Here is a 57,671-nt window from a genome sequence, read left to right on the forward strand (position 1 = left end):
CCGGGCAGCAGCTCGACGGGCATGCCCTGTTCGAGGCGTACCGCGCCTAACGGCTGCGGGTGTCGCCTGGGGGTGGGGGTTGGGGGTCGGTCCAGGTGGTCGCCGGTCGCCGCGGCGACCGCCGTGGGGACGAGGGCCACGAGGACGGCGTCGACACCGCCGTTCCGCATGATCCGGTCCACACAGTCGCCGAGCTGCTCCTCCGTGACGGCGGCCGTGGCGTCGACGGGGTTGCCGACGGCGGCGCCCGCGGGCAGCAGGGCGAGCAGGTCGTCGATCAGCTCGGTACCGGGCGCCGGGAGTTCCAGCCCGGTCTCGGCGCAGGCGTCGGCGGCGAGGACACCCGCTCCCCCGGCGTTGGTGACGATCGCGACGCGGGAGCCGTCGGGAAGTGGCTGGGAGTGCAGCAGGGCGGCGGTTTCGAGGAGTTCGCCGCAGGAGCGGGTGGCGGTGATGCCGGCCTGGGTGAACAGTGCGCCGCGGGTCATGGTGCGGGTCGCGGCGGCCGCGGTGTGCGAGGCGGCGGCGCGACGGCCTGCCTCGGTGCGGCCGGCGTCGACGGTGAGGACCGGCATCCGGCGGGTCACGCGGCGGGCGGTGCGGGAGAAGGCGCGGGGGCTGCCGAAGGACTCCAGGTGGAGCAGGGCGAGGTCGGTGCGGCCGTCGCTCTCCCACCACTGGAGCATGTCGTTGCCGCTGACGTCGTACTTGTCGCCGAGGGAGGCGAACGAGGAGACGCCGATGCCCAGCCGGGACAGCCCGGCGAGCAGGGCGATGCCGACGCCGCCGGACTGCACGGCGACGCCCGCCGTACCGGGGCGCGGATGACCGGCGGCGAAGGTGGCGTCCAGGCTCAGCTCCGGGTCGGTGTGGGAGATGCCGAGGCAGTTGGGGCCGACGAGCCGCATGCCGTACGAGCGGCAGGCCGCCAGCAGTGCGCCCGCCTGGTCGGCGTCCAGACCCGCGGTGACGACGAGCAGGGCCCTCACGCCCGCCTTCCCGCACTCCTCGGCAGTGCCGGGGATCGCTGCGGCCGGTACGGCGAGGACCGCGAGGTCCGGGGTCTTGGGCAGGGCTCCGACCGACGAGCGGCACGGCACCCCGAGGATCGAGTCGGCACGGGGGTTCACCGCGAACAGGCGGCCGCTGTAGCGGCCCGTGTGCAGCTGGTGCAGGATCGCCCGGCCCACCGAGCCCGCCTTGCGTCCGGCGCCGACGACGGCGACCGTGTGCGGCCGCAGCAGCGCTTCGAGGCTGGCGACATCGGCGGCGCGGCCGCGTTCCTCCACGGCTGTCAGATAGGTGTCGCTCTGGTCGAGGGCGATGGTGCAGCGCACCTCGGGGCCCTCGAAGTGGCGGGCCGTGCGCAGGCCGAGGTCGGCGAAGAGGCGCAGTACCCCGTGGTTCTCGCTGAGCGCGTCGGCGGTGAAGGCGGTGATGCCCTCGGCGCGGGCCGCGGAAACCAGGTGCTCGATGAGTAGCGTGCCGACGCCCCGGTGGTGCAATCCGTCGGCGACCGCGATGGAGATCTCCGCCGTGTCCCCCGCCCCGCCGCTGTCGTACTCGGCAAGGCCGATCACCCGGCCACCGGTCTCGGCCAGCAGTCCCCGGTACCCGGGGCGCGGCTCGGCGCAGGCCCGGTCGGCGGCCATCGCGGCGCAGCGCCGACTGGCGGCGAAGAACCTCAGACGCAGGTTCTCCGGGGACATCTCCTCGTACAGCCCCTGCACCTGATCGTGGTCGTCCCGCCGCACCGGACGGATGCACACCGTGGTGCCGTCCGCGAGCAGGGCGTGGACCGTGGGCCGACTGAGCGGGTCGTCCGACATCGCGGTCTCCTCGACGTGCCTCGGTGTTTCTCCGGCACTTAGAGCGTCGAGCGGGACGGGCGACACCCCCATGGGCTGTCCGGGCGGTGGGGGTGGGCCGGTCGGCCCTCAAAAGAGGGCCGGGTATCGGGCAGGATCAGCCACGTGTAGCCGGGATACCGGGATAGGCGAAGGTCACCGACTTGTCCTCGGTGACCAGGCAGGCCGTCAGTGAACAGGCAGGCCGTCACGTCGTACTCGAAGCCGCTCATCCCGTCGGGGTGTTCCTCGCGCGGCGGCAGCCGGGTCATGTCGACGACGTTGACGACACGCACCGCGAGATCGGGCAGATGGCGGCGGAACAGCTGGGCGGCCACCACACCTGAACGGCACGCGGCGAAGGCAGTTGGCGTGTGCGGGTCAGCCGCCCTGGCCGGCACTTCCGATCGGGCCGACCTTCACCGAGGAGCCGCCGCCCTCCGTGACCGGCAGCGTGCCGGCGCCCGGCCAGCCGAGGGTGACCGTCTTCGTCTCGTCCGGCGGGGTCACCAGCAGCCCCGTGATGCGCACGCCGGAGCCACCCGACTCGTTGATCGGGTAATTGATGCCGAAGGCCGTCGACTCGCCGTTCTTGAGCACGGCCGAGACGGGCTCCTGCCCGGTGCGCTGCGCGGACAGCGACCCCGCGTTGGTCTTCAGGTCGACACCCGCATACCCGGAGATCACGCAGTCCCGGCCGCTGGTGTTCTTCAGCGTCACCGCGACGGAGCGATCAGGATCGCCGTCGATGGTGCTGTCGCTCGCCGTGATCTGCAGACCGGCGGTGCGGCACTTACCGGTCTTGCCGTTCGCGTTGGAGCCGGTCCCCGCGGTCGTGCCCGCACCGCCGGAGCTCTTGCCGGCGGAAGCCTTCCCGCCACCCTGACCCGAACTGCCCGAGCCCGAACCGCCGGCCGAACCCGAACCGCCGGTCGAGGACGACCCGGTGGAGTCGCTGGAAGCGGACGACGCGCCACTCTGTCCGTTGCCGTTGCCGTTGCCGTCGTCGCCGTTCTGGCAGGCCGTGAGCGAGAGGCCCGCGGCAACGGCCAGGGCGGCGATGGTGAGCTTGTGAGCGCGCATCGATTCTTCCTCAGTGTCGGTCGGGGCTGTCTGCTGCTCGGTGGAGCCGGTACGAGCAAGCGTTTCTGAGCACCAAGACCTGTGGACCCGGCGGCCCGTTCCGACCATCTGCCGCCTAATACATTCCTGTTACACGCACCCGGGGCACAACAGACGCCTACGCCGGGCAGATCGCGCTCACCCCGCCCGAGACGGCGGTTTCCGCCGCTGTCACGCACCCGTTCGCGACCGCCGCCGACCGGGACAGACTCGTAACCCGGCGGAACTTGACCCAGACCGCTGCGGGCGCGGTAACCCCCCGAACTCCGGGTTCGTGTAGGGTACTTGCTTCCCTTGCCCGTAGAGCCGGCCGGCCGCCAGGCTGCACGTAGCACGTCGCCGTCAGCTCCGTCGGCTCCACGCCGAGACCGTGCGCCCGAGTGCGGTTCATCGGCGACACAGGCGCCCACTGCCGCTCCTGGCAGTCGAGGTTTGAATGGCTGTCTGTTCTTTTCGGGCCCGTGGCGTATACGAAGACGGCCCAGGTGTGGCAACCGCAGAAAATGAGAGCCCTCGGGGGGAGGGAGCAAGGCGCAGCCGGGGACTGATCCCCCGTGGTCAGCCGGTGAGGGTGGGGTAGTCGGTGTATCCGCGGTGGTCGCCGCCGTAGAAGGTGGCCGGGTCCGGCGTGTTGTACGGGCCGTCCGCGGCCAGCCGGGCCGGCAGGTCGGGGTTGGCCAGGAACAGCGCGCCGTAGGCGATCAGGTCCGCGGTACCGTCCTCGACCAGCTTCAGCGCCTCCGGTCCGGTCGCGGCAGGGTGGGTGAACGGGTTGAGGACGAACACGCCGGACCACGCCTTGCGCAGTTGGGGGGTCAGTTCGCGGTCCGGGCCCTCCATCAGGTGCAGGTATGCCAGGTCCAGCCCGTCCAACCGCTCCAGCAGCGAGAGATAGTCCTCCCGCGGGTTGTCCTCAAGGATGTCGTTGGTCTGAACCCCCGGCGAGATGCGCAGACCCACCCGGTGGCCGCCGATCGCATCCACCACAGCGGTGACGACTTCGACGGTGAAGCGGATGCGGCCTACGGTGCCGCCGCCCCAGGCGTCACTGCGCCGGTTGGTGTTGGAGGCGAGGAACTGGTGGACCAGGTAACCGTTGGCGCCATGGATCTCCACGCCGTCGAACCCGGCCTCGATGGCGTTCCGGGCCGCGTCGGCGAAGTCGGAGATGGTCTGCCGGATCTCCACGTCCGTCAGTTCCCTCGGTGTCACGAAGTCCTTCGGTCCCTCGTGGGTGAAGATCTGGCCCTTGGCGGCCACCGCCGACGGGCCGACCGGCACCATGCCGTCGGGCAGCAGGCTGGGGTGGCCCACCCGGCCGGTGTGCATCAGCTGCGCGAAGATCACGCCACCCTCACGATGCACGGCGTCGGTCACCGTCCGCCACCCCGCCACCTGGCCGGACGTGTACAGCCCGGGAATGTCGGGGTAGCCCCTGCCCACCGGCGAGGGGGTGACGCCCTCGGTGACGATCAGCCCCGCACTGGCTCGCTGCGCGTAGTACGTCGCCGTCAGCTCCGTCGGCTCCGCGCCGGGACCGTGGGCCCGACTGCGGGTCATCGGCGACATCACGATGCGGCTGGCCAGGCGGCTGCCGCCGAGGTCGATCGGATCGAAAGCAGTGGTCATTGGATCAAGCCCTTCATCCAGTGGGTGCTTCAAGAGGCAGCAATGGACCCGAGTCGACCGGACCGCGGTCGACCCCAACCGCATTACCTGCTCGAACAGTAAATCATTACCTGCTCGAACAGTAAACCGTTCGGCGGCCGTCCCCAACGGCACCTCCGCCGGCGACCGCTCCTCGACTCCCCCGGCCGAATCAGTGGACCAACGCGCCTGACAGGCGGATTGAAGCCGTACGTCACAGCGCACAGTGTCGTCGTCGGCACTCCCGGGCCGCCGTGCCGGCATTGGCTTCCGAAGGCCGGGAAGACGTACCCTGTTCGAGCAATATTTACGGTGGCAAGGGAGCGTTCAGGGCATGGATGAGTGCACAACGGACGGTGAGACACCCCTGTCGAGCGAGACCATCCCGTTTCCCGCGGCCGCCAGCGGAGGGCCCATCAGTCACGCCCTCTTCCGGGTGGCCCGCACCCACCGCATGATCGCCGGACACCTCCTGCGCCGCGTCGGCCTGCACACCGGCCAGGAGCTGGTGATGATGCAGCTGTGGGAACTGGGCCCACAACGGCAGGTCGACCTCATCCGCCTGCTCAACTCGGACGCCGCCACCATGACCCGCACCATCCGCCGCCTCGAACACGCCGGCTTCGTACGTCGCTTCCCGTGCAAGACCGACAAGCGGGTCTGGATCATCGAGGCCACCCCCGCCAGCCAGGCGCTGCGCAAGGAAGTCGAAGAGCTGTGGCGTGAATTGGAGTACGCCGTCGTCGGCGACATCAGCGATGACGAACAGGCCGCCGTCCTGCGCCTCCTGGCAGACATGGAGGAACGACTGACCCGCGCTGCCGCAGCTCTCGGAGACTGACCGCACACACGGCACCGCAATACCGGCCACCCTGCCCGCAAGGTGTCGTCAGCCGGGTCGACCTGTCGAAGGTCTTGCTGTGGGACGACGAGGAGCGCGGAGGAGGAGGTGCGGCCGGGGCCTACCTCTTCCCGGCCCCTGGATCGGCGGTACGCGTCGATGTGGTGTTCGAGCTGGACGGGCCGGGACACTTCGGCGGCGTGAGGCAGCGGGCCGCCCATTCCTGCACCCGCGCTCCAGGGGGCGACGCTCCACCGCCAGGGGCCGACAGGCCAGTGTGCGCGGACCGGTAGGGGCGCGCCGCGGCAAGAAGCTGTACCTGTCCGAGACGAGGTCAAGAACCACATCTCCCGCCTCCTGGCCAAACTCGGCGTCCAGCGCCGCGTCCAGGCCGCCGTGCTCGCCACACATCTGGAGCAGCCCGAGCCGACGGGTGAACGTCCGGCACGCTGACGACGGCCACGGCTCGCGGCTACGGCCGAGTGCGGCACTCTCCATCGAACCGGCGCCGCCCAGTGCACCGTTGGACCATCCTCGGCCTGCGCTGATCCGAACCGAGGCCGCCCGAAGGGCCGTTGGGACCTCGGGCGCTCGGGCGCGCTGTCGGGCCGTACGGCCCATGCCCAGACCGGTGCCGCGCGAGCCACCCTGGGGAGGGTCATCGAGCCGCCCCACCGTCCCTTCGGCGCGGCCCGGCGCGGAGCGGGGAGGGACTCCCCCCATGCCCACCATGGTCCCCGGCGTCCCGACCCTGGAGACGCTCGTCTCGGCGGCCTCGGCCGCGCCCTCGATCCACAACACCCAGCCCTGGTGGTTCCGCCTCGACCCGGACGACGACGCGCTGGAGATCCGGGCGGCGGCCGAGCGCGGCCTGCGCCATACCGACCCGTCCGCGCGCGCCCTGCACATCTCCGTGGGCTGCGCACTGTTCAATCTCCGCATCGCCGTGGCCCACTTCGGCCGCGAGCCGGTGCCCCGGCTGCTGCCCCGCCCTGACGAACCCGACCTGCTCGCGACGGTACGGCTGGGAGGTCCGGCCCGCTACTCGACAGCCCCTCGGCTGTACGGCGCACTGTGGCACCGGCACAGCAGCCGGCTGCCCTTCGCCGACCGACCGCTCCCCGGCTCCGTACTGGCCGAGTTCGCCGAGGCGGCTCACATCGAAGGTGCCGTGCTCGGCAGGCCCGCGCCCGATGCGACCGACCACGGCCGACCCGGACCGGGCCGCGGAGAGCCGCCGCTGGGTCCAGGAGCCGGACCACACCGGGCTCGGTATACCGCCGTCGGCCGTCGGAGCGCAGGACTACCGCGACCACATCCCCATGCGGGCCTTCGCCACCCACCGCCACCCTGTCGCCCTGACCGCCCGTCAGTTCGAGGCCCGGCCGACGATCGCGGTGCTGTCCACCGCGCACGACCGGCGCGCGGACTGGCTACGCGCCGGGCAGGCCTTGGAACGCGTTCTGCTGGTGGCCACCGCCCACTGCATCCGAGCCTCGCTGCTGCACCAGGCGCTGGAGTGGCCCGACCTGCGCGAGCAGCTCATGCCCGCACCGCACGACGATTGGCGGGGCCACGCCCAGATGCTGATACGCCTGGGCTACGGCCCGAAGGGTCCGCCGTCACCGCGGCGTACGGCCGCGCAGGCGCTGGCGGGGGGCGTACAGGCGATCCCCCGCTCAGCAGTGGCCGCTGACCGTCGGCGAGCCGATGGCACTTCCCCTTAACCGCTCCCCACGCACAACTCCACCAGCAGGACTGTGGATGCCGTCCCCAGGCACACCGCCCGCTGCCCGGCATCGAGCGGCACAGTGCCGAACACCGCGCCCGCCCACAGCAGATGTACGGCGAGGACCCGCACCGTCGGCGCGGGTGCCCAGCGCCATGACCGCGCCGGCCCGAGTGCTGGCCAGCAGACGGCGGGCGTCCAGGATCCGCTCTGCATATCAACTCGTCGACTCCGCAAAGCACGCCACAAAGGGACACCGTCAGATGAATTGCACGCAGATGCATCAGAATACGTATTTGGGTCCGATCTCAGACGCGAATGAATGATTCCGCGATTGACGAGCTTCGCGGCAGGTGGGACGACGGAGCCGTCAACGGGGAGGCACAATAATGGACGGGAGTAAGATAGCGTCATTCGCCAGTAGTGCCGCGGCAATTGTCGCCGTGATTCTTTCCGTCATCTCCTTGGTGAGCCGCCGCACTGATCGACGCGAGGCAGAGAGGCTTCGAGAAGCCGATCAGCGCGAGGCGAGGAGAGAGTCGGTAGTAAGAGCACTGCTCGGCGAGAAGGAATCAGTCGCCTACGAAGCCTACTCGATTATCGAGCATGGCTGGTCCACGATGGACGATGAGGGAAACAGGGACCGACTGAATGCCTTATGCCTGGCCGCCGTCTTCGAAAGGTCAGACCGGGCCAAGTCACTCATATTCAGAGCCCTGGACAATTACCCTCAGAAACGTGAGATCAAGGAAGTAATCGACAAGCTGATGCGAGTTTTTGATCGTTACTACGATCAAAAGAAGCGCGAGGACAGAGAAGTCAAGCAAACCGGAACAGATCGACTTCAAAGCTTGGAGAGGGCGATCTTCAGAAACGGATCTCCCGGTGAAGACTCTTCGTGCGGGGGCAACAAAGAAACTCCGTCCGCAGAGACCGGCCAGGATTGATCATCGATGCCGCCCGGTCCTGCCGAACATGCCTGGTCCACTCCCCTGTCACGACCTGTCCGACGCAGTGAACCCGGTGGCGTCCGCCCGGCCGTGGGGCCGAAGCGTCCTCCGGCCCGGGCGGGGCGAGGCGGTGCTGCGGCTGCGGTAGACGAGGTAGGGGCGGACGAGATAGCCGATCGGCATGCTCCACACATGGACGAGGCGGGTGAACGGCCAGGTGGCGAAGAGGAGGCAGGCGGTGAGGGCGTGCAGTTGGAACAGCAGTGGTGCGCCGGTGATCGCCTCGGGCTCTGGCTGGAGGGTGAAGAGGCCGCGGAACCAGACGGAGACGGTGGAGCGGTAGTCGTAGCCGTCGCCGAAGACGTTGTGGGCGGTTGTGGCGGCGATGCCGAGGAGCACGGTGGCCGAGAGCAGGGGGAAGAGCAGTTTGTCGCTGCGGTCGGTGCCGAGCCGGATCCGGCGGGCCAGCAGGCGCCGGGCGCTCAGCATGCCGAGGCCGGTGACCATGACGGCACCGGCGACCGAGCCGGCCCAGACGGCGGTCGTGTGGTAGGCGTGCTCGGAGATTCCCGCCCCCTCGGTCCAGGAGGCGGGTACCGCGAGGCCGACCACATGCCCGGCGATCACCATGAAGGCGCCGAGGTGGAACAGCGGGCTCCCCCAGCGCAGCCAGCGGTGTTCGAGGAGCTGGCTGGTGTGGGAGGTCCAGCCGAACTGGTCGTGCCGGTAGCGCCAGACGTGGCCGACTGCGAACACGGCGAGGCAGATGTAGGGGAAGGCGACCCACAGCAGGAGGTCGGTGCCGGAGACGTTCATCGGTGGCCGTCCTCGTCGTGTGTGGTGCGGGTCGGCGGGGCCGGTGCGGGTGGGACGAAGGTGCCGGGCGGGGCGAACACCCCTCCCGCGTACGGGTCGAGGCCGACGTCCTCGCTCGGCGGACCCTGCGCGGCCAGCTCGGCGACCGCCTTGAGGTCCTCCTCGGTCGGCGGTGGCAGCAGGGTGAGCAGGGCCGCGAGGACGTGCCGGTAGGGCGAGTCCGCGGCGGTCAGCGCGCTGTGGATCAGCCGCAGTCCGCGCCGGTGCTGGCGCAAGGGTGCCTCACCCGCGCCCGGTCCCGCCAGGGCCGCGAACTCCAGCACGACCGGGAGGTGGTCCGGCAGTTCGCCGCCGTCGGTGTCCCAGCCGGCGGCCCGGTAGCGCTGGGCCAGGGCGAGCAGGGCCATGCCGCGGCGGCGGGTGTCGCCGTGCAGGTAGTAGGTGAGGTAGAGGCTGCTCTTGCGGCGCAGGTCGAACATCTCGACGTAGTGGCGGGCGAGTGTGTCGGAGTCCTCGTCCGTGAACCAGTCGGTGAAGGCGGCCAGTTCGGTGGCGGCGGGTGACTCCGGAAGGGCCTGGACCGCTGCGGCCACGGTGGGCCGGGCCGCGACGAGTTCGGGGTCGGGGTACTGCAGGAGCAGGGACATCAGCCGCAGCAGCAGGCTGCGGCGTTCGGCCTGGACGGGGTCCGCCGCGGCCCGGCGGCGGACGGCCGCGCGGATCCGGGTGCGGACGATCGCCGGCACGGATGGGGATCCCCCCAGGCGTTCGGCACCGGCGGAGGGCAGGGGGCTCATGCGGGGTCTCCTGTCGAGGTGCGGCGCCGGGTGGGGATGCCGAGCAGGACGCGACGGTCGGACGGTCCGCCGCCGGATGACTCCACCGGGCAGCGGTTCTCGATCGCGGTGAGCGCGGCGGCGTCCTCCTTGTGCGCGGGCGGTACGACGTAGCGGTCCTCGTACTTGGCGACGGCGAGCAGCCGGTGCAGGTCCTCCGCCTCGCGGGCGGTGAGCCCGACGGCCTTCAGCGCGGTCTCGTCGGTGGTCTCGCCGAGGGTGCGGGAGCGCATGTGGGAGCGCAGGGCGGTGAGTTTCATCAGCACGCCCGCGACGACGTCGGTGTCGCCTGCGGTGAAGAGGTTCGCCAGGTAGTCCAGCGGGATTCGCAGACGGGTGACGGCGGCGAAGACGTGATCGGGGTCGTCCTGGTTGCCGCCCGCCTCGGTCACCGCGTCCAGGACGGGCGAGAGCGGTGGGACGTACCAGACCATGGGCAGCGTGCGGTACTCCGGGTGCAGCGGCAGTGCCACCCGGTACCGGGAGACCAGGTCGTACACCGGGGAGCGGCGGGCGGCCGACAGCCAGTCCTCCGGGATGCCGGACTCCCTTGCCGCCGCGATCACTTCGGGGTCGTGCGGGTCGAGGAACACGCCCCGCTGGGCGTCCAGCAGGTCCCGCTCGTCGGGCGTCGCCGCCGCCCCGCCGACGCGGTCGGCGTCGTACAGGAGCAGGCCCAGGTAGCGCAGTCGTCCCGCGCATGTCTCGGAGCAGACCGTCGGCTGTCCGGCCTCGATGCGCGGGAAGCAGAAGGTGCACTTCTCGGCCTTGCCGGTGGCGTGGTTGACGTAGACCTTCTTGTACGGGCATGCCGTCACGCACATCCGCCAGCCCCGGCAGCGGTCCTGGTCGACCAGGACGATGCCGTCCTCCACCCTCTTGTAGAGCGCGCCCGACGGACAGGCCGACACACAGGCGGGGTTGAGGCAGTGCTCGCACAGGCGGGGCAGGTGGAAGAGGAAGGTCTGCTCGAACTCGAACCGCACCTTCTCGGCCCACTCCCCTGTCAGGTCGGGGTCGCCGCCGGCGTGCTCGGGCGCGCCGCCCAGGCCGTCCTCCCAGTTGGCGCCCCAGGTGACGGCGGTGGGCCTGCCGGTGAGGACGGAGCGGGGGCGGGCGACCGGGATGTCCTGCCCGGCGGGAGCGCTGACGAGGTTGTCGTAGTCGTAGGTGACCGGCTCGTAGTAGTCCTCGATCCCCGGCAGGTCGGGGTTGGAGAACAGCGACAGCAGGCGTTTGACACGGCCTCCCGAGCGCAGGACCAGGCGTCCGCGCCTGTCGAGCATCCAGCCGCCCTTCCACTGGTCCTGGTCCTCGTAGCGGCGCGGGTACCCGACGCCGGGCTTGGTCTCGACGTTGTTGAACCAGGCGTACTCGACGCCGGGCCGGTTGGACCACGTCTGTTTGCAGGTGACCGAGCAGGTGTGGCAGCCGATGCACTTGTCGAGGTTCATCACCATCGCCACCTGGGCCAGCACACGCATGTCAGTACTCCACATCCTGCGACCGACGGCGGATGACGGTGACCTCGTCGCGCTGGTTGCCGGTCGGGCCGTAGTAGTTGAAGGCGTAGGTGAACTGGGCGTAGCCGCCCGCCAGATGGGTGGGCTTGAGCAGCAGCCTGGTCAGCGAGTTGTGGATGCCGCCGCGCCGGCCGCTGACCTCGGTCTTCGGGACGTTCACCGTGCGGTCCTTGGCGTGGTACATGTACACCGTGCCCTCGGGCATCCGGTGGGTGACCACGGCCCGGGCGGCGACGTCGCCGTTGCGGTTGTACGCCTCGATCCACTCGTTGTCCTTGACGCCGCTCTTCTCGGCGTCGGCGGTGGACATCCAGATCACGGGCCCGCCTCGGGAGAGGGCGAGCATGTAGGCGTTGTCCTGGTACTCGGAGTGGATGGACCACTTGGAGTGCGGGGTGAGGTAGCGGACCGTCACCTCGGCCCGTCCGTCGTGCAGGTGCTGGTCGCCGTAGTGGCGGCGGGCGTCCAGCGGGGGCCGGTAGACGGGGAGTTGCTCGCCCAGCTCGGCGATCCAGTCGTGCTGGACGAAGAAGTGCTGGCGGCCGGTGAGGGTGTGCCAGGGCTTGAGGTGCTCGGTGTTGATGACGAAGGGCGAGTAGCGGCGGCCGCCGGTCTCGCTGCCCGACCACTCGTACGACGTCATGACCGCCCGGGGCTGGGTGCGGGTGTCGGCGAAGGTGATCCGCTCGGCCTCCCGTTCGGAGGCGAGCTCGACGAGTCCGTCGCTGCCGGTTCGCGCCTGGAGCTGTCTGAAGCCCTCGGTGGCGAGGCGGCCGTTGGTGGTACCGGACAGGGCGAGGATCGCCTCGCACATCTCGGTGGCGCCGGCCAGCGAGGGCCGTCCCGCGGCGACTCCGTCGCGTACCGTGCCGCAGCGGCGGCGCAGTTCGTCGATCTCGCGGTCCGGGTGGACGGTGATGCCCTTGGTCGTGGTGCCGAGGGTGTCGAGGAGGGGGCCGACGGCGCGGATCTTCTCGGCGACGGCCGGGTAGTCGCGCTCGATGACCACGAGCCTGGGCATGGTCCTGCCGGGGACCGGTTCGCACTCCCCCGCCTTCCAGTCCCGTACGGCACCGCCGGGCTGGGCCAGTTCGTCGGGGGTGTCGTGCAGCAGGGGCATGGCGAGGACGTCGGTGCGGGTGCCCAGGTGGTCGCGGGCCAGCTCGCTGAAGCGGTCGGCGATCGTCAGGAACGCGTCGTAGTCGCTGCGGGCCTGCCAGGGCGGGGCGATGGCCGGGGTGAAGGCGTGCACGAAGGGGTGCATGTCCGTGCTGGACAGGTCGTCCTTCTCGTACCAGGTCGCCGCCGGGAGCACCACGTCGGCGAGCAGGCCCGTGGAGGTCATCCGGAAGTCCATGGTGACCAGCAGGTCGAGCTTGCCCTCGGGTGCCTCCTCCCGCCAGACCACGTCTTCGGGGCGGGCGTCGGGCGGCGCCTCCTCGCTGCGTACGGCGCTGTCGGTGCCGAGCAGATGGCGCAGGAAGTACTCGTTGCCCTTGCCGGAGGAGCCGAGCAGGTTGGCCCGCCAGACGGTCAGTACGCGCGGGAAGTTGGCGGGGTCGTCGGGGTTCTTCGGCGGCGAATCTCAGCCGCCCGGCCTTGAGTTCGTCCACGATGTGCTCGGCGGTCTCGCGGCCCTGGGCCGTCGCCTCGTCCGTCAGGTCGAGCGGGTTGCGGTTGAAGCCGGGGTGGCCCGGCGTCCAGCCGAGCCGGACGGCCTGGGCCAGGCAGTCGGCGAAGGCCTGGCCCGCGAAGCGGCCCTCGCCCAGCGGGGAGGCCAGCTCTTCGGGGCCGAATGCCTCGTACCGCCACTGGTCCGTGTTCAGGTACCAGTAGGAGGTGCCCGCCATGTGCCGGGTGGGTCGCTGCCAGTCGAAGGCGAAGGCCAGGTGCTGCAGGCCGGTGATCGGGCGGATCTTCTCCTGGCCGACGTAGTGGGCCCAGCCGCCGCCGTTGACGCCCTGGCAACCGGTCAGGGTCGTCAGGGCCAGGAAGGCGCGGTAGATGGTGTCGGAGTGGAACCAGTGGTTGGTGCCCGCGCCCATGGCGATCATCGAACGGCCCCGGGTGCGTTCGGCGTTGCGGGCGAACTCGCGGGCGATACGGGCGGCCTGTCCGGCGTTGACGGAGGTGATCGTCTCCTGCCAGGCCGGCGTACAGGGCTGGGTGGCGTCCTCGTACGACGTCGGCCAGCTGCCCGGCAGGCCGGGGCGGTGGACGCCGTACTGGGCGAGCATCAGGTCGAAGACGGTGGTGACGAGACGGCCGCCGATCCGGCGGACCGGCACGCCGCGGACCATCGTGGAGCCGCCCTCGGTGACACCCTCGTCGAAGCGCGGCAGGGCGATCTCGACGGTGTCCTCGGCTCGGTCGATCAGGCTCAACTCCGGGACGACGTCCCCCAGGTCGAGGTTCCAGCGGCCCTGCCCGGCCTCCCCCCAGCGGAAGCCGAGCGAGCCACCGGGGACCACCGGATCGCCGGTGGCCCGGTCCAGGAGGACGGTCTTGAAGTCGGCATGCTCTTCGTCGCGGCCGAGGTCGGCGGCGGTCAGGAAGCCGTCGGGCACGAGTCCGCGCTCGTGCTCGCGCAGGGCCACCAGGAACGGTGCGTCCGTGAACGTCCGCAAGTAGTGCTGGAAGTACGGCACTTCGCGGTCGACGAGAAACTCGCGCAGGATCACGTGCCCCATGGCCATCGCCAGTGCCCCGTCCGTGCCGGGGTGCGGGGCGAGCCATTCGTCGGCGTGCTTGACGTTGTCGGCGTAGTCGGGGCTGACGGCGACGACCTTGGTGCCGTTGTAGCGGGTCTCGGTGAGGAAGTGCGCGTCGGGGGTGCGGGTGACGGGGATGTTGGAGCCCCACATCACCAGGTAGCCCGCGTTCCACCAGTCGGCGGCCTCGGGTACGTCGGTCTGGTCGCCGAAGACCTGCGGGGAGGCGATGGGCAGGTCGGCGTACCAGTCGTAGAAGGACAGCAGCGTGCCGCCGATCAGGGACAGGAAGCGGGCGCCGGCCGCGAAGGAGGCCATCGACATCGCCGGGATCGGGGAGAAGCCGGCGACGCGGTCGGGGCCGTACGCCTTGATCGTGTGCACGTGGGCGGCGGCGACCAGCTCGGTCACCTCTTCCCAGTCGGCGCGCACCAGGCCGCCCTTGCCGCGGGCCCGCTTGTAGGCGCGGGCCTTCCCCGGGTCGCCGGTGATCTCGGCCCAGGCGGCCACGGGGTCACCGAGGCGTCGGCGCGCCTCGCGCCACAGTTTCAGCAGCTCGCCGCGGACGTAGGGGTAGCGGACCCGGCTGGGCGAGTAGGTGTACCAGGAGAAGGAGGCCCCGCGCGGGCAGCCGCGGGGCTCGTACTCGGGGCAGTCGGCGCCGATCGAGGGGTAGTCGGTGGCCTGGTGCTCCCAGGTGATGATGCCGTCCTTGACGTACACCATCCACGAGCAGGACCCGGTGCAGTTGACGCCGTGCGTGGAGCGCACGACCTTGTCGTGGGCCCAGCGGTCCCGGTAGAAGCCCTCCCACTTGGGGTCGCCCTCGCCGAACACGGCGCGGCCGTCGGCCGACACCTCGCGGCGGGTCAGCAGCCTCCGGGCAGCCAGCGGCCAGTCCTCGGCGGAGCGCCGGTGCGGCCCTCGCGCCTTGTTCGCGTTCTCCATGTACGGGAACGCTAGGCAGGCCGGTGTAGCCCCTCATTGGGCCGAACGTCCCCGGTCCGGTCCCGTCCGGCCCGGAAGGTCCCGACCCCCGGCCATGAGGCGCGGCCCTTTCGGCCCACGGGCAACCGAGCCCGTGATCGACAAGGCTGGTGAGAGGACAGCCGGACGCCACGCTCGGCCGCTCACCCGTAGAAGGGACCCTGTGATGCTTCAGCCATCCAGCCCGCCGGGACGCCGCCCGAACCCGCAGGTGCCGGGGCGTGCCTGGCTGATGCTGGCCCTGGCCACGGTCGGGTTCGCCGTCAACTTCTGGGCGTGGGCCCTGCTGAGCCCGCTCGGCCCCCGTTTCAAGGACGCCCTGGAGCTGTCGTCGTTCGAGCAGTCACTGCTGGTGGCGGTGCCGGTCGTGGTCGGGTCGCTGGGCCGGATCCCGGTCGGGGCGCTGACCGACCGGTACGGCGGCCGGGTGATGTTCCCGCTGGTGACGGCGGCCACCGTCGTGCCCGTGCTCTACCTCGGGCTCGCCGGGCACTCCTCGCTGGTGGCGCTGCTGGTGGGCGGCTTCTTCCTGGGGATCGGCGGGACGGCGTTCGCGGTGGGCGTGCCCTTCGTCAGCGCCTGGTTCCCGCCCGAGCGGCGCGGGCTGGCGATCGGCGTCTTCGGCATGGGCATGGGCGGCACTGCGGTCAGCGCGCTCACCACGGTGAAGCTGGTGGACGCGTACGGCACCGCGACCCCGTTCCTCGTCACTGCCGGGGTCCTGGTCGGCTACGCGATCGTGGCCGCGGCGCTCCTGCGGGACGCCCCCGGGCGAGCGGCCCCGACGGAGCCGCTGCTGAACCGTCTCGCGGGGACCCTCCGGCTGCGCATCACCTGGCAGGCGTCCGCCCTGTACGCGGTGGCCTTCGGCGGCTATGTCGCCTTCTCCGTCTATCTGCCCACCTACCTCAAGACCGGCTACGGCCTCACCCAGGCGGACGCGGCGAACCGCATGGCCGGGTTCGTGCTGCTCGCGGTGGCGATGCGGCCGGTCGGCGGCTGGCTGTCGGACCGCGTCGGACCGGTGCGCGTCCTGGCCGGCTCGCTGGCCGTGGTCGTCGTGGGCGCCCTGGCACAGTCCTTCACCCCTTCCCTCGCGCCGGTGGGCACGCTGGCCTGTCTCGCCATGGCGGGCGCGCTGGGCGCGGGCAGCGGTGCGACGTTCGCCTTCGTGGCCCTGCTCGCGCCGCCGGAACGGACCGGCTCGGTCACCGGTGTCGTCGGGGCGGCGGGCGGCCTGGGCGGCTTCGTGCCGCCGCTGGTGATGGGCTCGCTCTACGGCGCCTTCGGTTCGTACGCGCTCGGGCTGGTGCTGCTGGCCGTCGTGGCAGCCGCAGCGCTGGTCTTCACCGTCACGGGCGTACGCCGCGCGGTCACGCACCGCGTCCCGGCCGTCGTACCGCACTGACCGCGCCATAGGGCCGGTCGGCCCAGGAGGAGGCCGCACCGGCTCTGCCGGGGCCGTTCCCCGCACAGCGATCCTGGAGGTGGAGGAACCCGCACACCGGCGTGCGGGACACCGAGCCGGGGAGGTGTCGGCCGTGCTTCGCCCTGTCGTGGTAGGACTGGACGGTTCCCGGGAGAGCCTCGCTGCCGCCGACTGGGCGGCCCGGGAGGCGCTCAGGCGCGGTCGGCCACTGCGTCTGGTGCACGCGTGGGAGGGCGGTGCGTCGCCCGAGACGTCGGAGCTGCCCGAGCTGGAGGCGCCTCGCCACCGGGCGCGGCGGATTCTGCGCGGTGCGGTGGACCGGCTCGACGAGCGTTGTCCGCAGGTGCATCCGAGCGCTGAGCAGATCTCCCGCCCGGCCGCCGACGCACTGGCCGCGGCGGGCGCCGAGGCGGAGCTGCTGGTCCTCGGCAGCCGCGCGTTCAGCGGATTCGGCGGCTTCATGGCAGGTTCGGTGGCGCTGGCGACGGTTGCCCGGGCGACACGGCCCGTCGTACTCGTCCGGGCGGATCAGCCCCTTGAGGACGAGCACGAGCCGGACGCGCAGGGCCGGCCGTCGGCGCATACGCCGTATCGCCCTGTCGTGGTCGGTGTGGATCCGGCGCAGTCGTGCGAGGAGTTGCTCGCGTTCGCCTTCGAGAGCGCGACGCTGCGTGCCGCGCCCCTGCGAGTGGTGTACGCGTGGCAGCTGCCGTACATGCCTCACGCGCTGGAGGCGAAGGCGCGCCGGGGTGTGCGGGCGGGCGCCGAGCGCGTACTGGACTCCGTTCTCGGACCGTGGCGGGAGAAGTACCCCGCCGTGCGGGTCACCCGGCTGGTCGAGGAGGGCCGTCCGGCACAGCACCTGCTGCACGCCGCGCAGGACGCCGGTCTGCTGGTCGTCGGCCGCAGGATCCGTCCGTCCAGGACCGGCGTCCACACCGGTCCCGTCGCGCACGCGGTGATGCACCACGCCCGGTGCCCGGTCGCGATCGTGCCGCACGAGTGAGTCGTCCCTCCCGGTTCCACCGGCAGGGGTCGGACCGGGAGGGGCCGGGTCGGAAGGGGCCCGAGCGGCGCGAACTCCGGCGCCGCCTACTGCTCCGGCGCCAACGGCACCCGCCAGACCAGCGTGCTGCCGTCGCCGGGAGTGCTCACCGTCAGCTCACCGCCCAACTGCTGAGCCCGCTCCGCCATGTTGGCCAGGCCGCTGCGGCGCCCTCCGGCCGGAATGCCCACGCCGTCGTCGGACACGGTCAGCCGCACCTCACGCCCGTCGGTCACCAGCGCGACCTCGGCGCGGTCGGCGCGGGCGTGCCGGCCGACGTTGGTCAGGGCCTCGGACAGCACGGCCTCCACATGGTCGGCGACCTCCCGGGGTACGTCGGTGTCCAGCAGGCCCTCCATGCGCACGCTGGGCGCGAAGCCCAGCACGGGAGCGGCCTCGCCGGCCACCCGGACCACGCGGGCCCGCAGACCGCTCCCGGAGGCGCCGTCGCGGGCGCGCAGGCCGAAGATCGTCGACCGGATGATCTTGATGGTCTCGTCCAGGTCCTCCACCGCGCGCGCCACCCGCTCCGAGGCCTCCTTGTGCTCGATGAACCGGCCGGCGCTCTGCAACGTCATGCCCGTCGCGAAGAGCCGCTGGATCGCGAGGTCGTGCAGATCCCGGGCGATCCGGTCGCGGTCCTGCAACAGGGCGATCTGCTCCGCGTCCTGGCGGCGCTCGGCCAGCTCCATCGCGATCGCGGCCTGCGCGGCGAAGCCCCGGAGCGGTGCGATCTCCTTCTCGGAGAACGGCGGGCGCCCCGCCGCACGCACCAGCAGCACGACGCCGCGTACGCCGTCGCCCGCCCCGATGGGCACCGCCACGGCGGCCCCGAGCCCCTCGAAGCGGGGGGAGGCGGCCGGCACCCGCTTGTCGCGGGTGACGTCCAGGCTGGTCACCGGGGTGGCGGTGGAGAATGCCTGGCCGATGAGGCTGCCGTCGACGGGCAGCACGAGCCCGCGGTGGGCCTCGGCGCCGTGTCCTACGGCCAGCTCCACCTCCAGCGCGGCGGTGTCCTCCAGGGGCATGGCGACCACGGCCAGGGCCGCGCCGGTGATCTCCCTGGTGCGTTCGGCGATCAGGCCGAGAGCCTGGCCGCGCTCGCCGCCGGACATCAGGCTGTGGGTGAGTTCGGCGTTGGCCTGCAGCCAGCGTTCCCGCAGCCGGGTCTCCTCGTACAGGCGGGCGTTGTCGATGGCGACGCCCGCCGCGACGGCCAGGGTCGACAGGACCGACTCGTCCTCCTCGTCGAACTGTGCCCCGCCCCTCTTCTCGGTCAGGTACAGGTTGCCGAAGACCTGGTCGCGCACCCGGATCGGGACACCGAGGAACGTGTTCATCGGCGGGTGGTGCGCCGGGAAGCCGTACGAGGCGGGATGCGCGGAGATCTTCGTGAGCCGCAGCGGCTCGGGGTGGCGGATCAGTTCGCCGAGGATGCCGTGGCCCTCCGGGTAGGGACCGATGCGGGCGATCTGTTCCGCGGAGACACCGACGGTGTGGAAGGCGGACAGCCGTGTGCCGTCCGGCCCGATCACGCCCAGGGCCGCGTACTCCGCGTCCACCAGCACGGCGGCGGCCTCCACGATGCTGTGCAGTGCCTGCTCAAGATCCAGTTCCCTGCCGACCGAGAGCACCGCCTCCAGAAGGCTGTGCACCCGGTCGCGCGTGCCGCGGGCCGCGTCGAGGCGGGCCTGCAGTTCCTCCAGCAGTTCGTCCAGCTTCAGCTGCGGCAGCCGTACGCGGGCCTGACCAGCCTGCTCATGGCTTTCCACCGGCGCTCCTCCACGTCCCCTCGACCCGCCCGACGCCGACCGTTGCGGTCAAGGACCACGGTATCGGCCCGGGGCAGCGGTCGGTACGGCAATCGCACCCCGTCGGCGTGACAGAACCCCCGGTCAGAGGCACGGCAACCGTGCGGTCGCGTACTCGGTGAGAGCGAGCAGCCCGACGTGCGGTACACAACCGGAGCGTCTCCCGCCCCCGCTCGTCTCCCGCCCCCGCTCATCGCCCGTCTCCGCATCATCAGCGCTCCGCCCTCGAACGGGCCGTCCGGTCACCGGCGAGGGCCGAACGGCCCTAGCGTCTGCCGGGCAGCCGCGGTTCGAATGATCTGATCGGAAAAGAGCCGCACACGAAACCGCCCCACCCGCCCTGCGGCCCCTACGGTCCCGCGCCGCGTGACGGATTCGGTGAGCCGGTCGGAGATGTGAAGCAGTGAGAGACGAACAGCTACGGAAGCCTGCCATGGCCTGCGGCAACGCCCTGCCGGTCGCCCCGGGAGCACGCCGGAGCATCGAGCTGGACAGTGCCGAAGCGCTGCGGCTCCTGGGCAGCGTGTCCTTCGGGCGGATCGTCTTCACCCGGCAGGCTCTGCCGACGGTCCGCCCTGTCAACCATGTCCTCGACGAGGGTGACATCGTCATCCGCACCCACGAGGGAGCGGCCCTGACGTCAAGGGCCCTGCAGGCGGGCGCGCCGGGGGTCGTCGTGGCCTACGAGGCAGACGCCATCGACCCCGACACGCACATCGGCTGGAGCGTGGTCGTCACCGGCTACGCCCATCTCGTGACCGACGCCGGCGATCTGGCCCGCTATCAGGACATGCTCCAGCCCTGGGTGGGCCGGGCCATGGACTACGCGGTCCGCATCCGCCCCGACCTGGTGACCGGAGTCCGGCTCGCCCCCGTCGAGTCCTGACCCGGCCGTCCGGTCGGCCGTGCGGCACCACCGCGACGGGGACGTCCTCCCGGGAGACGGGTCCGGGACCGTGGAGGACGAAGCCCTTCATGACGGTGTGGGTCCGGTCATGACGGTGTGGGTCCGGTCGGCCCCACGGAAACGGAGAGGCAGGGCCGACCGGCCCTTCCGCCCGCCCGGCGTACGGGATTCGCTGGGACCATGTCTGAGAACCCCACCGGGTCCTCGCCGTCCCTCCCGGCGAGCGTCGTCGCTGGTACGACCGTGGTGGAGCTGCGCGGCGAGATCGACCTCGGCTCGGCACCGGCCCTGGCGGTACGGCTGGACGCACTGACCGCCGGAACGTGCCCCGATCTGGTGCTCGACCTGCGCGCCGTGTCCTTCATCGACTGCACGGGTCTCGGCGTCCTGTGCCGGGCCCGCAACCGCGTCCTGCACCGGCAGGGCCGACTCCGTCTGGTCAGCCACAATGCGTGCTTCCTGCGCATACTGCGCAGCACCGGTCTGGCCGGCGTGTTCGAGATCAACCCCGATTTTCCCGCCCCCGTGGAGAAGGACGCGGTCATCGTCCCGGCAGGCTGAACGGGCCCGAACCCGCTACCCACTCGCCGCCACGGCGTCGAGCACCGCACGCGCCGCACGCCGCGGAGTCGCGGGACCCTCGGGACCGTAACCGAGTCGTACGAGCATGTGCGCGTGGCCGGACCCCGGGGCCACGGACGCACGCAGGTCGGGCCACTCCATGGCCTGGTGCAGGAGGGACGCACGCAGGCCGTGGGCCGTGGCCACCAGGAGGACGTGTTCGAGGGCCTGCCCGGCGCGCAGCCAGTCGGCGCGGCGGTCGTGCTCGGTACTCAGCACGGCGATGACGGGAGTCGTCTCGTACATGCGGGCGGGGAGCCGGTCGGGATGGCGTCGGGCGGTGAAGTCGCGCATGGGGAGCCGCTCCCGGGTGTCCTGCGGGCCGAGTGCCGCCCGCGGCAGGCCGGTGTCGGCCGCCGCGTACGGGTCCTCGCGCACCCACCGGCGACTCTCGGCGCTGCGGTCGGCGTCCCACCGGTTGCGCTGCTCGCCGTCCGCGGTGAGGGCGAGCAGGCGCGCGGTCTCGGCGTGCTCGGGGAAGCGGAGCCATGCGCCCTCCGCGCCGGCCGCCGCGGCGAGTTCGAGGCGCAGACTCGGCGGGATCGGCCGGTCGGAGAACGGGAAGCGGCTGCTGTGCCGACGCCAGACGGCCTCGTACAGGTCGATGTCGCCTTCGCGTGGGCGGCCTGGGGCAGGTGCGGTCGGCCGGACGGATGCGAGCAGGTCCGGTTCCTCGGGGCGGGGCAGCAGGTGGGTGACCGGGTCCCAGCCGAAGTGGACCATCGCGACGCGGAGGTTGAGCACGCAGGCGCCCACCGACAGGTGCAGGGCCCGGCCTTCCGCGTCCGTGTGACGCAGTCCGCCTCCGGGGGCGGCTCGCACGGAGAAGGTGACCGTCTCCGGATCCAGCCGGAAGCGCCACGGCTGGGAGTTGTGGATCGAGGGCGCGGCGACCGCGGCCGAGACGCACGTCTCCAGTACCGCGGCATCGAAGGACGTGCTGCGCATGGGGTCCTCCCCTCTCGCCGAAGTGGTGCCGTCTTCGAGGGTGCGCACCCGGCCGCGACATGGTGAGGGGCCGATGGTCCCTCGTGGGGGCCTGGCGGGCCATGTCGGCGCGGGACGTCGGCTGGCACGGTCAGGACAACGGAGGTGAGGACCCATGAGCGACGGCACATGCACGAAGAAGCGGTTGTGGCGGTGGCGTGGCAACCCGCTACGACGGCGTGACGACATCCTGGAGGCCTGGATCGTGCTGGCCGTCTGGGCGGTCGTCCTGGTGGGCGGCACGTTCGTCGGCCTGGTGACGGCCCACGCCGCCGACGAGGCGTTCGCCCAGCAGCGGGCCGAACGGCACTCCGTGCGGGCCGTGGTCCTCGCCGACGTCCCCGCGTCGTCCACCGAGGCAGGTGGGACACGTGCCCTGGCGCGGATCAGCTGGACGGCCCCCGACGGCACGACGCATACCGACCAGACCCTGGTGGACACAGGGCATAAGGCCGGCTCCGAGGTCGTGGCCTGGCTGGACGGCCGGGGCGACCTCGCCACCGAGCCGCCGAGCCCCACCGAGGGTGCCATCGAGGCCGGCATCCTGGGCACGGCCGCCGCGCTCGGACTGGCCGGAACGGTGTGCGGCGCCGGGGCTCTCGTCCGGTGGAGGCTCGACCGGCGGCGCATCGAGCAGTGGGGCCGGGAGTGGGACCTGGTGGGGCCCCGGTGGGGGCACAAGACCGGGTGAGGCCGGGCACGCGAGGCGGGTCGCCGACGGGGCCGCCGTCGCTCATGCTGGAAGGAGAGTCACACGGCTCTTCGAGTTCACGTCCGCGGAGGTGAGCCGACCGACTCCGCACGTCCGCCACAGGACGGAGGAACCCATGAAGGTCGGAGTGCTGACCGGTGGCGGCGACTGCCCCGGCCTCAACGCCGTGATCCGCAGCGTGGTCCGCAAGGGCATCCAGGAATACGGCTTCGAATTCGTCGGCCTGCGGGACGGCTGGCTCGGCGCGCTTCAGGGCACTGTCGTGCCGCTGGACATTTCGAGCGTGCGGGGCATCCTGCCACGCGGCGGGACCATCCTCGGTTCATCCCGCACCAACCCGTTCAAGCATGAGGACGGGGTGCAGCGCATCCAGGCCACCCTTGCCGCGCACGAGGTGGACGCGCTCGTCGTGATCGGCGGCGAGGACACGCTCGGGGTGGCGGCCGAGCTGAGCCACCAGGGCGTCAATCTGGTCGGCGTGCCGAAGACCATCGACAACGACGTGTCCGGCACCGACTACACCTTCGGCTTCGACACGGCCGTGGGCATCGCGACGGAGGCCATCGACCGCCTCCACACCACCGCCGAGTCGCACATGCGCACCCTGGTGGTGGAGGTGATGGGGAGGCACTCCGGGTGGATCGCCCTGCACGCGGGCGTGGCGGGCGGCGCCAACGTGATCCTCATCCCCGAGCGGCCGTTCGACATCGATCAGGTCTGTGCGTGGGTGAACAACCGGTTCAAGATCCACTATGCGCCGATCGTCGTCGCCGCCGAGGGAGCCGTCCCCATCGAGGGGCAGATGGTCCTCAAGGACCGGACGGTGGACGAGTTCGGCCACGTACGGCTGTCGGGCATCGGTGAGTGGCTCGCCCAGGAGATCGAGGAGCGCACGGGCACGGATGCCCGTACCACCGTCCTCGGCCATGTCCAGCGCGGCGGCACGCCGAGCGCCTTCGACCGGTGGCTGGCCACACGCTTCGGCCTGCACGCCGTCGACGCGGTCAAGGACGGCGACTACGGCAAGCTGGTGGCCCTGCGCGGCACCCAGATCATCCGCATCCCTCTCGACGGCACCAGGACGAAGACCAAGCTGGTGGATCCGTCGCTGTACGACGAGTTCGAGGTGTTCTTCGGCTGATCCCGCCCCCTGCCCCGGGGTCCCGGTCCCCTGCCCCCGTCCCCGGTCAGCCGGCGTGCGGCACGACCGCCACCGGGCAGCGGGTGTGGTGCAGCAGGGCGTGGGTCACCGGCCCCAGTCGGCCCTCGGGCGCTCGCGGGTCGGTGCGGCGGCCCACGACCAGCAGGTCGGCTTCCCGGGACGCGTTCAGGAGTGCCTCCGCGGGGTGGAGCAGGACGACATCGGTGCTGGTCGTCACCTCCGGATACTTGTCCTGCCACATGCGCAGGGCATCGGACAGCTGCAGGACCTCCTGGTCCTCCCAGGTGGCGCGGTCCTCCTCGGTCACGAACAGCTTCTGGGGAGACACGGCCTCGGCGGGAAGAGCCCACGCCCGAACCACCCGCAGACGTGCCCCGCGCGCCTCGGCTGCCGCGAACGCGAAGTCCGCCACCTCGCCGACCGGACGGTGCGCGTCGAAACCCAGCACCAGCTCAGGCACACCGCCTGCCGCCCGCGTCGCTTCTCCGAAGCCCCCGACCAGCCGTTCGGGCACGAGCACCACGGGGCATTCGGCTGCCGCCGCGACACGCAGGGCCACCGAACCGACCGCGAGGCCGTCGAAGCCGCCGGCTCCTCGTGCTCCGACCACCAGGAGCCCGGCGCCGTGTGCCGCGGCGAGGAGTGCCATGGCCGGGGCGTGGTCCGTCTGCTCGCCCCGCGCCTGGAGGTCCGGGTAGCGGGCGCCGAGGTCGGCGATCGCCCGCTGGAGCATGCGCTCGCCCATGCGGTGCAGGGTTTTCGCGGCCTGGACCGGGACGGCATCACCCGGAAGCAGTGGAGAGGCATGCACCAGGCGGAGCGGAACGCCGCGCGACAGCGCTTCCCGCGCGGCCCAGTCGGCGGCGGCCAGGCTGCGTTCGGAGCCGTCGATACCCGCCAGCACAGGGTGATTCATCGCGCCCTCCTTCGCCCGCCGGCCACGTCCGCAGGCGGGCCCCGCGACTGTTTCGACCCCTCTCCCACTGTTCCACGGCAGGCCCCGAAGGTCCCGGCGAAAGAGCCGTTCGGCCCTCTCTGCCCCGGTGCGCGCGGCGCGTCAATGGACAACACGCGGCATGCGGAGGAAGGCGGCATGCGGAGGAAGAAGGAGAGGAACCATGGCCTACGGCACACAGGTGCGCAACGATCTGCGGGCTCCCGCCCTGGAGCTGCGAAAAGCGATCCCGCAGGTGTACGAGGGGTACCGGCAGCTGCACGACAGCGCGCTCGCCGCCGGCGCGCTGGATGCCAAGACCAAGGAACTGATCGCGCTGGCCATCGCGGTGAGCAAGGAATGTGACGGCTGTATCGCCGCCCATGCCCGCGGGCGTGCCTCGCCCGCGGCTTCCGATCGCCTCGTCTTCACCATCGCCCCGGCCCGCCGGCCCGTCATGGGCCGATGAGGCCAACACACGTGGGCCACCCAAGCTCACGGACTGGGGCCTTCCGGCTCATGCGGCGGGCGTGTCGCGCGTGGCACGTTGGATGCAGCACCATCCTGAGGAGAGGGCGGCGATCATGCGAGCTCACCTCGGCGACCAACTGGTCATCGAAAGCCCGGCGACCGGCGCCACCCGGCGCGACGGCGAGATCGTCGGACTCCACCACGAGGACGGAACACCTCCCTACGACGTGCGCTGGTCGGACACGGACGAAGTGACCCTGGTGTTCCCCGGGCCCGACGCACACGTTCAGCACGTCGGGCAGGCGGAGACCGTGTCCGAAGCAGGCCGACCGGCCGGGACACCCAGCCCCGGAGACATCGGCCGGCGCGTGGCCGTCGAACGTCGCAGACAGAGGCTCGGCCGGGAGGAAACCGCCCGCCGCGCACGCATGTCGCCCGAGTATCTGAAGTACCTGGAGGAACGGCCCGCCGACCCGACGGCGGCGACTCTCATCAGGCTGGCCGACGCACTCGGCACCACTGTCGGCACCCTGCGCGGCGGAGGTGTCGATCTCCCTCCCGGTCAGGGCCACGCACTGCTCCACCCTGAGCTGCGCGACCTCGGCCCGCAGGAGTGCCGCACGCTTCTCTCCACGCACGGGGTGGGGCGTGTCGCGGTGTCGACGTCCGACGGCCGCCCGGCGGTCGTCCCGGTCAACTACGAGGTCGTCGACGACACGATCGTGTTCCGAACCACGCCCGGCTCCGTGCCCTCGGCGGCCGTGGGAACGGACGTCGCCTTCGAGGTCGACCACGTCGACGAGGCCCTGAGCCAGGGCTGGAGCGTGCTCGCCGTCGGCCCCGCGAGCGTCGTGACGGAGCCGGACACCGTGCGCAGGCTCGCCCGACACGCCCACACGATGCCGTGGGCCGGCGGCGAACGCGAGATGTGGGTGTCGGTCCGGCCCACGCGCCTCACGGGCCGCCGCATCACCCCGGCCGCGCAGTAGGCGGCCAGGGGCGGTGGTCTCGTCCCGGCATGCCGCCGACTCGCGAAGGGAGGCTCCCGTGAGCCGACAGTTGAGCAGACACGCACCGTCCGACGAACGGGTGGCGGCCCTGGTCCACGACGCCGTGGCCGCGCCGTCGATGCACAACGCGCAGCCCTGGCGGTTCCGCTATTTCCAGGGCACTCAGACGTTCGAGCTGCATGCCGACTTCGACCGTGCCATACCGCACTCCGACCCTGACGCCCGCGCGCTCCATCTCGGCTGCGGCGGTGCCCTGTTGAACCTCAGGGTCGCCGTGGTCCACGACGGCTGGCACCCGGAAACCCGGCTGCTGCCCGATGCCGCCGACCCCGCGCTGCTCGCGAGCGTACGGTTGACCGGCCCCGCAGGCCACGAGAGCGGCCTGGGCGCGCTGCATCCGGCGATCCGTCAGCGGCACAGCAGCCGCTGTCCGTTCGAGGAGACGAGGATCCCCGAGTCCCTGCGGGAAGCTCTCGGCGTGGCCGCTCGCGATGAGGGAGCAACCCTGTCGTTCCCCACCTCATGGCATCTTCAGGACGTGCTGGAACTGGTCCAGGAAGCCGAGGCACGCATCATCACCGACCCCGGCAGCCAACAGGACCTGGCGCGGTGGACCCGGATCGACGCCCCCTCGGTGAACACCGCCGACGACGGAGTCCCGCAGTACGCCTTCGGTCCACGCAAGCGCGGAGGCAGAGCCCCCATGCGCGACTTCGCCGGCCCCCGGCAGGTGGCGGGACGGGACGCGGCGGACTTCGAGCAGAACCCTCAACTGGCCCTCCTCAGCACGGTCCACGACCGTCCCGCGGACTGGCTCCGCGCCGGCCAGGCCATGGAACGCGTCCTGCTGCTGGCCACCCTCAAGGGCCTGTCCAGTTCCTTCGTCACCCAGCCCCTCGAATGGACGGACCTGCGCTGGCCGCTGCGCGATCCGGTGACCGGGACGGGCTACCAGCAGTTGGTGCTGCGTCTGGGGTACGGGCCCAAGGGCCCTCGCACACCGCGCCGCCCGGTGACGGATGTACTCGACATCCAGCCCTGACCATCCCCCACCACACGCCCAGGTCACCACGCGGTCTCCGGCCGGTCCGGGACGCTGTCCCCGCCGTTGAGCCAGGACTCGGCGGAGTCCCCGATCCGCGTGGTGCCGCCGCGTCCGCCGCATGATCCGTCAGTTTGGGGGCTGGGCCTCGAACACGGGGCTCCGCGCCGGGTGCAGAGCTGTGGGAGACATGCATGGAGTGGTTGGTCTCGCTGGTCGGTGCCGGGCTCGTCATGGTCGGCTTGCGGGACCTGTTCCACACACTCTGGCACCCCACCCGCCACGGCGGCCTGAGCCGTGTCGTGATGACGGCGCTGTGGCGACTGGCCCGGCGGCTCCGTGCGCGCAGACGGGTGGTAGGGCTCATCGGACCGCTGGCCATGGTGACGGTGGTGGGCATGTGGGCCGGAACCGTCATCATCGGCTGGGCCATCGTCTACTGGCCGCACATGCCGGAGTCGTTCGCCTTCTCACCCGGTTCAAAGGCGGCACAGGAGCCGGCACTGCTGGACTCCCTGTACCTCTCGCTCGTCACGGTGGCCACGCTGGGCCTGGGAGACATCGCGCCCGGCGAACACTGGCTCCGCCTGGTCTCACCGCTGGAAGCCCTCGTCGGCTTCGCCCTGCTGACGGCCACGGTCTCCTGGGTGCTGGAGATCTACCCGGCGCTGACCCGCAGGAGGGTCCTCGCCATCCGGCTGGCGCTGCTGCGCGACGCGGACCCGGCGACCGGGCAGCTCGACTCCACTGCGGGAGCCCTGCTCCTGGACAGCCTGGCCACCGAGGTCGTACGCGTCCGTATCGACTTCACGCAGTACGCCGAGGCCTACTACTTCCATGACGGCGAGGACCACTCGTCGCTGGCAGCCATGGTCGGCTACGCCGCCGACCTCGCCGAGCGCGGACAGAGAGCGCGACGGCCCGAGGTACGACTGGCCGGCGAACTGCTGGCCGGCGCGCTGGCAGACCTCGCCACCATCCTCGACCAGCGTTTCCTCCACACCGGAGGCTCACCGGCGGAAGTGTTCACCGCGTACGCCACCGACCATGGCCGTGACCGCGCACAGCCCTGAGCGAGGGTGCACTCCACGGGCGGGTTCGATCCGCGCGGACCTCACCGTGGCCGACATGTCAGCGCTGTGCGGTCCCTTGTCACACAGGGATGAAATTCCGTTCCGGAGGACTCAACTCCCCCACAGCCAACGGTGATTCGCTCAGACATTCGCCTTCGCGCTGCCATATTCGACAACCACTTCGGAGGTGGTTGTGACCAAAGAGGAACGCATCACCGACCTGGCCCGCCGCCGCGAGCAGGCCCTGATGCCGGGCGGCGTGCGCAGGCGCGGGGAGTTCGGGGCCCGGGAGCGGGTCGAGCGGCTGCTGGACAAGGGGTCCTTCACCGAGACCGGCCTGTTCGTGCGGGCGCGGCCCGCCGCGGACGACGGGCGACGGCCCTACGGCGACGGCGTGGTCACCGGGTACGGCACGGTCGACGGACGCCGGGTGTGTGTGTTCGCCCAGGACTCCGCGGTCTTCGGCGGCAGCATGGGCGAGGCGTTCGGCGAGAAGACCGTCGCCCTCATGGACCTCGCCCTGAAGACCGGCTGCCCGGTCGTCGGGCTCAACGACGGCGGCGGCGCCCGTATCCAGGAGGGGGTCGCCTCACTCGCCCTCTATGCCGAGCTGGTGCGCCGCAACGTGCAGGCGTCCGGGGTGATTCCGCAGATCTCGGTCGTGCTGGGGCCGTGTGCGGGCGGGGCCGCCTACTCTCCGGCGATCACCGACTTCACGGTGATGGTCGACGGCGCCTCGCACATGTTCGTCACCGGCCCCGACGTCATCGAGGCGGTCACCGGCGAGCGCGCCACCGCCGAGGAACTGGGCGGCGCCCGCACCAGCAACGCCGTCAACGGCAACGCGCACTTCCTCGCCGCCGACGAGGAGGACGCCCTGGACGTCGTACGCGATCTGCTGTCGTATCTGCCGGACAACAACCTGGAGCGGCCCCCGCAGTACGCGCCCGGCGACGCCCCCGCGGGCGACGGGCTGGACGCCGTCGTCCCGGACCGGCTCGGGAAGGCCTACGACATGCGGGAGGTCCTGCGGGCGGTGGTCGACGACGGTGAACTGCTGGACGTGCAGGAGCTGTTCGCGCCGAACATCATCTGCGCCCTGGCGCGGGTCGAGGGCCGGTCGGTCGGCGTCGTCGCCAACCAGCCGCTGCACGCCGCCGGGGTCCTCGACATCGACGCCTCCGAGAAGGCCGCGCGTTTCGTACGGTTCTGCGACGCGTTCGGCATCCCGCTGCTGACGTTCGCCGACGTCCCTGGCTATCTGTCCGGCGTACGACAGGAGCGGGGCGGCATCATCCGGCGTGGGGCGAAACTCCTGTACGCGTACGCCGAGGCCACCGTCCCCAAGGTCACGGTCGTGGTGCGCAAGGCGTACGGCGGCGGGTACGCGGTGATGGGTTCCAAGCACCTCGGCGCCGACATCAACCTCGCCTGGCCCACCGCCCGCATCGCCGTCATGGGCGCCGAGGGCGCGGTGGGCGTCCTGCACCGGCGCGAGCTGGCCGCCGCCGACGATCCCGAGGCCCTGCGCGCCCGCCTGGTCGCCGGGTACGAGCGCACCCACGGCACCCCCTACCTCGCCGCCGAACGCGGATACGTCGACGCTGTGATCGCCCCTCGCGACACCCGCGACCACATCTGCCGCGCCCTGAACGCCCTCCACGGCAAACGCACGCCACTGCCACAGCGCAGGCACGGCAACATCCCGCTCTGAGCCCATCTCCACCGAGGCGCGTCCCCCCGTACCGCGACGTCAGGAGCCACACCCCGATGGACAGCCGCCGCCCCCCGCTCTCCCCCACGTGCCGGACCCTGCCCCAATATGTGCGGCACTGGGCCGAAACCGCCCCCGACCGCCGGGCGTTCACCTTCGTCGAGTACCCGGCACCGCACTCACGCGGCGTCCACCGCACCCTGACCTGGCGCCGGCTGGACCTGCGGGTGCGCGCGCTCGCCGCCCGCCTCGCCGAGCAGGCCGAACCGGGAGCGCGCGTGGCGTTGTTGTGCCCGCAGGGCACGGACTACGTCACCGGGTTCCTGGCCGCGCTCACGGCCGGGCTGGTCGCCGTGCCGCTGTATCCGCCCGGCCTGCCCGGGCACACGGACCGGCTCTCGGGCGTCCTGGCCGACGCACGCCCCACGGCCGTCGTGACCACGAGTCGTCTGCGGCAGGAGGTGCAGGACTTCTGCGCGCGTGCGGTCGGCGACGAAGGCAAGGACGGTGGCGGCGAGGGGCGGATGCGGATCGTCTGTGCCGACGAGGTGCCGGACGACAACGCCCGGGACTGGCGGCCGGTCGAGCCGGATGCCGGGGCGACCGCCTATCTCCAGTACACCTCCGGTTCGACGCGTGCTCCGGCGGGTGTGGAGATCACCCACGCCAACGTCGTCGCCAACGCCCGGCAGGCGCTGACCGCCTACGGTGCCGACGCCCATCCGGTGACCTGCGTGGGCTGGCTGCCGCTCTACCACGACATGGGGCTGGTGCTCAGCGTCGCCGCGCCCGTGGTGCGCGGTGCGCTGTCGGTGCTGATGGACCCGGCCGCCTTCCTGAACGAGCCCGTGCGCTGGCTCCGGCTGCTCGGCGCGCATCCGCGGGCCATCAGCGCCGCGCCCAACTTCGCGTACGACTACTGCGTCGGCGCCGTCACCGACGCCCAGAAGGCGGACCTGCGCCTCGACGGTGTCACCGCGCTGATCAACGGCAGCGAGCCGGTCCGCCCGGGCACGGCCGACCGTTTCCACGCCGCCTTCGCGGACCGGGGCCTGCCCGCCACGGCCCACTGTCCCTCGTACGGGCTCGCCGAGGCCACCGTCTTCGTCAGTGCCGCCCGGCCCGGTGTGCCGCTCGGCCGGTTCGCGCTGGACCGGGACGCCCTCGCCGCCGGGAAGGCCCTGCCCGCCCGGCCCGACGACCCCAGAGCCGTACTGCTGGCCGGCTGCGGCACCCCGGCGGGCCAGCGGGTCCGGATCGCCGACCCGGTCACCCGTGCCGTGCTGTCCGAGGGGGAGGTCGGGGAGATCTGGGTGCAGGGGCCCAACGTCGGCCGGGGTTACTGGAATCGGCGGGAGGAGAGCGAGCGGGTCTTCGGGGCCGAGTTCGCCGGCGGCTCGGAAGCGCCGGACGGCCGGTGGCTGCGCACCGGTGACCTGGGCGCCGTGTTGGAGGGCCAGCTGATCGTCACCGGGCGGCTGAAGGACCTCGTCATCGTCGACGGCCGCAACCACTACCCGCAGGACCTGGAGGCCACGGCCCAGGAAGCGCACCCTGCCGTACGCCGGGACCGGCTCGCCGCCTTCGCGGTGCCGGGCGGCGCGGGTGAGCGGGTCGTCGTGGTGGCTGAGCACGCACGGACGGTGTCCCCGGCCGAGCTCGATGTGCGGGCCGTGGTGCGTGCCGTGCGCGGCGCCGTCTCCTCGCGGCACGGGCTGCGGCTCGCCGACGTCGTGCTCGTGCCGCCGGGCACGGTCGCCCGCACCTCCAGCGGCAAGGTGTCACGGGCTCTGACCCGGGCGCGGTACCTGGAGGGTGCGTACCCGCAGGGCGGCGGGAAGGCTGGCGGCACACCGGTCGGCACACCACCACCGGCCGACGCCGCGGCCGATTCCACGTCGAGGGCCGCCGGATGAGGGGCGTCGACGCGGCGGCGCTGCGTCGGGTGATCGCCGAGCGGGTGGCTTCCTGGAACGGCACGGATCCCGAAGACGTCCCGATGGACCGGCAGCTCGCGGAGCTCGGCATGTCCTCGCGGGACGCGGTCGCCCTGGCCGGGGAGTTGTCCCGCGTCACCGGATGCGAACTGCCGCCGACCTTGCTGTGGGAGGCGCCGACCGGGGAGGCGCTGGTGGCACGGCTGTGCGGGACGGCCCCGGGGCCCGCGCCGCTCGTCATGGCACCGGGATCCGGCTCCCCCGGTGAGCCCGTCGCGGTCATCGGCGTCGGCTGCCGGCTGCCCGGCGGCGTGCACGGGCCGGGTGACTACTGGCGGCTGCTGTGCGAGGGCGTGGACGCGATCCGGCGCGTACCCGAGGACCGCTGGCGGGACTTCACCGCCTACCCGCCCGCGGACGCGCATCCCTACGGCGGTTACCTCGACGACATCGCCGGGTTCGACGCGGACTTCTTCCGCATCACTCCGCGCGAGGCCGCGGTGATGGACCCCCAGCAGCGGATCCTGCTGGAGGTCGTCCACGAGGCGCTCGACCACGCCGCCGTCCCGGCCGCGTCCCTGGCGGGCACCGCCACGGGCGTCTTCGTCGGTGTCTCCGCCCCGGAGTACGGGCAGTTGACCGGCGCGGATCCCGACGCCGTCGACCCGTGGGCCCCCGCCGGTGCGGCCCTGAGCGTCACCGCGGGCCGGCTGGCGTACGTCCTGGACACGCGTGGCCCGTCCCTGGCCGTGGACACCGCCTGCTCGTCCTCGCTGGTCGCGGTGCACCACGCCTGCGTCAGCCTGCGGGCGGGTGAGAGCGACACGGCGATCGCCGCCGGGGTCAATCTGCTGCTGTCGCCCGCCGTCACGGTCGCCTTCCGGCGGGCGGGCGCCCTCGCGCCGGACGGGCGGTGCAAACCGTTCTCGGCGGCGGCCGACGGCATCGGGCGCGGCGAGGGCTGCGCGGCCGTGGTCCTCAAGCGGCTGTCCCACGCCGAGCGGGACGGCGACCGGGTGCTGGCGGTGATCCGTACCACGGCCGTCAACTCCGACGGCCGGTCCAACGGTCTGATGGCCCCCAACCCGGCAGCCCAGCAGGCCCTGTTGGAGTCGGCGTACGCGCGGGCCGGGATCACCCCGGCGCAGGTCGACCTCGTCGAGGCGCACGGTACGGGCACCCCGTTGGGCGACCCGATCGAGGCGGGCGCACTCGGCGCGGTCCTCGGGCCCGGCCGCGACCCCGATCAGCCGCTGCTGCTGGGCTCGGTCAAGGGCAACCTCGGCCATCTGGAGTCCGCCGCGGGCGTGGCCGGCCTGGTGAAGACCGTGCTCGCCCTGCATCACGACCTCATCCCGCCCTCTCTGCACTGTGCGGACGGCAGCGCCCTGCGCGACGCCCGGCTGCGCGTCGTGAGCGAGCCCGAGCCGTGGCCCCGCTACGGCGGCACCGCCGTCGCCGGAGTCTCCGGATTCGGGTTCGGCGGCACCAACGCCCATGTGGTGCTGGAGGAATGGCGGCCCGTCGCCCTGCCCTCGCCCCCGGCCGACGGGCCGGCCGCCCGCCTGCACCTCCTCTCCGACGCCGACACCGAGCGGGTCCGCGACACCGCGGGTCGGGTCTCGGCCTGGCTGCGGACGCCCGAGGGCCGCGCGGCGCACCCCGCCGACGTGGCTCGCACGCTCGCCGGGCGCACCGGCCGCGGGCCCGTACGTGCCGCGGTCGTCGCCCGTGACCGTGACGAACTCGCCCTCGCCCTCGGCGAGTTGGCGGTCGGCCGCCCGGACGGGCGGGTCACGACGGGTGACCGGGACCTCGTGGGGCCCGGCACGGTGTGGGTCTTCTCCGGGTACGGCACCCAGTGGCCCGGCATGGGACGCCGACTGCTCGCCGAGGAACCCGCGTTCGCCGCCGCCGTGGAGAAGCTCGACCCGCAGCTCGCCGCCGAGTGCGGTGACCTGTCCCTGTACGACCACCTGGCCTCGGGCACCGGCCTGGACCGTCTCGACACCGCCCAACCCCTCCTGTTCGGGCTGCAGTTGGCACTCGCCGAGCTGTGGCGCTCGTACGGTGTCGAGCCCGCGGCCGTGATCGGCCACTCCATGGGCGAGGTGGCGGCGAGTGTGTGCGCCGGTGCCCTCGACGTGGCCGACGGGGCGCGTGTCGTCGCCGTACGCGCTCGTCTGCTGAGCGGGCTGCGTGGCGGTGCGATGGCCGTGGCCGACCTGGACGACTCCGAACTCGACCATCTGGAACGGGACTTCCCGGGGGTGCATGTCGCCGTTCACTCCTCGCCGCGGCAGAAGGTCGTGACCGGAGCGGAGGCGGCGGTGGAGCGTCTGGTGAGCCGTCTCCAGCAGGAGGGCCGGGCCGTCCGGGCGATGCGGGTTGTGGGCGCCGGGCACTCCCCGCAGGTCGACGCGCTGCTGCCGGGTCTGACCGAGGCGCTGGCCGGTGTGCGGGGGCGCCGGGCGCGAATCCCCGTGTACTCCACCGTTCTCGACGACCCGCGCGACGAGAGCGCCTTCGACGCCGCCCACTGGGCCGCCAACCTGCGCCGGCCGGTACACCTGGACCGGGCCGTCGCGGCGGCAGCGGCCGACGGACATACGGCCTTCGTGGAGATCTCACCCCATCCGGTGCTCACGGGCGCCCTCACCGACACCGTGCCCGGCGCACTCGCCCTGCCGACGCTGCGCCGTGACGCGGACGGATCCGCGGCGTTCGCCGTCCAGTTGGGCGCCCTGTACGCGGCGGGACAGCGGCTGCCGCTTCCGCCCGGCCGGGTCATCGACCTGCCCGGTCCCCGCTGGCGGCATACGCGGCACTGGTGGACGGACGGGAGGGCGAGAGCGGGGGCGGGACCGGCGTCTTCGGCGTCGGAGTCGGCATCGGCATCGGCATCGGTCGAGTGGCACGCCGGTGCGGACGCGGGCGCGCCCGAACGCGGCGGCAGCCACCCGCAGGTCGGCGCGGCCCCGTCCGCCGACCGCCACGCGCAGGCCACCGAGCCCCCGGTCGGAGGCCTAGGGCGCGGCCATGGCAGCACCCGCGCGGCCGGACCCGCCGACAGCCCCGCGCACCCGGCGGAGCACTCCCCCGTCCTGGCCCGCCTGGCCCATCACATCGTCACCGTGACCGGCCACCCGCCGACCCGGATCACCCCCACCGTCGCGCTTGCCGATCTCGGCCTGGACTCCCTCATGGCGGTCCGTATCCGTACGGCCGTCGAGCGCGAGTTCGACGTCGAACTGCCCCTGCGCGACCTGCTCGGTGCCGCCACCGTCGCCGAGGCGGCCGCCCGCGTCGAGCGGGCCCTCCCCCAGTCGGCCGGTGGCGTGTCCCCGCGTCCCTTGCGCGCCACCGGCTCCCGGCCCCCGCTGTTCCTCGTGCACGCGGCCGGCGGTCCGAGCACCGTGTACCGGGCGCTCGCGCAGGGGCTGGGCGCGGAGCAGCCGGTGTTCGGACTCGACCGGATCGACGAGGCCCGCACGGTGGCGGACAAGGCGCGCCGCTACGCCGAGGCGATCGGTGCCGCGCACCCCGACGGGCCCGTGCTGCTGGGTGGCTGGTCCTTCGGCGGCTTCGTCGCCCAGGAGACCGCACGGCAGCTGGCCGCAGCCGGACGGGACGTACCGCTCGTGGTGCTCCTCGACTCCGTACGGCCCCTCCCCCGGCCCGGGCTGACACCGGCCGACCGGATCCGGGCCCACTTCGAGGGGTTCGCGGGGCACCTCGCCGAAACCTACGGTGTGCGGCTGGAGTTGCCGTACGACGACCTGGTGGCGATGGACGACGACAGGGACCGTATCGACGTCGTGCTGCGGGCCGTACGGGAGGCCGTCGACGTGCCGCGCGCCGCGTTGGAGCACCAGCGCGCCTCCTACCTGGACCTGAGGATCGGCGAGGCGCACCGGCCGGAAGGGTACGGCGGCCGGGTGCTGCTCTACCGCGCCACCGAGCCGGCGCCGCACACGGTGCGCGATCCGGCGTACGAGCGCGACGACGAGGCGCTGGGCTGGGACGAGGTGTGCCCGTGTCTGGAGGTCGTCCGGGTGAACGGACATCATCTGGCGCTGCTGGACCCGCCGTACGTCGACGAGATCGCCACGCATCTGAGCCGTTCGCTCGCCGAGCGCACCCCCTCCCCCTGAACCAGAACCCGGTTCCCCCGAACCGGAACCCGAGGAGCCGCCATGCCCGACCGCATCACCGGAGTGTCCCGGCGCACCGTCGCCAAGGCGGCGACCGCCGCCGGTCTGACCGTTCTGTTCGGCGCCGCGACCGGCACGGGTCGCGCCCGGGCGGCCACCCGGCTGGGACCGCGCACGCTCGAACTGTCGGTGTCCTCCGCCGCCCTGGGCCGCGCCGCACCGGTGCGGCTGATACTGCCGTCGGGCTTCGGCACGGACCCGGCGCGGACGTATCCGGTGCTGTATCTGCTGCACGGCGCCCACGACGACCACACGTCCTGGACGCGGGAGACGGACATCGTGGCCTTCACCGAGGGCCGCGACCTGATCGTGGCGATGCCGGACGCGGGCCCGACCGGCATTCCGAGCGTCTGGCGCGACGGCTCCGACTACGAGACCTTCCAGGTGACGGAGGTTCCCGCGCTGCTCGCCCGGGACTACCGGGCGTCCGGCGTACGGGCCGTCGCCGGGGTCTCGACCGGAGGGTACGGGGCGATGGCGCACGCGGCCCGGCATCCGGGCGTGTTCGCCGCGGCCGCCTCCTACAGCGGGGTCCTGGACACCACCGCGCCCGGCGTGCCCGCCATCATGGACGCCATCGTGGCCCGGGAGAACCTGCCGGCCGCCTCTCTGTGGGGCCATCCGGTCCTGAACCTCCTGACCTGGCGGGACTTCAACCCCCGCGCCCGTGCCGCGGGGCTGCGCGGCACCGCTCTGTACGTGTCGCAGGGCAGTGGTCTGTTCGGGGGCGGCGGCGATCCGCTGCCCGAGGCGCTGGAGAGCGCGTTGTGGCCCTCCGCGCACGGCTTCACCGACGCGCTGGCCCGACTCGGCATCCCGGTGGACAGCCACTTCTACGCGGGGGGAGGACACAACTGGGCGTACTGGAAACGGGAGTTCACCGCGTCGTGGCCGATGCTCGCCCGTGCCCTGGGCGTACCGGAGTGACTCCGGTGCCGTGGGGGCACGGAACGGATCGGAGGGAGCGTCCGTCCAACCCGGGACGCCCCACTCGCCCCTCGGGCAACACCGCGCGGGCGAACCGGTTCCGGGCGAAAGGAGTGTCCGCGATGGCGTTCGCCACCCCGCACAACCTGACGAACGGGTCCGGGGCCGGGCCGGTGCCGGCCGAGCTCGCCGAGCTGCTGCGCGCCCAGCTCATCGCCGTCGCCGACCAGGTGGAGGCCGAGGTCCGCCGTGAGGTTCCCGAGTACGCCCAGCCGCCCGACGGCCCGTACGGCAGGAACCTGCGGGCCGGGGTGGTGCAGGCGCTGACCCTGTTCGTGGACCACATCGCCGACCCGCGCGACGACGGGGAGTCGATCGCCGCGACGTACAACGCCCTGGGTCGTGCCGTGGCCCAGGAGGGCCGGAACCTGGATGTGCTCCAGTCCGCCGTGCGCGTGGGCGGCATGCACGCCTGGCGGCTCATGAGTCGCGAGGCGGAGACACTCGGGCTGGACTCGACGGTCGTGGCCGCGCTGGGCGAACTCGCCTTCCGGACGGTGCACGAGGTCGCGGAGGCCGCCGCGGCCGGGTTCGCGGAGGAGCAGCTGCACCGCTCGGACGAGCTGGACCGGCGCCGTCGGCAACTGCTCGACCTGCTCCTCGGCAAGGGCCCGGTGGTCCCGGAGGCGGTCCAGAAGCTGGCGCACAGCGCACGGTGGACGGTTCCGCGGCAGGTCGCGGTCGTGGCGCTCGCGGGCGCCCCCGACCAACGTACGGAGGACCGGCCCCTGGCCTTGTCGGGAGCCCTGGTGGACATGGAGTCCCGGCCGCCCCGCATGCTGGTACCCGATCCCGAGGACTCCGGTCGGTGGGCCGGGCATGGTTTCGCACTCGCGCTGCGGGGACGTCCGGCCGCGATCGGTCCGACGGTGCCGCTCGCCGAGGCGGCGCAGTCCTTGCGGTGGGCCACCCGGGCCCTGGGGCTGATGGGGCGTGGGGTCCTGCCCCGGCAGGACGTGGTGCGCTGCGCCGATCATCTGTCGACGCTGCTGCTCCATGCCGACGAGCCGCTGCTCGGCCGGCTGCGGGCCGGCGCCCTCGCCCCGCTCGACTCGGTGTCGGCGGGGCAGCGCGCCCGGCTCACCGAGACGCTGCTGGCCTGGCTGCTCGGCGGCAGCAACGTCCCGGACGTCGCCGCCCGGCTGCACATCCATCCGCAGACGGTCCGCTACCGGCTGCGCCAGCTGGAGAAGCTGTTCGGCGACGCCCTGCACGATCCGGACACGCGCCTGGAGTTGATTCTGGCGCTGCGCGCGGAATCGATGCACAACCGGCAGGACTGATTTCCGGTACTCATCCGGCACTCGTCCGCTTACTCATCCGGCAACAAAAAATCGCGACACTTCCATAATTCCATCCATAACACCCGGCCAAGTACAGCGAATACGTTCGGGAAGTCCTTTTTCGCGGGCGCATCCCGCGCCCCCATCGCGGAGGATCCCCATGCGTATACGTTTGTGCCTGGCGGCGCTCTCGCTGGCCGGCGGCGCCGGACTCACCACCCTCTCCACGCCCACCGCCACGGCCGCGGCCTGCACGGACATCGACGTCGTCGCGGCCCGCGGCACGTTCGAACCGGGCACGCTCGGCTTCATCGTCGGCGACCCCGTGTATTCCGCGCTGCAGAAGAAAATCACCGGAAAAACCCTCTCCAGCTACAAGGTGAACTACCCCGCGGACCTTTCCCTGACCTCGGCCGCACAGGGCAACGCGGATCTGGTGAACCACGTCAAACAGCAGGCCGCCGCCTGCCCGAACCAGCGGTTCGTTCTCGTCGGCTATTCACAGGGGGCGAACGTCGTCGACAACTCCATCGGCATCAGCAGCGAGGGCGCGGTCGTCGGCAGCCCCATCGTGGCCACCCTGCCGGCCGCGGTCGAGCCGAAGGTCGCCGCCGTGCTGCTGTTCGGCAACCCGATCCGGGCCATCGGCAAGAGCGTCACCGGCGTCTACCAGAGCCGCACGATCGACTTCTGCGCCAAGGGCGACCCCGTCTGTGAGAACGGCGGGAACGACGTGGGAGCACACCTCGGCTACACGGCGAACGCCGACGCGGCGGCCGCGTTCGCCGCGGGCAGGATCTGAGCCGCACCGGCACCGACGGGACCGCGCGCCATGCGCGCAGGCGCCTGGGAGGAGACGCTCCTCCCAGGCCCCAAGTGCGTGCGCGGAGCCGTCAGTTCACGGAGTTCGGTGAGTTCGGGGAGTTCGGGTATTTGGGGGAATCGGCGAACCGCGCGAGCCCGGTGGAGACGACCTCGGGCCCGCCGTTGTTCTGTACGGACGCGGCGGTCAGCACGTCGAGGTGCTGGTAGCCGGGTGCGATCAGCGGGTGCAGGTCGGCCGGAACGCGGCCCGCGAGCAGTCCGTCGCCCGCGAGGGCCGTGAGGGTGGGGGTGGCGGTGAGCCCGTCCGGATGCACGACGAGCTTCTTCACCTGCGGCGAGGTCGCCAGTTCGAGGTCGGTGACCAGCTTGGTGGGGAAGTACTGCTCGGTGAAGTCCAGCGGCTGCTCGGCCAGACTGCGGGCCAGCTCCCGGATGTCGGTGACCTCCTTGCCGGCGGCGGTGAAGGGCGTGCCGTCGGCCGACCGGTACCCGGGGTCGTCGGCGTCGCCGACACGGTCGTAATCACGCCATGTGTACAGCGGCCCGTGCGGCCGGCCCGGGATCGCCTTGTAGTCGGTGCCGTACAGCCCGGGCTGCTGCTCACTCCCGTTGGCGGCGGGGAAGTTCTTGTCGACGACCGGCCCGCCGTCGAAGAATCCGACGCTGCTCTGCAGGAACGCCAGGGGTACGGAGTTGTCGTCGAGCAGCGCGCCGAGTACCGCCGCGTTGGTGAGCCGGAAGTCCTTCACGCCGGGTGAGCCGGTGAGGAAGGTGGCGGTGTCCTTGGAGAACAGGAAGCGGTTGGTGGCCTCGATGTTGAGGTTGGAGGGCAGGTAGCGGGGCAGGTCTGCCTCGGCTGCGGGGGCCTGTAGGGCGCCGAGTCCGGCGATGGCGAGCAGGGTCATGGTCTCGGGGTTGAGCAGTACCGGGGCGGACAGCGAGCGGGGCAGCACGCCGCCGTCCAGGCCCGCCTGTACGGCGCCGTAGCCGAGCCCGACATCCGGCAGGTTGGTGTCGTCGGGGATGCTGCCGCTGAGGTCGCCCAGGGAGGTGGAGACGGTGGTGTCAAGGGCGAAGTAGCCGGCGCACTGGTTGTGTCCGGCGTCGGTCGTGGTGGCCGGGTTCCCGTCGAAGTCGGCGGTGGCGAAGTAGCCGGTGATGACACCGCCCAGCGAGTGACCGCCGCACAGCACCTTCCGTTTCCGCGCCCCCTGGTCGGGCAGCTCGGCGGAGAGCAGGTCGTACTGGTCCCGGACGGTCTGCTCGATGCCGAGCCGCGCCATCCACCCCAACTCTCCGTTGTCGGCGTACCCCTCGAAGGTACGCCCGTCGACCTGCTCGCCCCGGTAGTAGTAGTCGACGGCCGTGTGCTGGTCGCCGGAGGCGATGCCGGTGCGGTCCTCCAGACAGTTGGAGCGCCGGTCCAGGGCCCAGAACTCGATGTGCCGGCCCTGTGCGGCGGCGGTCGCCACGGTGTTGCGGGCGACGCTGTCGAACGCTCCGGCCCCCTCCAGGATGCCCGGCTGGGCGACGAGAACCCGGTCCGCGTCAGCCGACGCCTCGGGCCCGTCGGCGGCGCGGTAGCGCAGGTACGACAGCCAGTCGCACGCGGCGGGGCGGGGACCGGCCGACCCCGGCAACGGCACCTTCACCCGCACCACCGACTCGCGCACCCCGGCGACCGGAGACGTCGACGCCACCGGCGTCTCCGTCCGCGCCGCGTCCGCACGGGCACCGGGAGATGCCGCCGTGAGCGTCCCCGCGGCCAACAGCACCGCCAGCGCGGCGCCATGCCATGTCCTTCTTCTGCTGCAGCTCATGTCCATCCCCCGGACGCTAGGGACTCGGGCAGGCCGCGCTCGGGCAGTGCTGACAGGAACTCAGTTTTCCGGCACCGCCTTGTCATCGCCGCACAGCCCTGCCGAGAGTGGCCGACGCCGATGCGAACGCCGTAACGGGGGCGCGAGCCCGGCTTTCCGGATCAAGCACCTCCGAACCAGAATCGCCGGTCGACGCACCCCGGTTCGCACCAGGCAGTTCGGGGGCCGGAATCAGCCAACGTACCTAAGCACGCGGTCCGGCCCGCCCCATTCCGTTCAACGGAAAATCACTGATCAGAAGTCAGGGCACGCCATGTCCGGACTCTTCATCAACATGACCTTCTTTTTGCCATGCCTCGACCAGTTCTTTTTTCCGCCGGTGCCACGCGTCTACAGTGACCTCGCACTCAGGCGACCTGGTCTCACCAGCCCGGTCTCTGCGTGTCGCCCGGGGGGAGCAGGTGTTGCCGACGCAACGCCACATACAGCCGTGTTCCTCCCGTTGCGTCGAGACGGGGGAGAGACGGAAATGGGACACCTGCCGAAGGTATCTGCGCCGCGGCCTGAGCCATTTGGCCGGCAAGCCCGCCGCGCATCACACCGAGCCGATGCTGTTCCGCATAGCGGAGCCTGAGGACCATCGTCGGCCGAATCACGGCGACAACGTAGGCGACAACGCAGGCGTCGCACGCGTTGCTGCTCGGAATCAGCCCCAATTCAGCCCGGCCGGCCTTCCGGCAGAGCAGAACAACGGTCGCTGACCCAGTCCCTGACGCAGAGGCCGCACCGGCATCGACACGCGCGAGTGACCGGTCGGCCTCGTCTTCGGGAGCGCTCCCATCCGCCGTCCATCCGCCCCATCGACGCATCCCCCCCTCGTGCAGAGGCTCCGCTGCGCTGCCGCACGAGCACTTCCTCACCTCTTACTCAAGGAGACCAACGCTTTGAGACCGAGAAGTGTCAGCAGACACACGTACGCGCGTGTGCCCATCGCCTGCGCCATCGCCACGGCGATAGCGTTCGGAACCGCGATCCAGGCGCAATCCGCCCCCCAGGCACCGACGCCGCCCCCGAACGCCGCCGAAGGATGGTCCGACCCCGCCGCGCCCGGTGTGAAGGCGGACCAGGACGGCGACAAGGACCGCGTTCCCGCCGAGAAGCGCAGCAAGGTGCTCGGCAGCGGCTACACCAAGTCCTCCGACACCGCGTGGACCACCATCGGTGACGCCACGGGCTTCCACTTCATGACCGCCGACGAGGCCGACGGCTACCGCTGGAAGACCGCGGCGACCCTCGTCGAACCCGGGTTCTCCGACACCGACACCTGGATCGGCAACGCCTGTGTCACCGCCTCCGGTGATCGTGCCCTGGTCGCCTACGCGCCGCGCACCTTCACCAACAAGCCCAGCCTCATGGCCCGGGGCGCGTTCACGGCCGCCGTGGATCTGAACTCGGGAGAGGTCACGAAGCTGCCGTTCCAGGCCAGCCTCGCCTACTTCTCGCCGGGCTGCGGCGACGGTGAGCAGGCGGTGCTGTCGCAGTTCACCGACGAGAACATGTCGGACAGGAACGAGACCCGCCTGATCACCGTCGACGCCCGTACGGGCAAGACGCAGAAGAAGATCACGGTGCAGGGCCAGGTCACCTCCGCGGTCCCGACCCGGGGCGGCATCGTCGCCGCACAGGGCAACGCCATCGTCCGGATCACCGGGAGCGGGAAGTCCGAGCTGGTCACCAGCACGGACAACACGCCCTTCAGCCTGTCCGTCACCAAGGACGGCGGCATCGCCTTCCTGGACCGCACGTACGACGCCCGGGCCGCGAAGGACATGCGGGCCCGCGCCGCCGACGCGAAGCCCGTCGAGGCCGCGTCCGCCGGCAACACCTCCGAGGTCAAGTACCTGACCGGCGCGCAGCTCAAGGGCAAGGCCGTCAAGGCGGTCAAGGCCCGGACGGTCGCCGAGGGCCACCTGACCGGCATGGACCTGACCCGCGCCGCCGACGGGACCGCGATCGTCACCGGCGCGGCGAAGAACGTCGGCACCCTGCCCAAGGACGTGCGGAACCCGGGCGGGATCGACAAGGACGCCACCGCCTCCACCAAGGCCCGCGCCCTCGTGAACTCCGCGTGGGCCGACGGCAAGGACACCCGTGTCCGCCCCTCCGAGTACGACACGGCGCGCACGGCCCGCATCGAGATGAACCACCTGCCCACCGGCAGCAAGCCGGTGTTCGAGTCCAACCCGGCCGCGTCCCCGGTCCATCCGGACCCGGCCGAGGGCGAGAACCGCTCTCCGGCCCTCGGCACCGCCCCCGCCAAGAGCGGTGGCACCGTGGGCGGCGGCAAGGCGTCCCGGCTGAACATCGCCGAGCCGGAGTCGGAGCGCACCTGCGCGGTGGAGCGGGGCAACCCGCAGAAGCAGGCCTTCCAGCCGAAGCCGCGGCAGATCGAGTGGGCTGTCGACCGGGCCATCGAAGGCACGATGGACCAGCACGTGAACCGGGCCGCCAACTGGAAGAACATGGGCATGGGCGCCTACTCGCCCCAGGCCCTCGTCGGCGGCCTCACCCCGCTGTCGGGCGGCGGGCGCATCCCGGCCCAGGTGTTCCTCGGCATCACCGCCCAGGAGTCCAACATGTGGCAGGCCACCCGCTTCGCCGCGCCGGGCACCACCGCCAACAGCCTCATCGGCAACTACTACGGCCTCGTCCATGACGAGCACGGCCAGGTCAACGACCCCTGGGCCATCAACTGGCCTGCCGCGGACTGCGGTTACGGCATCACGCAGGTCACCGACGGTATGCGGCTGCCCGGCAAGCCGTACGAGAACGGCGAGGTCCGGCCGTCCAAGCCGCGCGCGTACCAGGACGCCGTCGCGCTGGACTACACCGCGAACGTCGCGGCCGGCGTGAACATCCTCGCCGAGAAGTGGAACCAGACCCGCGGCGCCGGTCTCACCGTGAACAACGGTGACCCGAAGTGGATCGAGAACTGGTTCTTCGCCCTGTGGGCCTACAACTCCGGGTTCTACCCGCAGGCGGACGCGGGCAAGAACGGTGGCAAGTGGGGCGTGGGCTGGGCCAACAACCCGGCCAACCCCACCTACAAGCCGAACCGGACCCCGTTCCTGGAGAACGCGAACGGCGGCGACGACTACTCCCACGCCGCCAAGCCGCAGTTCTGGCCGTACCCGGAGAAGGTCATCGGCTGGGCCGCGCGCCCGCTGGAGGCGCTGGAGTCGCCGGGCACCCTCGTCCACGGTTTCCGGCCGGCCTGGTGGACCGAGCCCGCGTTCCGCACCCTGGCCAAGCCGCGGGTCTCACTGTTCTGTGACGGCTCCAACGAGTGCGACCCGAGCAAGATCAAGGAAGGCGCGTCGAACGACTCGCCCGCGACGGGTCCCTGCCAGCGTACGGACTTCCGGTGCTGGTGGAACAAGAAGGTCGAGTGGAAGAACTGCGCAGCCGGTGACTGCGGCAACGAGATCTTCCGCTTCAACAACACCTACCCGGAGGAGGCGGACGGCAACTCCCACCCGCCCCGCTGCGATTCCGGTCTCCCGGGCGGCACGTACATCGTCGACAACGTGAACTCCGGTCAGCGGATCGCGGGCAAGGACGGCAGACGCTGCTTCGACACCGGCACGTCGGCCGGATCGTTCAAGTTCGACTTCGCCACACCCTCGGCGAAGATGGACACCCATCAGCTCGGCGTGGGGTACGGGAACCACATCTGGTTCTCCACCACCCGTAAGGCCAGTTCCCCGGGAGAGGACCAGCGACTGAAGGTCACCGGCACGTGGACCGGCCCCAGCGCCGTCAAGGGCTGGACCCGGGTCCTGGTCCACATGCCGAGTGTGGCCGCACGGTCCCAGCAGGCGAGGTACTCGGTGTCGGGCACCGACTCCAAGTCCCCGTTCCGTGTCGCCCCGCAGCGCATCCGCAGCAACGAGTGGCGTTCGCTCGGCGTCTTCAACTTCACCGGAACCCCGTCGGTGGCCCTGTCCAACACCACCGACGAGGCTCCGGGTGTCGACATCGCCTGGGACGCCGTCGCCTTCCAGACGCTCGGCGCCAACCCCACGCACGTGGTCGGCATGGGTGACTCCTTCGCCTCCGGCGAGGGCGCCGACACCGAGGGCGGCAAGGACTACTTCCGGGAGACGGACTACAAGGAGAACCTCGGCAACAGCGAGGTCGTCAACAAGTGCCACCGCTCCAAGCAGGCCTGGATCCGGCAGGCGACCCTGCCCGGCAGGACCCAGTCCATCGGCAAGATCTCCGACGACTACGGCAATGTCGACCTGAGCTTCATCGCCTGCTCCGGCGCCCGCACGTACAACGTCTGGGCGGGCGGCAAGGGGCAGCAGAACTCGCTGCCGCAGATGGACCTCGGCTACCTCGACCAGAACACGGACATCGTGACCATCGCCATCGGCGGTAACGACTCCCTGTTCACGGATGTGTTCAACGAATGCGTCTGGGCGGCCGGACTGAAGCTATGCCAGGACGCCGAGATCGAGAAGCGCAACCCGGACACGGGCGACAAGACCGGCGAGATGACCGGTCCGCTCAAGGACTTCATGCCGGGTTGGATCACCAACCAGGTCAAGCCGAGGATCGTCAAGGTGCTCAACGAGATCAAGGCCCGTGCACCGCAGGCCAAGATCTACCTCGTGGGCTACCCGCCTCTGCTGTCCCGGAACGGTCAGTGCATCCCGGGTATCGGAACCGAGGAGGCGCCCTGGCTGAACGACGTGGTCGCTCCGAAGCTGGCCCAGGAGATGAGGGCCGCCGCGACGTCGGTGGGAGCCACGTTCGTGGACCCCGCGTCCGACTTCAAGGACAAGGCGATCTGCGGTGACCCCGAAAACATCAACGGTATCGTCATGACCGGCCGGTCCGAGGCCGACGCCGATGCGCCCGAACCGTCGATGAAGTCGTTCCACCCGAAGATCCCCGGCGCCCGGCTCTACGCCAACGCCCTGGAGCGCTCCCTGTAGCACCTGAAGCACAGACCAGGACAGACCATCCATGGTCTGCGTCAGCACACATCCGTGGGTCCCAACACATCCGTGTTGGGGCCCATCGGCCTGCGAAGAGCGAGGATCCCCCACCCCATGCGGTACGTACGATTTGCCAAAGGCGCCGTCACCGTGGTCGCCGCCACGGCGGCCTGCCACGCCCTCATGTCCGCCGGCTTCGCGGCGGCACGCGACAGCGCGGACGAGAGCGGAGACGCCATGTTCTCCGGCGGCTTCGAGTTCCTGCTCACCACGGTCGCCTCCTGGGTTCTCATGCCCCTTCTGCTGTGGGCCGGCATGCGGGTGATGGGAGAGACCGGCAACACCGTGCTGGTGGTCGTCGGCGGGTTGGTCTGGTTGGGGTTCTCCGGGTACTTCACCGACGACATCGACCGGCCGGGCGGGCACATACCGATCCTGGCCCTCGCCGTATTCGTCCTTCTCGGGACGGCGCTGGCCGGGGTCGCTCCGGGCCGCCGCAGCTGAGGCCCGCGGCACCGACCCTTTACACGCGGACGCGGCACGCGCCGGGCCGACATTTCCGTTCCCCGGAGCCAATCGGCCGGTATCCCCGATGATGAGGACCAACCGGGACAACCGATCAAGCAGAACACGGGGAGTACGCATATGACGGTGGAGGCCAACACGCAGCAGGAACGCGTGGCAGGACGGGTATGGACGGTGCGTCTGGACCCCGACGGCCGCCCGTCCGCCGGTGCGGTCCGGCTTTCCTGCTCCCGCCCGGCCTGCGCCGACCAGCGCTTCCCCGGCGGCGCCGCCGCCGGGCGCGCGGCTGCGGTCGGGCACGTCAACATGCACCTGGCCCGCGTCCGCGCGGAGGGCGGGCCGCGCGGTGAGGCGTGGTGCGCCTGCCGCGACACGGACTGCGCGTGGCACTCCCCGGACCCGGATGCCGGAGGCCGCGGTGGGGCGCGGCCCACGGCGGGGTCGGTGCGGTGCGGGGGCCCGGTGGTCCTGACGGTGTGCGCGGACCGTACGGGAAGGCTGTGGCGGATCGCGGAGATGTGTGCGCGGTGCGCGGCCGCCACTGCCGACTGCCGTGTGCTGGACACCGCCCCGCCCCCGGCCCGCCCGTCCCGCACCACCGCGGCCGGAACCCAGGCGACCGGGACCCAGGCGACGGGGAGTCCGGCCGCGGAGCGGGAGTCCGCCGGCGGCCGCGTGGCAGACGGTGTGACGGCGGTGTTCTCCGACCACGGCCTCTCCCCCGCGGCCGGTGCCCCGGTTTCCACGGCCGGTGCCCCGGCTTCCGCGGCCGCGACGCCGGCGTCGCTCCCCCGGGCCCGCGCCACAGCGTCCCGGCGGACGAAGCGGTCGGGGAAGATCGCGCAGCGGATCGTGCCGCACGACCTCGAACCCGACGTCCTGCGAGTGGAACTCATCGAGCTCGGGGACGCGTTCCGCGCCTACCAGGAGCGCCCCGAGCCGGACCTCGCCCTCCTTGCCGGACTGCACGAGCGCAAGGCCCGTGCCTTCAGTCTGTGGGCCGACGTGAGCGGCGACGGCGCCCTGCGCCGCGAGGCCCAGCGTGCCGAGCAGGCGGCACAGACCACCCGCGAGATGCATACCAACCGCACGGGCCAGCCTGCTGACGGTACGGCGGACGGCGACCAGCCGGTGGTGGAGCGGCTGCTGACCCGGCAACAGGCCGTACACGCCCGCACCATGCTGGACCACGTCGCCGTCCATGCCCCGGATCCGGAGGCCGAGATGCGCCTGGCGGTGCTCATGCTCACCCTGCGCGCCGCGCGCGCCGGCACCGGGAACGTCACCGGTCAGGACCTCGCCGGGTGGCTCCCGGACGATGCCGAGCGGGTGCTTGAGCGGCTGGTCGCGGCCGACTGGCTGCGCCTGCCCGGCACCGTCACCGTCACCGAGGCGATGGCCTCCGGGAGCGATGACCCCGTCGCGTTCACCGTCCCCGCGCTGCTGCCCGAGCAGTCCCGCCCGTTCACCTTCGGCAAGACCACCCGCGCGAGGATCTCCGGCTGGGCCCAGAAGGTTGTGGGCGACCGGAAGATCCGCAAGAAGAAGCCGGGGGCCGCCACCCGGCTCCTGGCCCTGTACACAGCCGCCCACACCCGCCCCGACGGCCGTCTCGGACACGCCGCGGACGGCGGACTGCACCTCGATCAGGTGGCCGCGTTCTGCACGCTGCCGCCTGACCAAGTCACCGAGAACACCGACCTGTTGATCGCCGCCGACTGGCTCACCGAAGCCGACACCGCCGAAGGGAGGCTGCGCGGACAGCTCACCGAACGCGTCCTGCCGCTGGGCGGACTGCTGTAGGTGCCCGTTCCTGTTGCCGCCGTGCAGCAGTCATTCCAGGCGGCATCGGCGACCGTGATGCCTAATCCATCCAGGTGGCTTCCAATTCCCTGCGTATTTCGGCGGCCTCGTGCCGGACCCGGGTGGCGGCCATGACGTTTCCGGCCAGGGTGTGGGCCTTGGCCAGAGTGTCGAGACCGATCGCCAGCCAGGTCCGGGAGCCGATCTTCCGCCACAGATCGGCGGCTGCTTCAGCGCGTCGGCAGGCGAGTGTCACGCGACCGGCAGCGAGTTGTGCCTCCGCCAGCGCGTACAGCGTCGCCGCCTCGCCCCACAGGTTGCCGAATTCGCGGTAGGTCCACAGGGCACGGGCCAGTATTCGGCGCCCCTGCCGCTGCTCGCCCTGTCGTACGAGTACGTCGCCGAGCCAGCATGCGGCATGTGTGGCGGTCAGCCGGTCGCCGAGGTTTTCGCTGATGGACGCGGCCTGTCTGAAGCAGTCCGCGGCGGCCGGGTAGGCGCCGTGCGCTCGGTGGCTCTGCCCCAGGCAGCGCAGGGCCTGTGCTTCGCCGGGGCGATAGCCCGCGTCCCGGCTCGCGCGCAAGCACTGCGAGAACCGCTCCATGGCTTCCTCGACCCGCCCCCGCTCCAGCTCGATGACACCGATGCCGTTGGTGGCGTAGACGAGGCAATTGACATTGCCCGACCTACGGGCGAGCTCCGCCGCCCGCTCGAAATGGCCTGTGGCGGAGGCGTATTGCCCGAGCAGTCGGTGCACGTACGCCAAACCGGCCGTGGCGCTGGCCAGATAGGCCGGATCCTCTCCGTCGGCAAGCTTCAGCGCCTGCTCGAAGTGGTCCAGCGCCTCCGGATAACGGTCGAGAATGGTGGTGAGTTCGCCCAGACAACGGTGGAGCTGCGTGGCACTGCGCCGGTGGCCGCCGCGCAGCGCAGCCTTGAGTGCCCGCCCCTGGAGCCGTTCCCAGTCGTCGAAGTGGCTTCCGATCTGGAACAGCGTTGTCAGCGAGGTGGCCAGCGCGGCCGCCGACGTGATCTCGTCCCTGTCGAGTGCCTGGTCCGCCACCGCGATGAGGGGCTGGCGCTCGTCGTTGAACCAGGCCTGGGGGTCGGCGAGGATCTGGGCGGCGTCCGCGGAGGAGAGCCGCCAGGACGCCAGGCCGGTCTGCGAGATGCCCTGGAAGTCGACACTGAGGCTCTCCGCGGCGAGGTCGGCCAGGTGAAGACTCGCCCCCAGCAGCCGGGAGAGCGCGGCGGCACGGTCCTGCGGCGGCACCTCCCGTTCAGCCCTCTCCCGGCCCAGCAGCCGTACCAGGTCGTGCAGTCGGTAACGCGTACCGGACAGCCCCGTCGAGCCGGCCTCCACGACATGCACTTCCACGAGGTCGTCGAGCACGGCTTCCGCGCGGTGCAGGTCCAGGTCCAGCAGTGCGGCCAGGGCCCAGGCGGCGAAGTCCGGTGCGGGCAACAGGGCGAGCATGCGCAGGGCGTGCCGGTTAGTGGAGGTCATCGACCTGTAGGTCAGTTCCAGGCTGGCCCGTACGGCTATGTGGCCGACGGCGAGTTCGTCCAGCTTGCGCTGCTCGTCCGCCAGCGCCCGGGCGACTCTGCCCAGCGGCCAGTGCGGTCGCGCGGCCAGTCGTGCACCGGCGACCCACACCGCCAGGGGAAGGCCCTGGCAGGTCGTCACGATGGCCCGGGCGGCGTCCGACTCGGCGAGGGTCCGGTCGGCGCCGATCATCTCCTTGAGCAGGACGAGTCCTGTCTCGGAGTCGAGTACTCCCAGGGGCAGCCGGTGGCCGTTCAGGTCCGGCAGGGTGGTGCGGCTGGTGATGACGGCGGCGCAGTGCGCTCCGCTGGGCATGAGGTCGTTCACCTGCTGCGCATCGGCCGCGTTGTCCAGCACGACGAGCGTCCTGCGCTGGGCGAGCAGGGTGCGGTAGAGGTGCACGCGGCCGGTCAGATCCGGTGGCACGGCACCGCCCCGCACGCCGAGCGCCCGTAGGAAGGCGCCGAGGATGGTGAACGGCTCGACCCGCTCGTCGTCGAAGGCCCTCAGGTCCGCATAGAGCTGACCGTCGGCGAACCGAGAGGCCAGCGCATGTCCGGCCGATATGGCGAAGGCCGTTTTGCCGACCCCGGCCGGCCCAGTGACCAGCAGTGTCACCGGACCGGTCGTCACCGACCCCGCCGCCACCGAACCCGCCGCCACGGGACCCACCGCCACCGGCCCCGCCGCCATCTGGCCGAGCAGTCGGCAGGCCCCGCTCATCTCGTCGTCCCGGCCCACGAACAGCGCGGGGGCAGGAGGAAGCAGGCGAGGCACGAGCTGCTGACCGTTCACCCCACCTCGATCCCTTGGAGCGCTGCCATCGTTGTCGTCCCGACCCTCCGCCTCCGCGGCCCCAGTGGACGCTTCTGTCGCCGAGGCGCTCCGCCTGGAGGCCTGGAGGCGTGCCGGTGTGGAGGAGGGGGCTGCATCTGGGGAGGGCGTGGCGAGGGCGGGGGCGTCGGTGAGAATCTGCTGGTGCAGGCGGCGCAGCTCTGGTCCGGGATCCGTGCCCAACTCCTCGGCCAGGCGTCGGCGCAGGGAGTCGTAGCGGTGCAGGGCTTCGGAACCCCGGCCGCTGCGGTACAGAGCCAGCATGAGTTGTCCGGCTGCTCGTTCATCCAAAGGGTGGCCCTGGGCCAGGGAGGAGAGCTGGGGCAGCAGCATTCCGTGCAGGCCGAGGCGCAGTTGGGCGTCGTAGAAATCCAGCGTGGCGGCGAACCGCTCCCGAAGCAGTCCTTCGCGCAGTGTGCCGAACCACGGTGTGTCGCAGTCCGCGCAGGGCTCTCCCTGCCACAACTCCAGTGCCTCTTCATAGAGTTGCGCGCGACGTGCGGGGTCCTCGACCGCACGGGCCTGCCGCACCAAGGCGCCGTACCGGTGGACGTCCACGGCGAGTTGATCGACCTCCACCGCGTAGCCTCCTGAGCTCCTGGTGAGGATGGAGGCATCGTCGCCCGCGGGTTCCAGAGCCTTCCGCAAGTGACAGACGTACCCGTACAGCGTGGTTCTGACCTGCTGCGGCATGCGCTCGGCCCACACTCGACCGATGAGCTGAGCGATCGGCACCGTGCGGGGAGCGTCGACGAGCAGTGCGGCCAGGACGGAGCGCTGCTTGGCGGGGCCCAGATCCACCGGTCTGCCGTCAACCTGCACCGTGATGTCACCGAGTAGGCGGAACTCCACTGCCACCACGCCGCTCCCCTTGGTTTGGTCGCATCCACGGTGTCGAAAGCGGCTCGGAGCAGCCAACTCAAGATCTGGCCAAGGTTTCTCCAATACGCGCTGTGCAGGGTGATATCCGCTGCCGAGAGAAGCGGGAGTTCTCGGCCAGGATCCGGAATCGGACTCCGAAGGAGTACCCATGCGCATTCGTCACGCCCTGGCGACCACGATCACCGCCACCACGCTCGCACTCGGAGCCTTGGCCGCGCCTGCTCCGGCGGCTCCAGCGGCGGCTCCGAACAACGCTACGGGAGCGTCGGCGACGGCACCCGCGAACGACGACGTCTTCTACACCACGCAGGCGACAAACCAGTACACCTGCGCCAAGACGACCTGCCGAGTGAAGAGGAAGCTCTCCAAGGGATATGCGCTCTCGATCTCCTGCTACTACGTCGGGCAGTCGGTCTCGGGCAACAAGATCTGGTACTACACGACGACCTGGCAGTACGAGTACTGGGTGGACGGATACACCCCGGGCCAGCACATCAACACCGGCTCCGACCCCAGGCCCGGCGTCCCGCGGTGCTGAGCGGAACCCGCACAGCGGACAGAGAAGCCCGCGGCCGCAATAGGCGTCACCTGAACAGGCGTCATCTGCGGCGCAACTCTCCATCGACCTCTGGTCCGCGCCAGGACCGGAGTACATGCCATCGACCATGCTCTCGGACAGGAGAACGTTCATGCCCATGACGCTCACGAAAAGGACCGGCCTCGTTCTCTCGGCGCTCGTGCTCGGCGCCGCGGCCACCACCGCTGCCCCCGCGATCGCCTCTCCCGCCTCCGCCCCTGCAGCAATTGCCGGGGACAGCGCCTGCCCTTATGACCTGGGCCACCCGAACCTCTACCCGGGCGACACCGGCAAGGCCGTCGCACACGCGCAGTGCCTGCTCAACATCTACGGCCGAGGTCTGGAGGAGGACGGCATCTTCGGCTCCGCCACCAAGACTGCGGTCAAGTGGGCCCAAGGACGATGCCACATCACCAAGGACGGCATCGTCGGCCCGAAAACGTGGAACTGCCTGCACCCGGACGTAAGCCCCAACCCGTGACCTGAACCGTTCGGGGGAGGACGGGGGACGGGGGACGGGGGACATGGGCGCGCGGGGGGCGGGCGGGGGGGGCCCCGCCCCCCGGCGGGGCGCGCGGGCGCGCGCCCGCCCCCCGGGCGCGGGGGGGCCGGGGGGGGCCCCCCGGGCGCGCATGCGTGAGCCTCCGGCGCCCGCCCCGACGGGCGGCCGCACAAGAAGTCCTGGACAACTGCCGGTCTGACCCGATCGGGCGGCACCCTCACCTTCCGTCTCACCGAGCAGCCGAACACCGGGTGGGCGACCGATCCGGCCGGCCTGCCGAGGTGACCTCCTCCTGATGTTGCTCGGTGGTTCGACACCAACGAGCTGTTCAGGAGGCCCCCATCCGTATGCGCCGGCCGGGCGGGTACGCAGGGTCGCGCTAACTCGTGATCCGCCAGCTCACGCTGCTGGACGCCGCCTTCCGTGCTTCGGGCCCGCGCAGTGCCGGTGTGTGGTCGACTGCCCGCGCGGTGACGGTGTGCGTGCCCTGGCCGATCCTCAGCGCACTCGGAGTGACGGAGCGACGGCCGATCGCCTCCTTGGCCTCGACACCGTCGACGTACCAGTGCACGCGCACGTCGGACAGACCGCTGCTCGGGAGTGCGGCGAGGCTGACGCGGAGCGTGTCGAGAGCACCCAGGGGTCGGGCGGTGGAGGTGCGGGCGGAGAGCAGCGTGGCGTGGCGATAGAAGCCCTCGATCATCGCTTCCCGGCCAGGCAGGTTGAACGTATCGATGCTCAGGCTCCGCATGATGGAGTTCTGGGTGGGCCGGTAGATGCCGTAATTGTGGTAGCCGCCGCCCTCGTACGCGCCGACCTTGCCGCCCGACGGGTCGCTCTGGCCGATCCAGCGATACCACTTGGTCCCGTAGTGCAGCATGTCGGCGGCGGTCTGCATGGTGAGGTTGGGCTCGGTGGGCTCCGGGCCCGGGTAGTCGTCTCCGCCTCCGTCTTGGTACTCGTCCCCGAGCAGGCCTATGGAGTGGCCGAGTTCATGGGCGCCTATGAGGTAGGAGCTGGGGTTGTCGGAGGACATCGTGGCGATGCCCGTGTGGCCGGCGGTGGAGGTGAGGCCGCTGTAGCCGGCGCCGCCGTACTTCGTGGAGTTCGCGATGACGAAGACGACGTCGGAGTCCGGGGCCTGCTGCGCGTAGGAGTCGACCCTCCGCTCGTCGATGCACAGCAACCGCTCCGTGCCGTCGCAGTAGAAGTAGCTGCTGACGGCGGTGTCCTTCACGACGTCCTGGGTTGGGTCGCCGGTGACTCCGGACTGGTTGGAGACGGCGTTCACGAGCCAGAAGTTGAACAGGCCGCGGTAGCTCTTGTACGGCTCGATCCGGAAGATCGCGTCCAGCGTGGCGCGTGCGTCCGCCGCGAAGTCGGTCTGCTGGCCGGCGGTGTATCCGTCGCCGATGACCACGAGGTCGAGGCGGTCGTCGGAAGCGCCGGTCTGCTGCAGCGCATTGACGCCGGTCTCGCCGGGGTTCATCACCGGGGCCGATCGGGCGTTCCTGATCCGCTCTGGGACGGTGACGGGGACCTGGCGGTGTCTGCCCTCACCGTGGGTGGTGGGGAAGTACTCGACGGTTCGGGTGTTCCCACCGGTGGCGGTGGCGGCAGCCGCGTCGGACGGGATGCCTGCGGCGCAGAGTCCGGCCAAGGCGACGGCAGTTGCGGTGATCACTGGGAGGAGGCGTCTGTGGGCGCGCACTAGGACCTCGCATTAAGTGGGGGGTTAAGTTGACTTAACTTGCCGCATAACATAGGAGGTTGGCGTCTCGCACGACAAGGGCCGGGATTCAAGTGACCCCGTGCGTAGGCCGGAACGGCGCAGGGCTTCGGCTGCCGCAAGCGAACTTCCTCTGATGGATATAGGAGTTCGTGCTATTCGTGCTCACGCAATCCCTCGTGGACGGGTTAGGCGGCGCCGCTCGGCGTCAGCAGTCGCTCGACGAGCCAGACGAGGCCGAGGACGCCGACAACGGCGGCCGCGCCGACCTGGGCCATGGCCGACCAGGCATACCGGCGCGCCAGCAAGAGCAGCGGGAACACCAGCAGAACGATCGCGAGCTGTCCCAGCTCGATGCCGAGGTTGAAGCTCAACAGCGAGACGAGCAGCCGGCCACTGAAGTCGTCGGTGAAACTCAGCGCCCCGGCGAAGCCCAGCCCGTGCAGCAGGCCGAAGCCGAACACCACGAGGACGCGGTACCGCGACTCGCCGCGCGCCATGTTCTCCACCGCGACGTACACGATGGACAGGGCGATCAGCGGTTCCACGATCTCGGCCGGAACCTCGACCCACCCCAGCACGGCCAGGGCGAGCGTCACGCTGTGCGCCAGTGTGAAACTGGTGGCGAGCAGGGCAACGCTGCGCCATCCCCGCGCGCCGAGCAGCAGGAGCACCAGGAAGAGCACGTGGTCGATGCCGAGCAGGATGTGCTCCAGTCCCATGGCTACGAAACGACCGATTGAGGACGAGAAGACCGTCTCACCGGCCCGCGACTCGCCTTGCCCGGCCTCGTCGGCGTGACTCCGGCCGACCCGCAGTTCACGATGGCCGGCGTCGAAGACGTCGCTCCCGCCAGAACCGCCGAGTTCGTAGTCGACCATGCTGGTGTGCTCGGCGCCGATGGCCGCCGTATCGGAGAACACCTCGTAGCGCACGGTGAACTCGCCGCCCCCCGAGCCCGGACAGCGATGGGTCAGGAGCAGGCGGGCGTAGAGGAACTGCTGCCGCTTGGTGATTCCCGTGTCTTCGAGCGTGGCGGCACAGCGCACGCCGTCGAGGGCGACGGTCAGTCGGTCGGCCAGGTATGACGCGATCCGAGCGTGGTGTGACTCCAGGAATGCCTCGCGCTCGGCGTCCTTCGCACCACGCGGGAGCCCGGCGAGGCCGGCGGCCTTCGTGAGCTTGTCGTAGTCGACCTCCAGTTTGTAGCGCACCAGTGACCCGTCCTGGCGGATCGTGGACGTGCCGTCCGTCGTCGGGACATGTGCCGAGGCGACCGAAGCCGTCAGCGACACAAGGACCCCTGCGAGAACCGCGCCCCCCAACATGGCCAAAAGCGCACGGATCATTCGGCCGGGGGTACGTCGAAGGCTTTGCCGCGGAGCCCAGAGCATCATGCTGAGGAACAAAGCCGTCCGCGGGCGAGGACCGCATGGCTTGCCCGTATCCCCGCCGTGACGTCGAGTTGAATTCTTGACGGCCCATGCCGCGACAGGACTAATGGGCTCCAACTGGTAGGCGGAACAGGGCAACTGACAGAACATCAGCACATCTGTTCGGCGGCGAAAAAGCGCCATCTGACGCACGCCCAACGTTCATTTCTTCACTGTGGTCGTGGCCCACAGCGGATTCATAGGTTCCACACCGCCCCCCGCACGGAGCCACAACCTTCATCTCAGAAGGGATCACGTGATGGGCACCCGCCACATCCGAAGAGCATCGACGGCAACCGCAGCAGCGGCCACCACCACGGCCGCCGTCGCGGCTCTGCTCACGAACGCCCCCACGGCCACCGCAGCCACCACCACGGTCAATCCGACCGCCGACACCTATGTGCAGGACACCACCCCGACGACGAACTACGGCACCTCGTCGGAGTTCACCGTGGACAACTCTCCGGTGCGCCAGTCCTTCCTGAAGTTCAACGTCAGCGGCCTCACCGAGGCCGTCACCAGCGCGAAGCTGCGGATCCGTGTGACCGGCAGCGGCAACAGCAGCAACGGCGGCACCTGGAAGTCGATGACCGACACCACCTGGTCGGAGACCGGCGTCACCTGGAACAACAAGCCGGCCATCGACGGCGCCACTGTCGCGTCGCTCGGCTCGGTGGCCAACAACGAGTGGGTCGAGATCGACGTGACCTCGGCGGTGACCGGTAACGGCACGTTCAGCTTCGGCGGCTCCTCCACCAGCACCAACGGCGCGTACTACGACTCCCGCGAGTCCGGCGCCGACGCACCGCAACTGGTGATCAACACCGGCACCGCCCCGTCACCCACGCCCACGCCCACGCCGCCGCCCTCGGGTGACCCGGTTCTGGTGGGCGCCGGTGACATCGCCAACTGCGGCGTCGGGGGAGACGAGGCCACCGCGAACCTGCTGGACGGCATCACCGGCACCGTCATGGCCATCGGTGACACCGCCTACCCGGACGGCACGTCCTCCGACTTCACCAACTGCTACCAGCCGTCCTGGGGCAGGCACAAAGCCCGCACCCGGCCGGCCACCGGCAACCACGAGTACCACACCGCGGGTGCGTCGGGTTACTTCAACTACTTCGGCTCGTCGGCGGGAGACCCGAACAAGGGCTACTACTCCTTCGACCTGGGCAACTGGCACGTCGTGGCGCTGAACTCCAACTGCTCGATCGTGTCCTGCTCGGCGGGCTCGGCGCAGGAGCAGTGGCTGCGCAACGACCTTTCGGCCAGCACCAAGCCGTGCACCGTCGCCTACTGGCACCACCCGCGCTACACCTCCGGCGCCAGCCACGGCCCCAACACGGAGGTACAGCCGCTGTACCAGGCGCTGTACGACAACAACGCCGAGTTGGTCGTGACCGGGCACAACCACAACTACGAGCGGTTCGCCCCGATGAACGCCACCGGAGGCCTGGACAACACCCGCGGCATCCGCCAGTTCGTCGCCGGCATGGGCGGCACCGGCCTGGGCGGCTTCGGCACCATCCAGCCCAACAGCCAGGTCCGCAACAGCAGCACCTGGGGCGTGCTGAAGCTGAGCCTGCACTCGGGCAGCTACGACTGGCAGTTCGTCCCCGAGGCGGGCAAGACCTTCACCGACAGCGGCACCAACACCTGTCACTGACCGGCACCTGAGCGACGGGTGCCCTCCCGGCCAGGGAGGGCACCCCCCGGCTGCCGCCAGAGTGCCCTGTTCCCGCCCCCCGCCCCGAAAGGTCCGCCCCCATGTATCTGTCCTCGATCGACAGGCCAGGGTCCGATGCCACGCCCAGCGCCGGCCGCTCCCGTCTGCGCGG

At 71.2% G+C, this 57,671-nt stretch carries 39 protein-coding genes and 4 pseudogenes (1 of these 43 cut by a window edge); 27 read left to right on the forward strand and 16 right to left on the reverse strand.

The annotated features are described in order from the left end of the window. The 4 genes and pseudogenes from ACFWYS_RS15210 to ACFWYS_RS15225 all read right to left on the reverse strand — a co-directional run. The coding region (locus ACFWYS_RS15210; RefSeq protein ID WP_384767761.1) for a GNAT family N-acetyltransferase at positions 1–1,829 on the reverse strand (1,829 nt) is incomplete at its 3' end. Positions 1,830–1,963: 134 nt separating this feature from the next. After that, positions 1,964–2,218: pseudogene (locus tag ACFWYS_RS15215) on the reverse strand (hypothetical protein); the annotation flags it as partial. A 10-nt stretch (positions 2,219–2,228) separates the two neighbouring features. Continuing rightward, positions 2,229–2,930 carry a DUF4232 domain-containing protein gene (locus tag ACFWYS_RS15220; RefSeq protein ID WP_384767764.1) on the reverse strand — a complete coding sequence of 234 codons (702 nt, stop codon included), beginning with the start codon at positions 2,928–2,930 and terminating at the stop codon, positions 2,229–2,231. A 597-nt stretch (positions 2,931–3,527) separates the two neighbouring features. After that, positions 3,528–4,598 carry an alkene reductase gene (locus ACFWYS_RS15225; protein WP_384767767.1) on the reverse strand — a complete coding sequence of 357 codons (1,071 nt, stop codon included), beginning with the start codon at positions 4,596–4,598 and terminating at the stop codon, positions 3,528–3,530. Positions 4,599–4,950: 352 nt separating this feature from the next. Here ACFWYS_RS15225 and ACFWYS_RS15230 point away from each other — a divergent pair, with 352 nt between their 5' ends. The 3 genes and pseudogenes from ACFWYS_RS15230 (at position 4,951) to ACFWYS_RS15240 (ending at position 7,184) form a co-directional block, all read left to right on the forward strand. Beyond that, a complete protein-coding gene (locus ACFWYS_RS15230; RefSeq protein WP_384767770.1) occupies positions 4,951–5,457 on the forward strand; it encodes a MarR family winged helix-turn-helix transcriptional regulator in 507 nt (168 codons plus the stop codon). Between the two features lie 304 nt (positions 5,458–5,761). Then, positions 5,762–5,910, forward strand: a pseudogene (locus ACFWYS_RS15235) (LuxR C-terminal-related transcriptional regulator); the annotation flags it as partial. A 268-nt stretch (positions 5,911–6,178) separates the two neighbouring features. Further along, positions 6,179–7,184 (forward strand): annotated as a pseudogene (locus tag ACFWYS_RS15240) (Acg family FMN-binding oxidoreductase). On the opposite strand, the gene ACFWYS_RS15245 reads toward ACFWYS_RS15240, so the two are convergent. Next, a complete protein-coding gene (locus ACFWYS_RS15245; protein ID WP_384767773.1) occupies positions 7,181–7,402 on the reverse strand; it encodes a hypothetical protein in 222 nt (73 codons plus the stop codon). The pseudogene ACFWYS_RS15240 and the gene ACFWYS_RS15245 overlap by 4 nt on opposite strands. 173 nt (positions 7,403–7,575) lie before the next feature. Here ACFWYS_RS15245 and ACFWYS_RS15250 point away from each other — a divergent pair, with 173 nt between their 5' ends. After that, complete coding sequence (locus ACFWYS_RS15250; RefSeq protein WP_384767776.1) at positions 7,576–8,133, forward strand: hypothetical protein; 558 nt, start codon at positions 7,576–7,578, stop codon at positions 8,131–8,133. Positions 8,134–8,181: 48 nt separating this feature from the next. Here ACFWYS_RS15250 and narI read toward each other — a convergent pair whose 3' ends face one another. From narI to ACFWYS_RS15270, 4 genes and pseudogenes are all read right to left on the reverse strand, one after another. Then, a complete protein-coding gene (narI, locus tag ACFWYS_RS15255) occupies positions 8,182–8,952 on the reverse strand; it encodes a respiratory nitrate reductase subunit gamma (protein ID WP_384767779.1) in 771 nt (256 codons plus the stop codon). Then, positions 8,949–9,749 carry a nitrate reductase molybdenum cofactor assembly chaperone gene (gene narJ / locus ACFWYS_RS15260; protein ID WP_384767781.1) on the reverse strand — a complete coding sequence of 267 codons (801 nt, stop codon included), beginning with the start codon at positions 9,747–9,749 and terminating at the stop codon, positions 8,949–8,951. The genes narI and narJ overlap by 4 nt, the downstream gene beginning before the upstream one ends. Then, on the reverse strand, positions 9,746–11,272 hold the full coding sequence (gene narH / locus ACFWYS_RS15265) for a nitrate reductase subunit beta (protein ID WP_384767784.1): 1,527 nt from the start codon (positions 11,270–11,272) through the stop codon (positions 9,746–9,748). The genes narJ and narH overlap by 4 nt, the downstream gene beginning before the upstream one ends. A 1-nt stretch (position 11,273) precedes the next feature. Further along, positions 11,274–14,970, reverse strand: a pseudogene (locus ACFWYS_RS15270) (nitrate reductase subunit alpha). A gap of 205 nt (positions 14,971–15,175) precedes the next feature. On the opposite strand from ACFWYS_RS15270, the gene ACFWYS_RS15275 reads away from it, so the two are divergent. Both ACFWYS_RS15275 and ACFWYS_RS15280 read left to right on the forward strand, forming a co-directional pair. Continuing rightward, on the forward strand, positions 15,176–16,417 hold the full coding sequence (locus ACFWYS_RS15275) for a nitrate/nitrite transporter (protein ID WP_384767787.1): 1,242 nt from the start codon (positions 15,176–15,178) through the stop codon (positions 16,415–16,417). Positions 16,418–16,550: 133 nt separating this feature from the next. Then, a complete protein-coding gene (locus tag ACFWYS_RS15280) occupies positions 16,551–17,444 on the forward strand; it encodes a universal stress protein (protein WP_384767790.1) in 894 nt (297 codons plus the stop codon). 86 nt (positions 17,445–17,530) lie between these two features. Here the strand turns inward: ACFWYS_RS15280 and ACFWYS_RS15285 are convergent, their stop codons facing one another. Further along, positions 17,531–19,255 carry a GAF domain-containing protein gene (locus tag ACFWYS_RS15285; RefSeq protein ID WP_384767793.1) on the reverse strand — a complete coding sequence of 575 codons (1,725 nt, stop codon included), beginning with the start codon at positions 19,253–19,255 and terminating at the stop codon, positions 17,531–17,533. A 472-nt stretch (positions 19,256–19,727) separates the two neighbouring features. Between ACFWYS_RS15285 and ACFWYS_RS15290 the strand changes: the two genes are divergently transcribed. Together ACFWYS_RS15290 and ACFWYS_RS15295 are read left to right on the forward strand one after the other, a co-directional pair. Then, complete coding sequence (locus tag ACFWYS_RS15290; protein WP_384767795.1) at positions 19,728–20,180, forward strand: pyridoxamine 5'-phosphate oxidase family protein; 453 nt, start codon at positions 19,728–19,730, stop codon at positions 20,178–20,180. Between the two features lie 201 nt (positions 20,181–20,381). Further along, entirely contained in the window at positions 20,382–20,762 is a 381-nt protein-coding gene (locus ACFWYS_RS15295) for an STAS domain-containing protein (RefSeq protein WP_384767798.1), read from the forward strand. A 15-nt stretch (positions 20,763–20,777) separates the two neighbouring features. Here the strand turns inward: ACFWYS_RS15295 and ACFWYS_RS15300 are convergent, their stop codons facing one another. After that, the gene (locus ACFWYS_RS15300; RefSeq protein WP_384767801.1) at positions 20,778–21,770 is read right to left on the reverse strand and encodes an Acg family FMN-binding oxidoreductase; all 993 of its coding nucleotides are present in this window, start codon (positions 21,768–21,770) and stop codon (positions 20,778–20,780) included. Positions 21,771–21,924: 154 nt separating this feature from the next. Between ACFWYS_RS15300 and ACFWYS_RS15305 the strand changes: the two genes are divergently transcribed. Together ACFWYS_RS15305 and ACFWYS_RS15310 are read left to right on the forward strand one after the other, a co-directional pair. Beyond that, positions 21,925–22,500, forward strand: coding sequence for a hypothetical protein (locus tag ACFWYS_RS15305; RefSeq protein WP_384767804.1), 576 nt, complete (start codon positions 21,925–21,927; stop codon positions 22,498–22,500). Positions 22,501–22,636: 136 nt separating this feature from the next. Continuing rightward, positions 22,637–23,662 (forward strand): 6-phosphofructokinase, encoded by a 1,026-nt coding sequence (locus ACFWYS_RS15310; protein WP_384767806.1) that lies wholly within the window; start codon positions 22,637–22,639, stop codon positions 23,660–23,662. 46 nt (positions 23,663–23,708) lie between these two features. On the opposite strand, the gene ACFWYS_RS15315 is transcribed toward ACFWYS_RS15310, so the two are convergent. After that, positions 23,709–24,599, reverse strand: a complete 891-nt coding sequence (locus tag ACFWYS_RS15315) for a universal stress protein (protein WP_384767809.1) — start codon at positions 24,597–24,599, stop codon at positions 23,709–23,711. A gap of 202 nt (positions 24,600–24,801) precedes the next feature. Between ACFWYS_RS15315 and ACFWYS_RS15320 the strand changes: the two genes are divergently transcribed. The 10 genes from ACFWYS_RS15320 (at position 24,802) to ACFWYS_RS15365 (ending at position 39,150) form a co-directional block, all read left to right on the forward strand. Continuing rightward, positions 24,802–25,086, forward strand: coding sequence for a carboxymuconolactone decarboxylase family protein (locus ACFWYS_RS15320; protein ID WP_384767812.1), 285 nt, complete (start codon positions 24,802–24,804; stop codon positions 25,084–25,086). A gap of 115 nt (positions 25,087–25,201) precedes the next feature. Then, positions 25,202–26,077 (forward strand): pyridoxamine 5'-phosphate oxidase family protein, encoded by an 876-nt coding sequence (locus ACFWYS_RS15325; protein WP_384767815.1) that lies wholly within the window; start codon positions 25,202–25,204, stop codon positions 26,075–26,077. A 58-nt stretch (positions 26,078–26,135) separates the two neighbouring features. Then, positions 26,136–27,140 (forward strand): Acg family FMN-binding oxidoreductase, encoded by a 1,005-nt coding sequence (locus ACFWYS_RS15330; protein WP_384767818.1) that lies wholly within the window; start codon positions 26,136–26,138, stop codon positions 27,138–27,140. A gap of 194 nt (positions 27,141–27,334) precedes the next feature. Beyond that, positions 27,335–28,213 (forward strand): potassium channel family protein, encoded by an 879-nt coding sequence (locus tag ACFWYS_RS15335; protein WP_384767821.1) that lies wholly within the window; start codon positions 27,335–27,337, stop codon positions 28,211–28,213. A gap of 247 nt (positions 28,214–28,460) precedes the next feature. Beyond that, complete coding sequence (locus ACFWYS_RS15340; RefSeq protein WP_384767947.1) at positions 28,461–29,927, forward strand: acyl-CoA carboxylase subunit beta; 1,467 nt, start codon at positions 28,461–28,463, stop codon at positions 29,925–29,927. A gap of 56 nt (positions 29,928–29,983) precedes the next feature. After that, a complete protein-coding gene (locus ACFWYS_RS15345; RefSeq protein WP_384767824.1) occupies positions 29,984–31,843 on the forward strand; it encodes a fatty acyl-AMP ligase in 1,860 nt (619 codons plus the stop codon). Then, a complete protein-coding gene (locus ACFWYS_RS15350; protein WP_384767827.1) occupies positions 31,840–36,018 on the forward strand; it encodes a beta-ketoacyl synthase N-terminal-like domain-containing protein in 4,179 nt (1,392 codons plus the stop codon). The genes ACFWYS_RS15345 and ACFWYS_RS15350 overlap by 4 nt, the downstream gene beginning before the upstream one ends. Positions 36,019–36,060: 42 nt before the next feature. Next, a complete protein-coding gene (locus ACFWYS_RS15355; RefSeq protein WP_384767830.1) occupies positions 36,061–37,005 on the forward strand; it encodes an alpha/beta hydrolase in 945 nt (314 codons plus the stop codon). A 122-nt stretch (positions 37,006–37,127) separates the two neighbouring features. Then, on the forward strand, positions 37,128–38,348 hold the full coding sequence (locus ACFWYS_RS15360) for a PucR family transcriptional regulator (protein WP_384767833.1): 1,221 nt from the start codon (positions 37,128–37,130) through the stop codon (positions 38,346–38,348). Between the two features lie 160 nt (positions 38,349–38,508). Further along, positions 38,509–39,150 carry a cutinase family protein gene (locus tag ACFWYS_RS15365; RefSeq protein WP_384767836.1) on the forward strand — a complete coding sequence of 214 codons (642 nt, stop codon included), beginning with the start codon at positions 38,509–38,511 and terminating at the stop codon, positions 39,148–39,150. Between the two features lie 91 nt (positions 39,151–39,241). Here ACFWYS_RS15365 and ACFWYS_RS15370 read toward each other — a convergent pair whose 3' ends face one another. Next, positions 39,242–40,993, reverse strand: a complete 1,752-nt coding sequence (locus ACFWYS_RS15370) for a hypothetical protein (protein ID WP_384767839.1) — start codon at positions 40,991–40,993, stop codon at positions 39,242–39,244. A gap of 944 nt (positions 40,994–41,937) precedes the next feature. Here ACFWYS_RS15370 and ACFWYS_RS15375 point away from each other — a divergent pair. From ACFWYS_RS15375 to ACFWYS_RS15385, 3 genes are all read left to right on the forward strand, one after another. Beyond that, on the forward strand, positions 41,938–45,996 hold the full coding sequence (locus ACFWYS_RS15375) for a GDSL-type esterase/lipase family protein (protein ID WP_384767842.1): 4,059 nt from the start codon (positions 41,938–41,940) through the stop codon (positions 45,994–45,996). Between the two features lie 117 nt (positions 45,997–46,113). Continuing rightward, complete coding sequence (locus tag ACFWYS_RS15380) at positions 46,114–46,503, forward strand: hypothetical protein (protein WP_384767845.1); 390 nt, start codon at positions 46,114–46,116, stop codon at positions 46,501–46,503. A 141-nt stretch (positions 46,504–46,644) separates the two neighbouring features. Further along, a complete protein-coding gene (locus ACFWYS_RS15385) occupies positions 46,645–48,327 on the forward strand; it encodes a hypothetical protein (protein ID WP_384767848.1) in 1,683 nt (560 codons plus the stop codon). 61 nt (positions 48,328–48,388) lie between these two features. Here ACFWYS_RS15385 and ACFWYS_RS15390 read toward each other — a convergent pair whose 3' ends face one another. Beyond that, on the reverse strand, positions 48,389–51,568 hold the full coding sequence (locus tag ACFWYS_RS15390; RefSeq protein ID WP_384767851.1) for a BTAD domain-containing putative transcriptional regulator: 3,180 nt from the start codon (positions 51,566–51,568) through the stop codon (positions 48,389–48,391). Positions 51,569–51,737: 169 nt separating this feature from the next. Here ACFWYS_RS15390 and ACFWYS_RS15395 point away from each other — a divergent pair, with 169 nt between their 5' ends. Next, positions 51,738–52,127 (forward strand): hypothetical protein, encoded by a 390-nt coding sequence (locus ACFWYS_RS15395; RefSeq protein WP_384767854.1) that lies wholly within the window; start codon positions 51,738–51,740, stop codon positions 52,125–52,127. A 151-nt stretch (positions 52,128–52,278) separates the two neighbouring features. After that, positions 52,279–52,647: a peptidoglycan-binding protein gene (locus ACFWYS_RS15400; protein ID WP_384767857.1), complete on the forward strand. Its 369-nt coding sequence runs from the start codon at positions 52,279–52,281 to the stop codon at positions 52,645–52,647. A 400-nt stretch (positions 52,648–53,047) separates the two neighbouring features. On the opposite strand, the gene ACFWYS_RS15405 is transcribed toward ACFWYS_RS15400, so the two are convergent. Continuing rightward, a complete protein-coding gene (locus ACFWYS_RS15405) occupies positions 53,048–54,352 on the reverse strand; it encodes a M64 family metallopeptidase (RefSeq protein WP_384767861.1) in 1,305 nt (434 codons plus the stop codon). A 233-nt stretch (positions 54,353–54,585) separates the two neighbouring features. Continuing rightward, positions 54,586–55,692 (reverse strand): HupE/UreJ family protein, encoded by a 1,107-nt coding sequence (locus ACFWYS_RS15410; protein ID WP_384767864.1) that lies wholly within the window; start codon positions 55,690–55,692, stop codon positions 54,586–54,588. 397 nt (positions 55,693–56,089) lie between these two features. On the opposite strand from ACFWYS_RS15410, the gene ACFWYS_RS15415 reads away from it, so the two are divergent. Then, complete coding sequence (locus tag ACFWYS_RS15415; RefSeq protein WP_384767867.1) at positions 56,090–57,499, forward strand: DNRLRE domain-containing protein; 1,410 nt, start codon at positions 56,090–56,092, stop codon at positions 57,497–57,499. Between the two features lie 101 nt (positions 57,500–57,600). Continuing rightward, a protein-coding gene (locus ACFWYS_RS15420; RefSeq protein ID WP_384767870.1) for an MFS transporter crosses the window boundary here: on the forward strand, positions 57,601–57,671 show its 5' end (the start). It continues 1,207 nt past the right edge of the window; 71 of the gene's 1,278 nt are visible here — the first part of the coding sequence; the start codon lies at positions 57,601–57,603; the stop codon falls past the right edge of the window.

This window comes from Streptomyces sp. NPDC059010 (assembly GCF_042740355.1).
In the GTDB taxonomy this organism is placed as follows: domain Bacteria; phylum Actinomycetota; class Actinomycetes; order Streptomycetales; family Streptomycetaceae; genus Streptomyces.

Bases quoted from the DNA above. Each gene is read 5' to 3' on its own strand.
- ACFWYS_RS15225 (WP_384767767.1), bottom strand. From the start codon at position 4,598: ATGACCACTGCTTTCGATCCGATCGACCTCGGCGGCAGCCGCCTGGCC.
- ACFWYS_RS15250 (WP_384767776.1), top strand. From the start codon at position 7,576: ATGGACGGGAGTAAGATAGCGTCATTCGCCAGTAGTGCCGCGGCAATT.
- narJ (WP_384767781.1), bottom strand. From the start codon at position 9,749: ATGAGCCCCCTGCCCTCCGCCGGTGCCGAACGCCTGGGGGGATCCCCA.
- ACFWYS_RS15315 (WP_384767809.1), bottom strand. From the start codon at position 24,599: ATGAATCACCCTGTGCTGGCGGGTATCGACGGCTCCGAACGCAGCCTG.
- ACFWYS_RS15350 (WP_384767827.1), top strand. From the start codon at position 31,840: ATGAGGGGCGTCGACGCGGCGGCGCTGCGTCGGGTGATCGCCGAGCGG.
- ACFWYS_RS15230 (WP_384767770.1), top strand. From the start codon at position 4,951: ATGGATGAGTGCACAACGGACGGTGAGACACCCCTGTCGAGCGAGACC.
- ACFWYS_RS15335 (WP_384767821.1), top strand. From the start codon at position 27,335: ATGGAGTGGTTGGTCTCGCTGGTCGGTGCCGGGCTCGTCATGGTCGGC.
- ACFWYS_RS15275 (WP_384767787.1), top strand. From the start codon at position 15,176: ATGCTTCAGCCATCCAGCCCGCCGGGACGCCGCCCGAACCCGCAGGTG.
- ACFWYS_RS15340 (WP_384767947.1), top strand. From the start codon at position 28,461: ATGCCGGGCGGCGTGCGCAGGCGCGGGGAGTTCGGGGCCCGGGAGCGG.
- ACFWYS_RS15415 (WP_384767867.1), top strand. From the start codon at position 56,090: ATGGGCACCCGCCACATCCGAAGAGCATCGACGGCAACCGCAGCAGCG.
- ACFWYS_RS15345 (WP_384767824.1), top strand. From the start codon at position 29,984: ATGGACAGCCGCCGCCCCCCGCTCTCCCCCACGTGCCGGACCCTGCCC.
- ACFWYS_RS15380 (WP_384767845.1), top strand. From the start codon at position 46,114: ATGCGGTACGTACGATTTGCCAAAGGCGCCGTCACCGTGGTCGCCGCC.
- ACFWYS_RS15300 (WP_384767801.1), bottom strand. From the start codon at position 21,770: ATGCGCAGCACGTCCTTCGATGCCGCGGTACTGGAGACGTGCGTCTCG.
- narH (WP_384767784.1), bottom strand. From the start codon at position 11,272: ATGCGTGTGCTGGCCCAGGTGGCGATGGTGATGAACCTCGACAAGTGC.
- ACFWYS_RS15295 (WP_384767798.1), top strand. From the start codon at position 20,382: ATGTCTGAGAACCCCACCGGGTCCTCGCCGTCCCTCCCGGCGAGCGTC.
- ACFWYS_RS15305 (WP_384767804.1), top strand. From the start codon at position 21,925: ATGAGCGACGGCACATGCACGAAGAAGCGGTTGTGGCGGTGGCGTGGC.
- narI (WP_384767779.1), bottom strand. From the start codon at position 8,952: ATGAACGTCTCCGGCACCGACCTCCTGCTGTGGGTCGCCTTCCCCTAC.
- ACFWYS_RS15355 (WP_384767830.1), top strand. From the start codon at position 36,061: ATGCCCGACCGCATCACCGGAGTGTCCCGGCGCACCGTCGCCAAGGCG.
- ACFWYS_RS15385 (WP_384767848.1), top strand. From the start codon at position 46,645: ATGACGGTGGAGGCCAACACGCAGCAGGAACGCGTGGCAGGACGGGTA.
- ACFWYS_RS15290 (WP_384767795.1), top strand. From the start codon at position 19,728: ATGGCCTGCGGCAACGCCCTGCCGGTCGCCCCGGGAGCACGCCGGAGC.
- ACFWYS_RS15400 (WP_384767857.1), top strand. From the start codon at position 52,279: ATGCCCATGACGCTCACGAAAAGGACCGGCCTCGTTCTCTCGGCGCTC.
- ACFWYS_RS15310 (WP_384767806.1), top strand. From the start codon at position 22,637: ATGAAGGTCGGAGTGCTGACCGGTGGCGGCGACTGCCCCGGCCTCAAC.
- ACFWYS_RS15360 (WP_384767833.1), top strand. From the start codon at position 37,128: ATGGCGTTCGCCACCCCGCACAACCTGACGAACGGGTCCGGGGCCGGG.
- ACFWYS_RS15320 (WP_384767812.1), top strand. From the start codon at position 24,802: ATGGCCTACGGCACACAGGTGCGCAACGATCTGCGGGCTCCCGCCCTG.
- ACFWYS_RS15220 (WP_384767764.1), bottom strand. From the start codon at position 2,930: ATGCGCGCTCACAAGCTCACCATCGCCGCCCTGGCCGTTGCCGCGGGC.
- ACFWYS_RS15365 (WP_384767836.1), top strand. From the start codon at position 38,509: ATGCGTATACGTTTGTGCCTGGCGGCGCTCTCGCTGGCCGGCGGCGCC.
- ACFWYS_RS15395 (WP_384767854.1), top strand. From the start codon at position 51,738: ATGCGCATTCGTCACGCCCTGGCGACCACGATCACCGCCACCACGCTC.
- ACFWYS_RS15325 (WP_384767815.1), top strand. From the start codon at position 25,202: ATGCGAGCTCACCTCGGCGACCAACTGGTCATCGAAAGCCCGGCGACC.
- ACFWYS_RS15370 (WP_384767839.1), bottom strand. From the start codon at position 40,993: ATGAGCTGCAGCAGAAGAAGGACATGGCATGGCGCCGCGCTGGCGGTG.
- ACFWYS_RS15245 (WP_384767773.1), bottom strand. From the start codon at position 7,402: ATGCAGAGCGGATCCTGGACGCCCGCCGTCTGCTGGCCAGCACTCGGG.